Below are 57,671 nucleotides of genomic sequence, written 5' to 3' on the forward strand. Positions count from 1 at the left end.
AAGCGGGCACGGCAGTTCGGAGAGGCGTTCACGGCTTGATTGGCTTATGCTGCCATTGAATAAGGAGAATCGACTTCATAACCGTAGGGCTTATGATAGCAATTCGACCGAATCTTGGCCGTACCCCTACCTGCACGCGGAAGACGGCCGCATCGTCGGGCAGCTCGGCCGGCACAAGGCATTGTTCATCACGAGCCTCGGCGCGGATCTGCGCGCGGGCTCGCCGTATGAATCGATGGATGCGCTGACGCCGGCGCTGAAGGCGGCATTCGGTTTTCTTGGCGTCGACGCGCCGACTTTCGTCGATGCGCAGCCGCTGCAGTTCGCCAATCCCGAAGCGCGGGCCGCGGCGCTCGAACGTGCGCGTGGAGAATTGGCCACGGTTGCGGCGCAGTGGGCGCAAGGCGAACGGGTGGCAAACCAGCAAGCCGAGGCGTTGTGCCAGGCCGACGTGGAGTGAAGCTATGAACACGATCCGCACTCTATTCGCGTCTGCGCTGCTGGCCGGCGTGGCGATCACGGGCGCATGGCAGTCCGCCTATGCCGCCGAGACCGCCCGGGCGCGCGCAGCCCCTCACGAAACCATCGCCCCCGCCTTCGCCGTCCCGATCGCGAACGTGCCGGGCAAGACGATGACCGCGCTCGTCGTCGACTATGCGCCGGGCGGCAAGTCGGCGCCGCATCGGCATGGCCAGGCGTTCGTGGTGGGCTATGTGCTGTCGGGCGCGATCCGCAGCCGCGTCGATAACGGCGGGGAGCGCGTCTACCATGCGGGCGAATCGTGGACCGAGAAGCCCGGCGCGCATCACAAGGTCAGCGAGAACGCGAGCACGACCGAGCCGGCAAAACTGCTCGCGATTTTCGTCGCGGATACGAACGACCAACACCTGGTGACGTTCGATAAAAAGTGATCGTCATCGTGCGGCGGCCCTCGCCGCCCGCGCGCATCGATGCAGGTGCAACGATGCGCGCGCAACGCTGCATCAGAAGCGCGGATGACACTCGAAGCTGACCGACGACGCGTGCTCGGTCATCGCGCTGACGCCGCTGACCGTCTCCCTGTTCACACTGCTTTGCATGCCGCGACGATCGCAGTAGTCGCGCGCCTCGTTCATCGCGAGTTCGTGCGCGCGCGCCCAGGCCATGCGCCCGCCGGTCGCGCTAGCGGCGACCGTATAGCTGCCGGGCTTGCCGCTCGCGACCACATCCGTGCTGGACGCGCAGCCGACGAGACTCGCGCACGCGAGCGCCACTGCGACCGCTGCGCTCACACGCGTGAGCAGCGGCGCCCTCTTCCTTTCTGCGCTCGCCACTCGCGCGGCGCACTCGGCTTCGCATACCCGCACCGTTGCGCACGCTCCGGCAAGACTGTCCGAACCCTGATTCGACATCGTGGATCACCTGCATTTTTAACTGATTAGTCAGGCAGTAATTATCCGGAATCGTTCGCGCAAGATCAGCCGATACAACCGAAAACACTGTTGCGCGGCTCTTAACAATGGTCACGAGCACGATGCCGCGACGAAGTCCGCAATGAGCGGACCATGTGGTTCACGAAAGAGCTTCCAGAATCCCTTTGGAGCGTTTAGTCTGTAGCGATGCCTGTTCGACAGACTGGCATATCGAACCGCGGACGGACCCCCACCACATAGCGGCATACACCGGTCGCCGAACCGGAGGAGACACATATGGATCTCGAGGCACGTACCCTTCATCGCGTCACGATGCGGCTCATCCCGTTTCTGATGCTCTGCTACTTCATCGCTTATCTGGATCGCGTCAACGTCGGCTTCGCGGCCTTGCAGATGAACAAGGCGCTCGATCTTTCCGCGAGCGCGTTCGGCTTCGGCGCGGGCGTGTTCTTTCTCGCGTACTTCTTTTTCGAAGTGCCGTCGAACCTGCTGCTCGAACGATTCGGCGCACGCCGCTGGATCGCGCGGATCATGTTCTCGTGGGGCATCCTCGCGGGCGCGATGGCCTTCATCCCGGACATCGCGCGCTTCACCGGGCTCTCGCCCGCGCACGTGTTTTACGGCCTGCGCATCCTGCTCGGCATCGCCGAGGCCGGTTTTTTCCCGGGCATCATTTTTCTGCTGACCTTGTGGTTTCCGGCCGCGTATCGCGGGCGCGTGGTCGGCTATTTCATGGCGGCGATTCCGCTGTCGACGGTGATCGGCGGCCCGATCTCCGGCGCACTGCTGTCGCTCGACGGCATCGGTGGACTCGGCGGCTGGCAGTGGCTGTATCTGATTGAGGCGGCGCCCGCGGTATTGCTGTCGGTCGCGGTACTGCTCTATCTGACGGACAAGCCCGCCGATGCCACCTGGCTCAGCACCGAGGAGCGCGAATGGCTGATCGCGCGCCAGAAGCAGGAGCGTGAGCATCGCGAGGCGGTGCGCCACTTCAGCGTGAAGGAGGCGCTGATAAATCCGCGCGTGCTCGCCATCGCGCTGATCTATTTCGGCGCGAACGCGACCAACTACGGCCTGAGCTTCTTCCTGCCGCAGATCGTGAAGGCGTTCGGTCTGACCAATCTGCAGACCGGTTTCGTCACGTCGCTGCCGTACGTCGTCGGGCTGATCGGCATGATCGTGTGGGGGCGGCATTCGGATCGACACCTCGAGCGCCGCTGGCACGTCGCGATCGCGCTGTTCATTGCGGCGGGCGGCATCGCGGTCGCGGCCGGGCTCGACAATCCGGTCTTGAAGATGGTTGCGCTATCGATTGCCGGCTTCGGCATCTTCGGTTGCCTGCCGGTGATCTGGACCTTGCCGGCCGCGTTCCTGTCGGGCGCGGCGGCCGCGGGCGGCATCGCCGCGATCAATTCGCTCGGCAATCTGGCGGGTTTTTTCGGCCCGTTCGCGATGGGCTGGATCAAGGACAGCACCGGCGGCTTCGGCGCGGGGCTGCTATGCCTCTCGGGCGCGGGGCTGATCGGGATGGCGGCAGTGTTGCTGCTGCATCACGACACGTCGCTCGAGACGGTGCATGGGAATCCGCATGCGCGGCCGTCGGGTGAAACGGGCGTCGCGAGGTCCTAGCCTTCTGCCTCACCCAGTTCGATACGCACCCGGGCAGCGCCCGGGTCGCATTCAGTTCACCGCGCTGCCGTTGTTCGACCCTGCGCCGTCCTGAGCGCCCGCATCGGGCGGCACGACGTCGTCTGGCGTCGGGGTCGGCGCGAGCGCGGCCGCACCACCGCCACGGGTTTCACCGTCGACGGTATTGCCGGGCGGCGTCGTGGGAGCCCCTTCCGGCCCCGACCCAGGCGCCGGCAGCAACGGCGGCAATTCGCGCACTTCGCCCGGCACCTCGGACGCACCCGCTGCCTCTGACCCCGCCGGGGAGGCCACGGCAGACCCCGGCGGCTGCACCGGCGCCACCGGCGCACGCCGCGCCGGTGCACGCGCCACGACCGGCTTATCCGCCTGCGTCGGCGTGCGCGTGAACAGGTTCTCGATCCAGTTGCGCAAGCGTTCGGCGCGCTCGGCGAACCAGCCGGGCTGCTGCGCGGTATCGAACTTCATGTGGCTGTCGACGAGCCGCGAGCGCTGCGCGCGCTGGAAGAAATCGCCTACGATCGGCAGCGCGCTATGCGCGCCCTGCCCCCAGTAGTCACTGCGCAACGTCACGCGGCTGTCGTTGAAGCCGACCCACGCCCCCGCCACCAGTTGCGGCTGCATCAGGATGAACCAGCCATCCGCGTTGCCCTGGGTCGTGCCGGTCTTGCCCGCCACGTCGCCGCGCACGCCAAAGCGCGTGCGGATGCTCGCGCCGGTGCCGCGGCTGACCACGTCGCGCATCACGTCGACGAGCGTGCGCGCTGCGTCGGCGGGCAACTCGCGCTTCGGTGTGGCCGGGCTGAATTCGGCCAGCAGGTTGCCGTTGCGGTCCTCGATGCGCGTGACCATCAGCGGCTCGACGTAGCTGCCGAGGTTCGCGATCGTGCCGTACGCCGACACCATTTCCTTCAGCGTGACCGGGCTCGTGCCGAGCGCGAGCGACGGCACCGGGTCGAGCTGGCTGTCGCGCACGCCCATCGCGCGCGCGAGCTTCGCGACCCGTTTCGGACCGACCGACTCCATCACCTGTGCGGTGATGCGGTTGCGCGAATACGCGAGCGCATCGCGCAGGCTGATCATGCGGCCGCTCGGCTCGTCCTCGTCGTTCGGCTTCCAGAGTTCGCCGCCGGCGAGTTCGATCTGGACCGGATTGTCGGGCAGTTTGTCGTCGGGCTTCGCGCCGGCCTCGAAGGCCGCCGCGTAGACGAACGGCTTGAACGTCGAGCCCGGCTGACGCCGCGCCTGCTGCACGTGATCGAACGGATCGACGCCAAAGTCGCGGCTGCCGACCCACGCCTTGATCTCGCCGGTACGCGGGTCCATCGCGAGGAAGTCGGCCTGCACGCGCGTCTTCGTGTCGCACACGCTTTGCACGAGCTTGCGATCGGCGAACAGCTGTTTGAGCGCGTCGTCGTCGGACAGGCCCGTGTCTTTGGCCGCGCGGAAGTCGGGCGTTTCGCGCAGGAACGTGCGCAGCAGGTCCTTGTCCGCCGAGCAGCCCGCGCGCGTGCCCCACGCCGAGTTCGCGATGTTCTGCAACTGGTTGCCCTGCAGCGTGACCGCCTGGGTCGCCATCGTCTGGAGGCGCGAGTCGATCGTCGTGCGCACGACGAGTCCATCGGAATAGATGTTGTAGTCGTTGCGATCGGCCCACGCGACCAGCCATTTGCGCAGTTGCTGCGTGAAATGCGGCGCGGGTCCGGGCGGCTCGATCTGGCGCTCGAAGTCGAGACGCAGCGGCTTGCGGGCGAGCCCGTCGTACTGCGCGGGCGTCAGCTTGCCGTACTTGACCAGTTGCGCGAGCACCGTATTGCGCCGCTGCAACGCGCGCTCGGGGTTCAGCACCGGGTTGTAGTACGCGTTGCCCTTCAGCATGCCGGTCAGCGTCGCCGCTTCGAGCACGTTCAGCTCCGACGCGGACTTGTCGAAATAGGTGCGCGCGGCCATTTCGATGCCGTACGCGTTGTACAGGAACGGTACCGTGTTCAGGTAGGTTTCGAGGATCTCGTCCTTCGTGTAGAACGCCTCGATCTTCAGCGCGGTGATCGCTTCCTTCAGCTTGCGCGTCAGCGTCGGCGCGCGGCCGATTTCATCCGGATACAGATTGCGCGCGAGCTGCTGGGTAATTGTCGAGCCGCCCTGGCGGTCGCCGGAAAACGTGTGCAGCGCGGCCGAAGCGGTGCGGCGCCAGTCCAGCCCGAAATGCTGATAGAAGCGGTGATCCTCGGTCGCGATCAGCGCGTTGACGACGTTCGGCGAGATGTCCTTCAGCTTGACCCACTCGCGGTTCGACGGCTTGAACTCGGCGAGCAGCCTGCCGTCCGCCGACAGGATCTGCGCGGGCTGCTCGATCTTCGCCTTGCGGATGTCGCCGATGCTCGGCGTGAACGGAATCAGCAGCAGCACGTACAGCACGAACAGCACCGGCAGCGCGGCGAGCCCCCATGCGAACGTGCGGCGGGTCGGGTGGCGCAGATGCCACGCGGCCTTCGCGAACAGCGGGTTCGCGAGGGTCAGCCCTTTGTCGAGGGCCGCCAGAAAGGAGGAAAAGAGGCGCTTCACGTACTGTCGTCGGCTGGGAAAGGCGCAATCGTACCAAGATGTGGGGGGTGCGCCGATTTTTGCTCCCTTCGCGGGATGGCGTGCGGCCTCGGCGGGGCCACTATAATGTCGCCAATTCCGACAAGAGGTGCTTCATGATCATCAAACCGCGTGTGCGTGGCTTCATCTGTGTATCGACCCATCCGACCGGCTGCGAAGCCAACGTCAAGGAACAGATCGAGTATGTGAAGGCACGCGGCCCCATCGCCAACGGCCCGAAGAAGGTGCTCGTGATCGGCGCGTCGACCGGCTACGGCCTCGCCGCGCGCATCAGCGCCGCGTTCGGCTCGGGCGCGTCGACCCTCGGCGTGTTCTTCGAGCGCGCGGGCAGCGAAACCAAGGCGGGCACGGCCGGCTGGTACAACACCGCGGCGTTCGAGAAGTTCGCCACCGCCGAAGGCCTGTACGCGACCAGCATCAACGGCGACGCGTTCTCCGACGAAGTGAAGGCGCGCACCATCGAAGTGATCAAACGCGATCTCGGCCAGGTCGATCTGGTCGTCTACAGCCTCGCGGCGCCGAAGCGCCAGCACCCGAAAACGGGCGAAGTGTTCAGCTCGGTGCTAAAGCCGATCGGCAAGGCAGTCAATCTGCGCGGCATCGATACCGACAAGGAAGTGATCAAGGAAACCGTGCTCGAACCGGCGACGCCGGAAGAAATCGCGCACACGGTCGCGGTGATGGGCGGCGAGGACTGGCAGATGTGGATGGACGCGCTGGGCGAAGCCGGTGTGCTCGCCGACGGCGCGAAGACCACCGCATTCACCTACCTCGGCGAGAAGATCACGCACGACATCTACTGGAACGGCTCGATCGGCGCGGCCAAGAAGGATCTCGACCAGAAGGTGCTCGGCATCCGCGCAAAGCTCGCGGCCAAAGGCGGCGATGCGCGTGTCGCGGTGCTGAAGGCGGTCGTCACGCAGGCAAGCTCGGCGATTCCGATGATGCCGCTGTATCTGTCGCTGCTCTTCAAGGTGATGAAGGAAAAAGGCACGCACGAAGGCTGCATCGAACAGGTGTACGGCCTGTACAAGGACAGTCTCTATGGCAGCCAGCCGCATCTGGACGACGAGGGCCGTCTGCGCGCCGACTACAAGGAACTCGATCCGCAGGTGCAAGGCCGCGTGCAGGAGCTTTGGAACCAGGTGACCAACGACAACATCTACGAACTCACTGACTTCGCCGGCTACAAGACCGATTTCCTGCGTCTGTTCGGCTTTGAAATGAAGGGCGTCGACTACGAGGCGGACGTCAATCCGGACGTGCAGATTTCGAATCTCGTGCAGGTTTGATTCCCCGAGGGGCGGGCCCGCATCGCGAGTTCGCCCCTGCTGTTGCCCCCGCTCGACTGCCTCCCCTTACTCCCTCCCCTCACCCCTTCCGCACACACGTCAGCACGGATACGCGCCCTGCAATGAGCGCAGAATCGCGAGCCCGATCGGAAAATCGTCGGAAATGCCCGGGTGGTTCGCGAAGAACGCATCGAGCAGCGGATAAACCGTCTGGTTGCCGATCGCGAGCGTTTCTGGCGGACAGAACAGCTGCCGCTGTTTGCGCGAGACCAGATCGCCGTTCGCCCAGCCGAACGCGTTGATCGTGCCGGTAATGTACGCCGCATAGATCGAGTTGTTGTCGGCGTGCGCCCATTTCTTGTATTGGGCGGCAGTCATCTCGGCGCTCGCGTTCAGAGTGAAGCACGCCGTCAGCACAGCCAGCGCGAATTTTGTTACCCGCATCGTTGGACCTTCAATGTCGCTAAATGGGCGCCATTGTAGGCGACGCGGGCTGCACGCGCAGCAGCCGTCAGGTGCTTCAATTCGAAAGCAATGCGTAAGCATTGAGGGTGGGATCTGCCAGCATCCGCGGGTCTGCCGACGCTCGCACGAATCGATGATTACGGCGTGCCGTTACGGCAATAGCTGCGATACCCGTCGCGCTCGGCGAGGCGCGCCATATAAGCGGCTACCGCCGGCAAATCGTCGTGCTGCTGCGGCGTTTCGAGCCAGCGGTTCGCGGACAGCGCGATCGGAATATCGGCGAGCGAGAACGCGTCGCCCGCGATATAAGCGCCGGTGCGCGCGAGTTGCTGCTCGACGATCGCCATATGCCTGGACCAGTTCGCGCACGACGCGGCGATCTGCCGCGGGTCCTGATGCTCGGGCGAGTGCCGCACGAGTGCGAGAAACGCGTAACTCCACGAGCGGTTCAATTCGCTCGCCTGCCAGTCGATCCATTGATCGCAGCGCGCGCGCTCGACCGGATCGGCCGGATACAGCGCGTCACCGCGATATCGGTTCGCGAGGTAACGGATGATCGAGTTCGATTCCCACAGCACGAAGTCGCCGTCGCGAATCACGGGAACCATCGCATTCGGATTCAGCGCGCGGAATTCGGCGACATCGGTCGAGCGAAAGCCCGAGCCCCAGTCTTCCTGTTCGAACGCGAGCCCCAGTTCCGCGCAGGTCCACAGCACCTTGCGCACGTTGATAGAGGTGGTCTTGCCGAGTATCTGCAGCATCAGTTGTTGTATCTCGCGTCGGTAGAACGGTTGAGGGAATCAAACTCAGCAGCCAGTGAGTTTGCCTTGCGCGCGGCGCGGCGTCATCCGCTTTTCAGCGTCGCCTGTTCGCGGATCATGTCGTACAGCGCCTGTGCGGCCGGCGACAACTGCGCGGTCTTGCGCGCGACCAGCACCAGCGTGCGCGACACGGTCGGCTGCGTGAGCTCGACCGTTCGCACGCTCGGATACGCGCCCTTCTGCAGCGCGAGCGCGGGCACCACGGCCGCGCCGACACGCTGCGCGACGAGCCCGACCGCGGTCGAACTGCGCTGCACTTCGTAGAACGACCGCAGCGCGAGCTCGCTCGATGCCAACGCGACGTCGAGCAGCGCTCGGTTGCCGCTGACCTCGCCGGCGAAAATCAGCGGGAACGCCTGCAACTGCCGCCACGCGATGCGCCGCCGCTTCGCGAGCGGATGGTCTTCGTGGCAGATCAGCACATAGCGGTCTTCGGTGAGCGGCACGGTAGCGAGATCCGGATGATGCTCGCGCGCGATATTGATGCCGAACTCGACCTCCCTGCGCAACACTGCCTCTTCCACCGCCGACGACGCGTGATCGAGAATCTTGATGCGATTGTGCGGATAGCGCGCCGAATACGCCTGCAGGATGCGCGGCAGATATTGCACGCCGACGGTCGGCACACACGCGATGGACACGTCGCCGCGTCGCGCGATCCCCGTTTCGCGGATTTCGACGAGCGCGTCGGCCAGCTCGCCGAGCAGCCGGCGCGCCTGCGGCAGAAAATTGCGGCCGATGTCGGTGAGCGCCATCGAACGCGTGGTGCGCTCGATCAGCGTCACGCCGAGATAGGTTTCGAGCTTGCGCAGCCGCTGCGTGATCGCCGTTTGCGTCACGTGCAGCGAATCCGCCGCGCTCTGGAAGCTGCCGCGATCGGCAATCGCGACGAATGCCTGTACGCCGAGCGTGTCGATTTTCATTAGAAAAATGAAGTAATCGGAATCATAAATTCATTTTACTCGAGGCTGATCGCGGCCGAGAATGGCCGCAACGACCCCACGAAGGAGCCAAAGATGACCGGCAAAACGACCAACGAGCACAGCGATTGGCACGCGAAGCAGTACACGCTGTTCGAGAACGAGCGCACGCGGCCGGTGCGCGATCTGCTCGCGGCGGTGCCGTTGGAAGGTGCGCGGCTCGCGGTCGATATCGGCTGCGGCCCGGGCAACTCGACCGAGATGCTGGCCGAGCGGGTGCCGGGCGCGTCGGTCAGCGGCATCGACAGCTCGGCCGACATGATCGCGGCGGCCCGTCGGCGGCTGCCGCAATTGCGCTTCGACATCGGCGACGTGTCGGCGTGGGACGCCCGTGGCCCCTTCGACGTGATCCTCGCGAACGCGGTGCTGCAATGGGTGCCTGACCACGAGCGGCTGTTCCCCGCGCTGGTGGCAAAACTGGCCACGGGCGGCAGCCTCGCCGTGCAGATGCCCGCCAATCTCGACGAACCGGCGCACCGGCTGTTGCGCGAAATCGCCGCCGACGGACCTTGGGCGTCCAGGCTGATGGGCGTCGAGCGCACCGTGCGCCACGACGCGAGCTGGTACTACGCGCTGCTCAGGCCGCTGTGCGCGCGCGTCGACGTGTGGCGCACGGTCTATCACCACCCGCTCGCGGGCGCCGACGCAGTGGTCGAATGGTTCAAGGGCAGCGCGCTGCGGCCGTTTCTCGCCGCGCTCGACGACGCCGAACGCAGCGCGTTTCTTCAACGCTATCGCGACGAAATCGCCAAAGCCTACCCGGCGCTCGCCGATGGCACGGTGCTGCTGCCGTTTCCGCGGCTTTTCATCGTCGCGACGCGCGGCCAACGCTGAGTCCGCGCCCGGAAACCGCGCAAGCCGCTGAGCGCCGTGCGGCGGGGAGGCCGGCGAATGCTGCGGGCTCGACCGGGCGTCCCGCGCACGTCGCGGATGCCTCGCCCGAAAGCTCGCCTGTTGCGGTGCCGCACGCTAGGGTTGGTCAGGAATTGCCGCCCGGGAATTCCGCATGCTAATGTGTATAAAAAGCGGAGGACGGCGCCCGCCGGCCTCACCGGGAAGCCATTTACTGCAGCGAGCGTCGCCATGAGTGATGTACGCCAACATCTGAGTCCCCGTGACCGCCTTGAGCTGTTGTGCTGGCTCACATGCGGAAGCCTCGGCGCTTATTATCTGAACGAAGACTGGCCCGACGCGGCGTTTCACGTGCAGTCCGCGCACAAGTGGCTCGACCGCCGCGCGCGCGAAGCCGACTGGCTGTGCATCGCGAAGCTGTCGGCCACCGCGGTCGAAATCGCGCGGCGCCACGCGCGCTTCGTGGATACCGATTGGGCGCGCGACGCGGTCGAGGAAATTCTCGATACCGACGAACTCGATCCGCAAGCCCGGCTCGTCCGGCAGGTGATCGCCGACTGTCAGAGCGCGCTAGCCGACAAGCGGATCGCCGATTAGCCGCGGGCTGGCTTTTCTTCCTTTTTTGCGGTGTTTTGGGGGCCAATTTTTGGCCCCTTTTGCGTTGTTCCGCTCTAGCCCGCACGCTGCGCTGCTTGGAATCGGTAAAAAATGCGTTACGCGCCGTCGCGCGTCATCTTTGTTCGTTCGCGCAAGCGCCGCGACCGCCCCGCCCTTTATTCCTCCACCACCCTCTTCAACTTCAGCAGCGCCTGATCCCACTGCCGCGAAATCGCGTCGAGCGCGCGGCGCGCCGCGTCGAGATGCGCGGGCTCGAACGCCCACAGGCGCTCGCGTCCGACCTTCACATCGTGTACGAGCCCCGCGTCGGCCAGCACCTGCAGATGCTGCGTGACCGACTGCCGCGTGATGTCGGTGCCGGCCGTCAGTTGCGCGATCGACATCGCGCTGCCCGCGCACAACGCCGCGACGAGACGCAGGCGCGTCTCGTCACCGAGCGCCGCGAACACCGCCGCCGAATTGCGCAGCGTCGTCGCCTTGAGGCCTGCCTTCGCGGAGCCCGCCTTAACTCGCGCCGACATATCGTTCGATATTGAGCATCTGCTGTCCCCAGCCGCCGTCGTTCAGCCGGAACGCTTCCGCGCGGCGCCCGACCGGCAACTGGTCGAAGCCCGATTCGACGACGCGCAGCAGCGTGCCGGACTCGACTTCGCTCAAATCGAATTCAACGAGCGTGGTCGGCTCCGGCGTGTAGTCGATCGTGATGTCGATCGCGGCCGGATGCCAGCGCCACGACAGATGATGCTCGGGCTCGACACGCTCGACCAGCACGTCCATCACCAGGTGCTCGTAGCCCGGATAGGTGATGTGCCCCTGCGTGGATTGCCCGGCGACGAACTGCTTGCCGGCAAGGTTCACACCGAACCACTTGCCGAATTCCTCGGCGTTGGCCAGCGCGCGCCAGACGCGCGAGCGCGGCGCCTTCAACAGAATCTGCTTTTCGATGCGATCGGTCGATGAATTCATATGCAGCCTCCAGGCTTCATATTAGAAACACCGCCGCCGATATGCAAGCATTCGACTGCGCTTTTTTCAGCGCATGATGCGCGCGGCGCCGGCTCGACCGAGCGCCGCGCTCCGTGCCTCACTCAGTCGCATGCGCATGCATGACGCCGGCCTGCATCGACCACGCCATCCACGGCCGGCGCAGCGCGACGATCGCAAGGAACGCGCACGCCGACAGCGTGCCGAACGTCGCGAAGCCCATCTGATAGCTACCGGTGCTCTCCTTCGCGATGCCCATCACGACCGGCAGATAGAAGCCGCCGATGCCGCCCGCCGCGCCGACGATGCCCGACATCAGGCCAGTGCGGCCGGCCCAGCGATGCGGCACGAGCTGGAACGTCGCGCCGTTGCCGAGTCCGAACGCGACGTACATGCACAGCAGCAACGCGATGCCGCCCGCGAACGACGGCATCGCCGTCGCGAACAGGAAGTCACAAATCGCGATGATCGCGAGCAGCACGGTCAGCGCGCGCACGCCCGACACGCGGTCCGCAATCAGACCGCCGAGCGGACGCACCATCGCGCCGGTCGCGGCGAGCAGCGCCATGAACAGACCCGCGTCGATCTTCGACAGTTGATACAGGTTGGTCAGCAGCAGCGACACATACGAGGACATGCCGACGAAACCGCCGAACGTGATGCTATAGACGAGCATGATGACCCACGTATCGCGCTCGGCGAGCACCGAGCGGTAGCGTTGCGGCAGCACCGCGATCGCGAGCAGCGCGCCGACCACCGGCAACAGCAGCACGCCGGTCTTGCCCGCGCCGAACAGCCCCGCTTCGACGAGCAGCACGAGCACGATCAGGCCGGCGAGCGTCGTCGCGAAGCTGCCGAAAGCGCGCAGCACGCTGCCGGTTTTGACACCTGCGTCGTTGGCCCAGAAGTACAGCGTGATCGCGGCGATCGCGAGCAGCGGCAAGGCGCCGCCCGCGGCGAGTTGCCAACCGTAACGCGTTGCGAGTTGAGGGAACAGGAAGCCGTCGAGCACCGCGCCGATGTTGCCGGCCGCGGCCAGCCCCAATACGAGGCCCTGCACCTTCGGCGGATAGTTGCTGCCGGCCATCGGCAGTGCGACCGCGAAGCTGGCGCCGCCGACGCCGAGGAACACGCCGAGCACCAGCAGCGTTTCATACGACGGCACCGATTGCAGCAACGGCAGCACGATCGTCGGCACCGCCGAGAGCAACACGCCCATTAACGCAATGCGTTTGCCATGCGCGGACTGATACAGATTGCCGAGCGTCACGCGCAGAATCGCCGCGGACAATACCGGCACCGCAACGAGCAGACCCTGTTGCGCGGGCGTCATCGCAATGCTCTTGCTGATGAACGGCGCGAGCGGCCCATACAGCACCCAGACGGTGAAGCCCGTGTCGAAATACAGAAAGCAGGCGACCAGTGCGCGCCAATCGCCACTTCGCAGGGAGTGCATCACGTTTTTCATCAGAGATCCTCGGTAAATAAAATGCCTGGTAGTCCGGTTGATACGTTACTTGTGTTTTGCACCGGCATCTCGCCCGGAGTTTTAACCGGGACTCGGTATGCAAGCGTCATGCCATCATGCTGCGTGTTTTGATGCATTTTTTAAGGCCTTTTTCGAAATGCGTCGGTGGCTCAATACACGTCGCGTGCATAGCGTTTTTCGCGCGTCAGACGACTCACGTATTCGAGTGCTTTCTCTTCGCTCATGCCGCCGTGCGTCGTGATGATGTCCTTCAGCGCCGCATCGACATCGCGTGCCATCCGGTTCGCGTCGCCGCATACATAGAAATGCGCACCGTCTTCGAGCCATGCCCACAGTTGCGCACCGTGTTCGCGCATGCGGTCCTGCACATAGATCTTGTCGGCCTGGTCGCGCGAGAACGCGACGTCGAGTCGGGTCAGCAGACCGCTCGCGCGCATCGCTTCGAGTTCGTCGCGATAGTAGAAGTCGGTCGCGGCATGTTGTTCGCCGAAGAACAGCCAGTTGCGCCCGCGCTCGCCGCGTGCCTGCCGTTCATGCAGAAAGCCGCGAAACGGTGCGATGCCGGTGCCGGGACCGACCATGATCATCGGCGTGTCCGGGTGATGAGGAGGACGAAAGTGCGCGGACTTTTGCACGAACACGGGGACGTCGGTGTCGCTTGCGCGATCCGCGAGAAAGGTCGACGACACACCCTTGCGGTGCCGCCGCCCGTTGCTGTAACGCACCGCCGATACCGTCAGATGCACCTCGCCCGGATGCGCCTTCGGGCTCGATGCGATCGAATACAGACGCGGCTGCAGGCGCTTCAGCATGCCGGTGAGTTCGGCGGCCGAGAGGTTCACCGGAAACTCGTGCAATACGTCGGCGAGCTGCTGTCCCCATAGCCATTGCTTCAGATCCGCCTTGCGTTCGGGCGCGAGCAGATCGCCCAGCGCGCTGTTGCGACTGCGCGCGGCGACGAACGCAAGTGCCTCGGCGCTCGGCCGCGCGATTTCGTAGTGCTTGGTGAGCGCATCGGCGAGCCGCATGTCGCCGATACCCGTGACGTGCACCGATGCCTCCGCGTGCAGACCGCTCAGCGTGATCAGTTCGTCGACGAGTTCGGGGCAGTTGCTCGGCCACACGCCGAGCGCATCGCCCGCTTCGTATTCGAGGGTCGTCTCGCCCGTTTGCAGCGACACGTAGCGCGTATCCTTCACCGCGCCCTGCCGGTTCAGTCGCAAGTTGCCGACGATGCGCGACGCGGCTGGCCGCGCCTTGGTCGGTACCGCGCCGACCACCGCGTTGATCATGCCGCCCGGCGGCACCGCGTGCAGTGCGGCATCCGCCTGCTTGATACAGACGATCACGCGTTCGAGCCAGGCATCTGCGCCCGACTGATAGTCGATGTCGCAATCAACGCGCTCGGTGAGACGCAGCGCGCCCTGCGCGGCGAGCCGCTCGTCGAGCCGACGGCCGTGACCGCAAAACTGATCATAGTTGCGATCGCCGAGCGCGAGCACCGCGAAACGCACGCCATCGAGGCGCGGCGCTGTGGCGGCGTTCAGATGCGTCCAGAAGTCCTGCGCGTTGTCGGGGGCATCGCCGTCGCCGAACGTGCTGGTCATCAGCAACACGTACTGCGCCTTCGCGAGCGCCGCGAACGGATAGTCGGCCATGCACGCAGTGCGGATTTCGAAGCCCGATTCCATCAGACGCGTCGCGTAACGCTCGGTCAGCGATTCGGTGTTACCGGTTTGCGAGGCCCACAACAGCGTGACCTTAGGCCGGGTGCGCACGATCCGCACGCCCGATTCGCGGGCCTCTTCCTGCGCGGCAGGCGGCGGCAATGCGGTGGCTGAAGCCCGGGCCGTCGTCGCGCTGCGGCTATACAGTCCCGCAAGCAGACCATCGACATAGAGCCGCTTCACCGCATCGAACGGTGCGCTGTGCGGCAGCACCGGCACGTTGTCGAGGCCTTGCGCTTCGGACGAACGCAGGCCGCTCACGAAACCCGCCAGATACGCGCGCTCCGGATCGCTGAGCGCGGGCATCGATACGGGCTCGGGCGGCAAGTGCAGCAAAGTCGTGAGGGCTTCGATACGAGGCATGGGTTGATCCTTGGCGCTGGGCGCTAAAACCGCTGCGTCGGTGGGGGTAGAGAGCGCGTCGTCGTTGCGTGTGTCCGCGACGCGATCGGCCGTCACCGGACTCAGCGCGACCGCGCAGACTTTCAGTTCGGGCTGCAATGAAACCGGATCGACCGCGTCGTTGGTCACCGCGTTGATGCAAAGCTCGTCGCCGAACACGTCGTTCCAGTGCATCGGCGCGAAGCACTGCCCCGCGCTCACCCGATCGGTGACGACGGCGGGCAGCACTGCGCGGCCGCGCCGTGAACGGATCTCGACCGCGTCTTTCGCGCGAATGCCGAGTTCGGCCGCATCGTGCGGATGAATCTCGACGAAGGGTCCCGGGTTCAGCTTGTTCAGCATCGCGACCTTGCCGGTCTTGGTCATCGTGTGCCATTGATGCTGCACGCGGCCCGTGTTCAACACGATCGGAAACTCACGACCGGCCAACTCGGCCGGGGGCGCATACGCGCGCGCGAAAAACTTCGCCCTGCCGCTCGCGGTCGGAAAAGCAATGCGCGGGCGGCTGCCATCTTCCGACTCTTTGAGCGTCTGGCTCACGCCGTCATTCAGATAGCGAAGCGGATTGCGCTCGCACGAATCCGTCGACGCGATCGGCCACTGCAGCGGCGCGTCCTTCAAGCGGCGATGACTCGCGCCGCGCAGGTCGTAGCCGGTTGCCGGGTTCGCCGCGCGCGTGAGTTCGGCGAACACTTCGTCGGCGCTCGCATAGCTGAATGCCTCGGCAAAGCCCATTTCACACGCGATGCGCGCGATGATCTGCCAGTCGGGCAATGCCGCGCCGGGCGGTTCGATGGCCTGCTGCATCAGCGTCAGATTGCGCTCCGAGTTGACCATCACGCCTTCGGCTTCGGCCCACAAAGCGCCTGGCAGCAGCACGTCGGCGTAGCGATTCGTTTCGGTGTCGAGGAACGCGTCCTGCGCGATCACGAGTTCGGCCGCGCGCAAACCGGCGATCGCGGTCTGCCGGTTCGCGACGGTCGCGACCGGATTCGTGCAGATGATCCAGCACGCCTTGATGTCGCCCGCGGCCATGCGCGCGAACAGGTCGATCGTGCCGTTGCCCGCGTCCGCTTTGAGCGTGCCCGGTGCGATCCCCCACAGCGCTTCGATGAACGCGCGATCTTCGGCGACCAGCGCCGAACGCTGACCCGGCAAACCGGGGCCCATGTAGCCCATTTCGCGGCCGCCCATCGCGTTCGGCTGGCCCGTCAGCGAGAACGGGCCACTGCCGCGCCGGCAGATACGGCCCGTCGCCAGATGCAGATTGCACAGCGCATTGGTGTGCCACGTGCCGTGCGTGCTCTGGTTCAGGCCCATCGTCCAGCAGCTCATCCAGTCTTTGGCCGACGCGATCATCTGTGCGGCGCGACGGATGTCGTCGACGGCGAGGCCCGTGATGCGTGCAACGTTCTCCGGCGTGTACCCGGCGAGAAACGCGGGCATCGCGTCCCAGCCCTCGGTGTGCTCGGCGATAAAAGCCGCATCGGTTGCGCCGTTTTCGTGCAGCAGATGCAGCAGACCGTTCAGCAACGCGAGGTCGGTGCCGGGTTTGATCTGCAGGAACAGATCGGCTTTCTCGGCGGTCGTGTTGCGGCGCGGATCGACGACGATCAGCTTCGCGCCCGCCTTCACGCGATCCATCATGCGCAGGAACAGGATCGGATGACAGTCGGCCATATTCGCGCCGCTGACGAAAAACAGATCCGCGTGATCGAAGTCTTCGTACGAGCCGGGCGGCCCGTCCGCGCCGAGCGACAGCTTGTAGCCGCTCGCCGCGCTCGCCATGCACAGGCGCGAATTCGCTTCGATATTGTTCGTGCCGATAAAGCCCTTCGCGAGCTTGTTGACCAGATACTGCGCTTCGAGCGACATCTGCCCCGACACGTAAAACGACACCGCATCGGGACCATGCTCGTCGATCACACGCCGCAGACGCGCCGCGGTGTCGCTCAACGCCTGCGCCATCGGCAGCGGCGCCGGGTCTTCGTCGCGCGCATGACGCACGAACGCGCCTTCGAGGCGCCCCGACTTGCGCAGCGCGACGTGAGCCGACTGCCCTTTGGTGCAGAGCCGGCCAAAGTTGGCCGGATGCTCCTTGTCGCCAGCGATCTTCACGACCTGGCCGTCCTCGACGTGCAGCACCATGCCGCAACCGACGCCGCAATAAGGACACACGCTCTTTACGCTGGTATCAGACATACGCGAATGATCTGGTTAGAACTCTGAACGATGAAGCGAGGCCGTTACGTCAAACCGCGACCCACACCTGGCCGTTTTCGACGCGCGTGGCAAACGCGCTGACCGAATACGACGGCGTTTCGAGGCATTCGCCGGTGCGCAGATCGAAGTGATGCTTGTAGATCGGCGAGGCGACCACGATGCGCTCGCCGAGACTGCCGACGAGTCCGCGCGACAGCACCGCCGCGTGCGAACCCGGATCGAAGTTTTCGATCGCGTAGACCGTGGGCGCGGCGGGCGACTCCAATTGACCGCCTTCGACGTGAAACACGGCCACCTGCTCGCCGTTGACGAGCGCGCAAACGCCGGTGTTCGGCACGATGTCCTCGAGTGCGCAGATCGCGGTCCACGCGCGGGGCAAGCGTTCGTTCTTCATGACTGGGCTCCTTTAGAGTTAAGCGGGAATCGGATGAGGTCAAACCGTCTCGACGACAATGGGAATCTCAATGCGCGGCGCCTGCCGCTCAGCGGGCGTGGCCGGCCGGATCTGGCCGCGCTCCTCGACGAACGCGACGTTGCTATCGGACTCGCCGCTGTTGACGAAATGACGGAAGCGCTTGCGTGTTTCGGGATCGGTGACGACCTTCTTCCATTCGCACTCGTACGTGTCGACCACGTGCTGCATCTCCGCTTCGAGTTCGGTGGCCACGCCAAGGCGATCGTTGACGATCACATCGATCAGATAGTCGAGGCCGCCTTCGAGGTTGTCGCGCCACACGCTGGTGCGTTGCAGCCGGTCGGCGGTGCGCACGTAGAACATCAGGAAGCGGTCGATATAGCGCACCAGCGTCGCCTTATCGAGGTCCGCGGCGAGCAGTTCCGCGTGACGCGGCTTCATGCCGCCGTTGCCGCACACGTACAGATTCCAGCCCTTCTCGGTTGCGATCACGCCGACATCCTTGCCCTGCGCTTCCGCGCATTCGCGGGTGCAGCCCGATACGCCGAACTTGATCTTGTGCGGCGTACGCAGCCCCTTGTAGCGATTCTCGAGTTCGACCGCGAGGCCGACCGAATCGCCGACGCCATAGCGGCACCACGTCGAACCGACGCACGATTTCACGGTGCGCAGCGATTTGCCATACGCGTGCCCCGACTCGAAACCGGCCGCGATCAGCTCTTCCCAGATCGACGGCAATTGCTCGACGCGCGCGCCGAACAGATCGACACGCTGACCGCCGGTGATCTTCGTGTAGAGGCCGTATTTCTTGGCGACCTGCGCGACCGCGATCAGGCCGTCGGGCGTCACTTCGCCGCCCGGCATGCGCGGCACGACCGAATAGGTGCCGTCGCGCTGGATGTTCGCGAGGTAGTAGTCGTTGGTGTCCTGCAGCGATGCGTGCTCCTTCTTCAGCACGAATTCGTTCCAGCACGACGCGAGAATGCTGGCGACCGCCGGCTTGCAGATATCGCAACCAAGCCCGCGGCCATGCTTCGCGAGCAGCGCGCCGAAACTGCGCAGCCCCTCGACGCGCACGAGGTGGTACAGCTCCTGGCGCGAATACGGGAAGTGCTCGCAGACGTGGTTGTTGACCGCGAGGCCCTGCTTCTTCATCTCGGCCTTCATCACTTGCGTGACGAGCGGCACGCAACCGCCGCACGAGGTGCCCGCGCCGGTCGCGCTCTTCAACGCGCCGATGTCGGTCGCGCCCGCGCACACGGCTGCGCAAAGCTCGCCCTTCGACACGTTGTTGCACGAGCAGATCTGCGCGGCCGCGGGCAGCGCCTCGACGCCGAGCGCCGGCTTCGCGCTGCCGTCCGCTTGCGGCAGGATCAGGAATTCGGGCGACGCGGGCAACTCGATACGGTTCAGCATCATCTGCAGCAGCGTGCCGTATTCGCTCGCGTCGCCGACCATCACGCCGCCGAGCAGATACTTGCCGCAATCGGACACGACGAGCTTCTTGTAGATCTGCTTGCGCTCGTCGCTGAACTGGTAGGTGCGGCTGCCCGGCGTATTACCGTGCGCGTCGCCGATGCTGGCCACGTCGACGCCCATCAGCTTCAGCTTGGTGCTCATGTCGGCACCCGCGAATTCGGCCGAGTCGCCCAGCAACTGCTTCGCGACCACGCGCGCCATCTCGTAGCCGGGCGCGACGAGCCCGAACAGCTGACCACCCCACAGCGCGCATTCGCCGATCGCGTAGATGTGCGGATCGCTGGTGCGGCACGCGTCGTCGATGACGATGCCGCCGCGCGCGCCGAGTTCGAGGCCGCACGCGCGGGCCAGATCGTCGCGTGGACGGATGCCCGCGGAGAACACGATCATGTCGGTGTCGAGATGGCTGCCGTCGGCGAACTGCATGCGGTGCGTGCCCGCTTCGCCGTCGACGATCGCCGTCGTGTTCTTGTGCGTGTGCACCGTGACGCCGAGTTCTTCGATCCGGCCGCGCAGCACGCGGCCGCCGCCGTCGTCGACCTGCACCGCCATCAGGCGCGGCGCGAATTCGACCACGTGGGTTTGCAGCCCCATATCGCGCAGCGCCTTCGCGCATTCGAGACCGAGCAGGCCACCGCCGACCACCGTGCCCGTTTTCGAGCGCGCGCCGCATTCGCGCATCGCTTCGAGATCGTCGATCGTTCGATACACGAAGCAATCGCCGCGCTCACGGCCCGGCACCGGCGGCACGAACGGATAGGAGCCGGTCGCGAACACGAGGCGGTCGTACGGCAGCGTTTCGCCGCTCGCGACCGTCACCGTGCGTGCGTCGCGATCTACCGCAACGGCCCGCGCGTTCAGCTTCAGTTGCACACCGTGGCGCTCGAAAAAGCCGGGCTCGACGAGCGACAGGTCATCGGCGGTCTTGCCCGAGAAAAACTCGGACAGATGCACGCGATCGTAGGCGGGTCGCGATTCTTCGCCCAGCACCGTGATGTCGAGATCGTGCGCGTCCTGTTGCGCCAGGCATTCGACCAGTTTGTGGCCGACCATCCCGTGACCGATAACGATGATTTTCATGAGCGCGCTGTCCTCTGGTGTCTGGCGAAAGCGATTGCGGAAATAAAAACGGCGTCCCGCGAATCCAGCCGAGGGCTGAATCCGGGGGACGCCGTTGTCCTGTTGGGTGCTGCGGGGCGCTGCATTGTGCTGCAAGCGCGACGAACCCACGTTGGTCCGATGGCAACGCTTCTCGCAAAGGCTGTGCCAATTTAGATAAATGCGCCGGAAAGCACGGTGTGGCGGGGATTCGCCGTCAATCGCGCGGCTTCGGGGCGCATCCCGAGCGCGACGCGTTTTGATGCGGCAAAGCACAGGGATGGTGCGACGCAGCACTGTGGACGTGCGAAACGAAGGTGCGCACCGGTGCGATCGTGACGCTGTTTTCCGCGTGAATCGCAGCGTGTGGCAACGGCTTGCGCGCCTCGATTCGATCGATGGCGTGGTCCTTGCGTTAGTCCTGCGCAACCTCATCGCGGCAACGTCGTCGCGATGCGCAGATTCAACCGTCAACCGGCAATGCAATGGACAACGGCGTCCCCTCGTGATCTTCACGGGCGGACGCCGTATTCGTTTCTAGCTACAAGGAACAACATGAACACCAACACCGGCAAGGTCACGCTACTGAGCGCGGGCCCCGGCGACCTCGACTTGCTGACGCTGAAGGCCGTCAAGGCGCTCGCGGCCGCCGACGTCGTGCTGCTCGACGACCTCGCGAATCCCGACATCGTGACGCTCGCACCGCAGGCGCGCGTGATTCGCGTCGGCAAACGCGGCGGCTGCCGCTCGACGCCGCAGGCGTTCATCGAGCGGCTGATGCGGCGTTATGCGCTGAAGGGTCTGCACGTGGTGCGCGTCAAAGGCGGCGAAGCGCTGCTGTTCGGCCGCGCGGGCGAGGAACTAGCGGTGCTGCGCGACGCGGGCCTTGCGGTCGACATCGTCAACGGCATCTCGTCGGGCTTCGCGGCCGCGGCGGGACTCGGCATGTCGCTCACGCATCGGCGGCACTGCCACGGCGTGAGCTTCGTCACCGCGCACACCGAAGACCACGGCGAGCCGGACTGGGCCGCGCTCGCCGCGACGCGCACGACGCTGGCGATCTATATGGGCATGCGGCGCGTCGACGGCATCGCCGCTGCCTTGCTCGCGCACCTGCCGGCGGACACGCCGGCCGCGGTCGTGCAGTGGGCCGGCGGCCGCGACGAGCGGCGCCTGTTGACGCGGCTCGATCGGCTTGCCGCCGATGCGCTCGGCGCGGGCTTCGGCAGTCCGGCGGTGATTCTGGTGGGCGATGCGGTTGGCGAGAGCGCCGAAGCGCCTTGCTGGAAACGCGAAGGTCGCGGCGAAGAAGGTGGAGAAACGCTGCCCGCGGCGGCGATTGCGCGGGCGGCCTGAGATCCGATCGGAGTGGGCCTCGCCCGCCTTTCATCCAGTCAATCGCCGAACCCGAGCTCCGCGTCGACCTGCTGCCCGACCCGCAGCCGGGCCCCCGCCCCGCTCGCGACCAGCGCGTTGTTGCCGAACGTGACCGCACCGTCGAAACGTTCGCTGACGCGATAACCGAGCATCGTGTCGGTCGGCTCGTTCGGCCAGTCCGGATCGGGCGCGCCGCGCGCCTGATCGATGGTCGGCATCGGACAGCGCGAGCACAGCTTGACGAGACGCAACTCGACCCGCGCGCTCGAATCCGCATCCGTGTCGACGGCGAGCGTCTCGACATAGTCCTCTTCGTAGGCATCGAGGCCCGTGAGCACGATGTTGGGCCGGAAGCGATCGATTCTGATCGACGGCGCGCCTTTGCGGTTCAGGCGCGCGTTCAGATCGTCGAGCGAGGCCTGGCCGACCACCAGCAGCGGAAAGCCATCGGCAAAAAAGGTCGTCGCACCGCCGGTGCTGTCCGTGTAGTCCGGATCGACGATGCGCTCGCGCTCCGGATCGAAGCGCAGCAAGCGCGCGGGCAGACCGAGGAACTCCGTGAACCACGCCGCCGTGGCTTCGCCGGTGTCGAGCCCGTAGGCCGCGTCGCGCCACACCGCGGTATCGATCCTGGCCGCGCCGGCGAGGCGCGCGGCATCGAGCGGCGTGCGCAGCTCACGCATGCCCGGCGCGTTGACGATCAGATCGTCGGCGCCGAGTTCGACCTTGATCAGGGACATGCGCGGGTACGCGCGCTGCGTGAACATCGCGCCTTCGGGATCGACGATCATCCAGTTGCGGTCGTATTCGAGGCCGGTCGCCAGCAGGCGCGCCTGATCGAGCGGGATGCCCGCGCAGGATTTGATCGGATAGACGAACAGCTCGCTGATGGTTGGCATGATCGGAGATCTCGTGGGAAGCGCGGTTTTCAGGTGGAGACGCGATTGTAAAGCGCTGCGCGTGTTTCAGTGATGGCGACCAGGGAAGCTGCCGTTCCGCGCTGAGGCGCCGGGAAGTAGAATCTTCGGATCAGACAGGCGCCGGCGCGGGGCATGCGGCATGCGGCGGAGCTGCGAAAGCGCGCGCAGGCGCCGTATCGACCCGTTACCGAAAGAAGCTACAAAAGCCACCTTCCCTCACCGAGACAGGACATTCATTATGCTGACCAAACCCGTGTTGACCGTCGCCGAGACGACTCGCATTGTCGATGCCGCGCGCGCGGAAGCCGAGAAGAACAGGTGGCCGGTCGCAATCGTCGTCGCCGACGACGGCGGCCATCCGCTCGCGGTGCTGCGTCTGGACGGCGCGGCGCCGGCCACCTCGTATATCGCGACCGAGAAAGCGCGCACCGCGGCGCTTGGGCGCCGCGAAACCAAGGTCTATGAAGACATGATCAACAACGGCCGCACCGCATTCCTCAGCGCACCGTTGCAGGGCACGCTCGAGGGCGGCGTGCCGGTGATCGTCGACGGCCATGTGGTCGGCGCGGTTGGCGTGTCGGGCGTCAAGTCGGAGCAGGATGCGCAGATCGCGAAGGCCGGCATTCAGGCGCTCGGCGTTTAAAGCGCCGGGCGTCACAGCAATCCCGTGGCACAACGCGGACCGATGCCCCCTCATCGGTCCCATAACAGATGGAGCAGTCGATGACTCAGATGAACCCGCGCGGCGGACTGCAGGTCGCCGCCAACCTCGACCAGTTCGTTGAAACCGAAGCCCTGCCCGGCACCGGAATCGACAGCGCCGCCTTCTGGTCGGGTTTCGATGCCCTCGTGCACGAGCTGGCGCCAAAGAATCGGGCGTTGCTCGCCGAACGCGACCGCCTGCAAACCGAACTCGACAACTGGCATCGGACCCATCCCGGCCCGGTGCGGGATCTGCGCGCGTATCGTGCGTTTCTCGAAGGCATCGGCTACATCGTGCCCGTGCCCGCCGGCGTCCAGGCCACGACCGACCACGTGGACAGCGAAATCTCGGAGCAGGCCGGCCCGCAGCTGGTCGTGCCGCTGTCGAACCAGCGGTATGCGCTGAACGCCGCGAACGCGCGCTGGGGCAGCCTGTACGACGCGCTGTACGGCACCGACGCGATCCCTGAAACGGATGGCGCGGAAAAGCAGAAGGGCTACAACCCGGTGCGCGGCGCCGCGGTGATCGCGTATGCGCGCAGGTTCCTCGATCAGGCCGCGCCGCTCGCGAACGGTTCGCACGCGGATGCGACGCGCTATAGCGTCGAGAACGGCCAGCTGGTCGTCGCGCTGAAGAGCGGCACTACCGCACTGAAGACGCCCGCGCAACTGGTCGGCTATCAGGGCGATGCGAGCGCGCCGTCGGCGGTGCTGCTCAAGCACAACGGCCTGCACCTCGAAATCCAGATCGATGCGAACGATCCGGTCGGCAAGACCGACGCGGCGCATGTGAAGGACGTCGTCGTCGAAGCGGCGGTCACGACGATCATCGATTGCGAAGACTCGGTCGCGGCCGTCGACGCCGACGACAAGGTGCAGCTCTATCGCAACTGGCTCGGCCTGATGAACGGCGACCTGACCGAACAGGTCACGAAGAATGGCAAGACCTTCACGCGCCGGCTCAACGCGGATCGCGAGTACACCAGCGCGGACGGCAAGTCGCAGGTCAAGCTGCATGGCCGCTCGCTGCTGTTCATCCGCAACGTCGGCCATCTGATGACGAACCCGGCCGTGTTGACCAAAGACGGCCACGAGATTCCGGAAGGCATTCTCGACGCGGTGATCACGACGCTGTGCGCACTGCGCGACCGCCAGAACAAGCTGAACTCGCGCACCGGCTCGATCTATATCGTGAAGCCGAAGATGCACGGCCCGGCCGAAGTCGCGTTCGCGAGCGAGCTGTTCGCGCGCGTCGAAGACCTGCTGAAGCTGCCGCGCAACACGATCAAGATGGGCATCATGGACGAGGAGCGCCGCACCAGCGTGAACCTGCTCGCCTGTATCGCCGAAGCGTCGGCGCGCGTCGCGTTCATCAACACGGGCTTCCTCGATCGCACCGGCGACGAGATGCACTCGGCGATGGAAGCGGGCGCGATGATGCGCAAGGGCGACATGAAGTCGAGCAAGTGGATCGCGTCGTACGAGCGCAGCAACGTGCTGGTCGGTTTGAGCGGGGGCCTGCGCGGCCGCTCGCAGATCGGCAAGGGCATGTGGGCGATGCCCGACCTGATGCACGCGATGCTCGAGCAGAAGATCGGCCATCCGAAGGCTGGCGCGAACACCGCGTGGGTGCCCTCGCCGACCGCCGCGACGCTGCACGCGCTGCACTATCACCAGGTCGACGTGCAGGCGGTCCAGCAGGAACTCGAACGCACCGACTACGCGAAGGTTTACGACGAACTGCTCGATGGCCTGCTGACGATTCCGGTCGTCGAAAAGGCGCAATGGAGCGACGACGAAATCCGCGCCGAAGTCGACAACAACACGCAGGGCATTCTCGGCTACGTGGTGCGCTGGATCGATCAGGGCGTCGGCTGCTCGAAGGTGCCGGATATTCACAACGTCGGCCTGATGGAAGACCGCGCGACGCTGCGTATTTCGAGCCAGCACATCGCCAACTGGCTGTATCACGGCGTGATCAAACGCGAGCTCGTCGAGGAGACGTTCAAGCGCATGGCCAAGGTCGTGGATGCGCAAAACGCCGGTGATCCGCTCTATCAGCCGATGGCGCCGGGTTTCGACACGATTGCGTTCAAGGCCGCGCAAGCGCTCGTATTCGAAGGGCGCCAGCAGCCGAGCGGTTATACCGAGCCGTTGCTGCACAAGTTCCGGCTCGAGGTGAAGCAACAGGGGTGAGACCGTCCTGCTGAAGCGACAACGGGCGCCGCGCAATGCGGCGCCCGTTTTTTATTTCAGGGCCTCGTCAGTTCACGCGGCTTCGGCCGTCAATTGCCCCGCCTCGCCGGTTGGCGCTTCGTTCTGCATATACGCCTGCAGATACGCCTCGAATTCAGCCTTCACCTCCGGATGGCGCAGCGCGAATTCGACGGTCGCCTTCAGATAGCCGAGCTTGCTGCCGCAATCGAAGCGCGTGCCGAAGTAGCGATACGCGAGCACCTGCTCTTCGGTCAGCAGCGACTGCACCGCGTCGGTCAGTTGCAGCTCGCCGCCCGCGCCCGGCTGCAGCGCGCGGATATGCTTGAAGATCGTCGGCATCAGCACGTAGCGCCCCACCACGCCGAGATTCGACGGCGCCTGGTCTGGCGCCGGCTTCTCGACGATGCCCGACAGCTTGATCACGTTGTCTTCCCACTCGCGGCCGTCGACGACGCCGTACGAGCGGCTGTCCTCGCGCGCGATCGTTTCGACGCCGATCACCGAGCTGTGGTAGTGGTTGAAGGTATCGACCAACTGGCTCATCACGGGCTTCGTGCTATGCAGCAGGTCGTCGGCGAGTATCACCGCGAACGGGCTGTCGCCCACCAGCTTCTCGGCGCACAGCACCGCATGGCCGAGACCGAGCGCTTCGGCCTGGCGCACGTAAAAGCAGTCGACGTTGGCCGGTTTGATGCTGCGCACCAGATCGAGCAGCTTCTGCTTGTTGCGCGCTTCTAGCTCGGACTCGATCTCATAGGATTTGTCGAAGTGATCTTCGATCGCGCGCTTGCTGCGGCCCGTCACGAAGATCATCTCGGTGATGCCGGCGGCGATCGCTTCTTCGACCGCGTACTGGATCAGCGGCTTGTCGACGATCGGCAGCATTTCCTTCGGACTTGCTTTGGTAGCCGGCAGGAATCGTGTCCCGAGGCCCGCTACGGGAAACACGGCTTTGGTGACTTTCAGCATGGTAGGCATTCCCACATCGGTTAGAAGTTGGTGTGTTCGCGGACCTGGCGGCCAATCGATGCCGGCGCAAGACTAGCAGAAAAATCTGCGAGGTCACGTAAGCTGGCTTTCTCCGATTTAATTCGGATAATTCACGCATTGTTCGCAATGCGATATTGCGAAAAATTGAGTAAATTGTTACGCATATATTGCCAGGCGGCGAGTGACAAAATCCGAAAGTCTTACCTTTCGGACGGCCCCTGGCGTGACCCGTCTGGCGATCTGGTGACCGGCTTCGGCAGCACGTCAGTCCTGTTCGTCGACCGGCGGCAGCTTGCCTGGGTCCATCCGGTAACGACGGATCGGCTCGTTGCGCAACGCATCGCGGTAGGCGGAGGCGGCCACCAGGATCAGCAGGACGGCCACGCCGGCCAGTAAGTGCAGGTTCATGACTTCACCTCGGCTCAAGAAAATCCTTGATCTAAATTAGCACGACAAAAGCGATAAATAATTCGATGATCCAGGCGGCGATGCGTAATTACAATTCGTCACAAAATCGATCCCGAATTCAATCCGAAACGCAATTTTTTAATCATTTTGTGGGATTGTGATGCTCTAGCATGGATGCGTCGCGAGGTGCGCAAGGACGCCCGCTCGAAGGCGTATGTCGCGTCGATTTTTCTCTTTTCCGCTTCAGATAAGGACCGCGTATGAGCGACCCAGCACTGGATGCCGCCGGCTCCTCCCTGCCCCTGTCCCCGCTGCCGCGCCCGGAGAAAAAGCCGGCCGCGGCGCACGCGCGCAGCGACGCGCGTATCGATAGCGCCAGCAAGGAGCATGTGATCGACGCGACGCGGGGTTTCGCCGCGCTGCTGGTCGCCTATTTTCATTGCCGCCAGATCGTGTGGGTCGGCATGCAGGCGTTTCATCAGAGCGTCGGACATTCGGTTAGTCCGAGCAGTCTGGCTGCGTATCTGACGTTTCCGATCGCATGGGGCTCGGCCGGCGTGCCGATGTTCTTCGTGATCAGCGGCTACTGCATCCATCGCGGCGGCGCGCTGCGGCTCGCGGGCAATCCCGCTTATCGGCTCGATGCGGGCAACTTCTGGCTGCGGCGCTTCGCGCGCATCTATCCGGTGCTGCTCGCGGCGCTGGTACTGACTTTCGCGCTCGATTCGCTGAGCCTGCAATTGCCGCCCGTCAGTCACAAGATTCGCGAGATCGGCGGGCAGGCGTTTCTGGTCAATCTGCTTTCGCTGCAGGGTGTGGCGGGCAAGACGTATGGTTCTAACGGCGCGCTGTGGACGCTGTCGCTCGAAGTGCAGTTCTATGCGATCTATCCGCTGCTATTCGCGCTGCGGCGGCGCATCGGCATGAACGCCGTGCTCGCGCTCGTCGCGGTGATCAACGTTGCATCCGCGTATGGGCTGGAGCGACATGATCTGCAGTTCTTCACGTCGTACTGGTTCTCGTGGATGCTCGGTGCATGGATCGCCGATGTCAGGGCGCGCAACGCGCGGGAGGCGCGCGCGCCTGCATTGCTGTACGTGCTCGCGGCGGTATTGATCGCGGCAGGCTGCGTCGCGTTTCATTTCGGCCAGTATGGTGCGTTCCAGATCTGGGCGCTGGGCTTCGCGTGCTATCTGTACAAGGCGCTCGATGTGCCCAATGACCCGCAACACGAAGGAAGTGGCGTGCTTGCACTGCTTCGCGCTGGGTCGCGCGCGCTGTCGCGCTTGCTGTCCCGCGTGGGTGACTTCAGCTTCTCGCTGTATCTGATTCATCTGCCGATCTTCGTGCTGCTGTCGTCGTGGTTGTTCCGCTCGTCGCTGCAGATGTCGATCTGGCCGTCGTTTGGTTACATGCTGGTCGTCGTGCCGGCCGCCTATGTCTTCTATCGGCTGGTCGAAATGCCCGCGATGAAGTGGTCGGCGAGTCTCAAGGCGTAAGTACACCCTGCGCTGTGTCAGCCCCGTAACGGCCAAGTGCCGCGACGGGGGCTTAGGTGTGCATCCCGAAGTTTCGATTGCGACCGCCGCGAAAAGGCGCCCGCCCTGCGCGGGGTGGGTGATTGACGCGCACAAAGAGACGCCACAAAAATCATCCATCGCCCATTCCAAATCCCCGTATCCGCCTGCTAGCGTGGCAACCCCAATCGCTACAGAGGAATTCAGGATGTCGTATCAACAGGATTCGGGCGCCGTGCGCGTGGTACTCAGTGCTCCTCAACTGGCCGCGGTGCTCTCCCGCCAGTCGATAAACCGCACCGAGATGCTTTCCAACCGCCTATGGGGCGGCTTGCAGGTCGTGGGCGGGACAACAGCACCGCGTAACGATTTAACACTATTCGAAGACGTTGGAAGAAACGTTGGAAATCTAGTGATCAGAAAATCAGGAGAATATAGACCCGCGAGCCGAGTCAAAGTGATCCTCCGCTATCAGACATACAATGGTATGCCTTATTATGTCCTGACAGCGATGCTTGTCGCATAACATTTCACAACACAGTCATGAACTACGGGACGTATCACAATCTCGAACAGTTGATCATGGGGCGATTCCATGAGGACTATTCGATCTATGGAAATTCGATACCGGAACTCGTTCTCTCCTATAAAGCGGGGATAACCGAGGACGAAAGAGTCGCGATGCTGGAAGAGGTAGTCCGATTCCAGAAGGTCAACTCAAACTGTCTGGATTTGGCGTTTGATGATCTCTTTGGAAGTCATTGCGACCCGCGTCTTTGGGGGCACACTACGGCCTCGTTCCTTGACGAGTTGAAACGTCTTCTGAGCGAGTAATCCACTTATCGCCACGCGAGGGTTGTTAGATGCCATGTGCGCGGCGCGCAAAAAACGGAGCGAGGGTCCTTCGACTTTCGCCCCGTTACGCCAAGCAAGGACTGGCCAAGCCCATGTCTAACCTCGCGTAAAAGATAGCGCTCTACTGCCCCGCCACACTCGTCAGAATCCCCCAACCCCATCAACATAACTGCGCGTGCCGAAACGCTCGTGCGTGATCCGATAGTCGTTCTCGACCAACTTGTCACGCAAGTCGCCGTTCGAGCGCAATTCGGCGAGCGCATGCGCATCGCCCGGCGTCCCGTTCTAGTAGTCGTCGATGATTTCGGGAACGCCGCCCGCGAAAAGGCGCCCGCCCCGGCGCGGTTGGATTCGCGCGCACAAATAGCCATCAAAATCATCCGTCGCCCATTCCAAATCCCCGTATCCGCCTGCTAGCGTGGCAACCCCAATCGCTACAGAGGAATTCAGGATGTCGTATCAACAGGATTCGGGCGCCGTGCGCGTGGTACTCAGTGCTCCTCAACTGGCCGCGGTGCTCTCCCGCCAGTCGATAAACCGCACCGAGATGCTTTCCAACCGCCTATGGGGCGGCTTGCAGGTCGTGGGCGGGGTGCTGGAAATGGTTGGAGCGGCGGCTCTGTGTGTACTTCCGGAACCGACGATGGCAAGCAAGGCCGGATGTGTTGTGTTCGGAGCACACGGCTCAGATACGGTGTCGGCAGGTGTACGCCAAGTCTGGACAGGCCGGGATACGGCCACGCTGATCCAGCAAGGTACGACGAAACTGGCCGAGGCGATGAAGGCCAGTCCGGACATGGCGAATAATATCGGCCTGTCAGTCGATATGATCGTGCCGTTCGGTTTCGCTGGCTCGATCAAGGCTGCACGCGTGGCCAGCGTCACGATGGGCCGGATCAATCTGCAAATGCATGAAGCAAAAGCCCTAACTCCGGAGCTTGGAGGGCATACAATAAAGGAGCACATTGGAAAATCAGAGGAGTATTTAAGGGCGCGCCTGAAAAATTATCCTAAAATGGATGTCGCATCTTCTTTCTACGACCTCAAAACAGCAGAATTGGCCATTTCGCGAATTATGCGGAATAATTCTCTTAAGGTTAGATCCTGGTCGCAGTCTCGGCCAAAATATCATCTCGTCCTAAACGAAAACGCTGGCAGGGATATTGGCTATGGAGTGGTCAGGGAAACGGGGGAGTTAATTCAGCTACACGGAATCCGGCTGGTATTGAAGCATGAAGCGTACAATGGAATGCCATATTACATTATTACGTCATATGCAACCAAATTATGATTCGCACAGAAAATAGCCCTTCGTACCCAAATCTCGATATTCTCTTTGGCGGATATCTCAATCAGGATTATCACTATATCGGAGACTCGATTGAAGAAATTGTCGTCATCTATAAGAATGCAATTACTTCGAAAATGCGCAACTCTGCTATCAACGAAATTAATCAGCTAGCAGCGAACTTCGGCGAAAACCTGGATAGTGCCTTCTATGAAATGTACGGACATGATTTCAATCCGAAGCTATGGGGTCACACGACTGCATCGTTTCTTGAGGAACTCAAGCGCATTCTGAGCGAGTAATGCACTCGTCTCCCCTCGCAAAAAAAAACGGAGCAAAGGTCCTTCGACCTTCGCCCCGTCACGCCAAGCAAGGACTGGCCAAGCCCCTGTCTACCCACACGTAAAAAAACCCTGCTCTACTGCCCCGCCACACTGTTCAGAATCCCCGCAACCCCATCCACATAGCTGCGCGTGCCGAAACGCTCCAGCGCGGTCCGATAGCCGTTCTGGACCAGCCTGCCACGCAAGTCCCCGTTAGAGCGCAATTCGGCGAGCGTATCGGCGAGCGCATGCGCATCGCCCGGCGTACACAGCACGCCGTTCTCATAGTCGTCGATGATTTCGAGCACGCCGCCCGCGCGCGACGCCACGACCGGCCGCTGCGCGAGCATCCCCTCGACGATCACGCGGCCGAACGGCTCCGGTGTGATCGACGTATGCACGACCGCGTCGACCGCGCACATGCAAGCAGGAATATCGTGCTGGAAGCCTAGAAAGTGCACCCGGTCGCCCAGCTCGTGCGCGGCGACGAACGCACGCAGTTCCATCTCGTACTGGTCCTCGCCGAACAGCGCCGCGCCGACCAATACCGCGTGCATGTGCGGATTGAGCACCATCGCTTCGAGCAGCACATGCTGCCCCTTCCAACGCGCAAGCCGGCTGAACGAGCCGACGAGGAACGCGTCGCAAGGCAGGTTCAGGCGCTCACGCAACACCGCTTGCGGCACCGTGCGCAACGCGTCGAACGGCTCTGCGTCAATCCCGTTGAACACGACGTCGATGCGCTTGCTGTCGAAGCGCGTGAGCTTCGCGAATGCCTGCGCCGACGCGGCCGAATTGGCGATCACATGCGTCAGGCCGAGCCGCGCGCACCACTTGATGATCGCGAGCTGCTTGCCGCCGAAATGCTCGGCGCTGACGATGTCGCGCAAATGCCAGACCACCGGCCGTCTCGCGAGCTTGCCGGCCACTGCGCCGATCACCATCGCACGTTGCGTGTTCGCATAGATCACATCCGCTTTGCGCGCCCGTTTCGCGGTGGCACGCACGAGCGAGATGAGCCCCTTCAATGCCTGGCCCTTGAGCAACGAACCGCCCTGCTTGCGCACGTTTTTCAGCACCCCGGCATCGAGCACGGCGACCTCGACGCCGGTCTTCACGAGCGCGGTCTTGAACGGCCCGTCGTCGAACAGCACGACCTCGATGCGCGAGCGCAGCGCCTTGACGATTTCGAGCAGCGACAGCTCGGCGCCGCCGAGCACGCCGCTCTGATCGACCGCGAGAATCCGCGGCACGTTCGCGGCGCTCTGCGCGCCCGGCCGATACGGCGTATAGGGCGGCAGCGTCGCGTCGCGCAATGCCGGTACCGCCGCGCGCACCTGCGCGAAAAAACGCTCGCGGAAATGCGCGGCCGAAAACTGCTCCGCGTTGTCGCGGCAATGCTCGGGCTGGAACCGGTGCCCAAGCTCGTCGAAACGATTCACCGCAGCGATGATCGAGTCGGCATCCTGCTCATCGAAGAACATGCCGGTCGGCTTCGGCTCCGACAGATCGCGCACGGTTTCGAGCGCCCCGCCCTTGCCGTAGGCGATCACCGGCGTGCCGCAAGCCTGCGCCTCGACCACCGAAATGCCGAAGTCCTCTTCGGCCGCGAACACGAATGCCTTCGCGCGGCTCATGCGGTCCTTCAGCACCTTGAACGGCTGATAGCCCATGATCTCGACGTTCGGCCCCGCCTTCGCGCGGATCTTGGCCATCTCGGGCCCATCGCCGATCACGACGAGCTTGCGCTCGGGCATCCGCGCGAACGCCTCGACGATCAGATCGATCTTCTTGTACGGCACCATCCGCGACGCGGTCAGATAAAAGTCTTCCTTCTGCGTGCACAGCGTGAACGCGTCGACATCGACCGGCGGGAAAATCACCTGCGCGTCGCGCTGATACACCTTCTTGATGCGTCGCGCGATGAACGCCGAGTTCGCGATGAAACCGTCAACCGAGTTCGACGTGCGGATGTCCCAGTTGCGCATGTAATGCAGAATCAGCCGCGCGAGCGCCGACTTCGGGCCGTTGGTCAGCTTCGACTGCTGCAGATACTGATGCTGCAAATCCCATGCATAGCGAATCGGCGAATGCACGTAGCTGATATGCACCTGGTCGGGTCCGGTCAGAATGCCCTTGGCGACCGCGTGACTGCTCGAGATCACCACGTCGTACGCCGACACGTCGAGCTGCTCGATCGCGAGCGGCATCAGCGGCAGATACGAGCGGTACTTGCTGCGCGCGAGCGGCAGCTTCTGGATGAACGATGTCGTCACCGGCTTGCCGCGCAGGAAGTTGCGATCGTCGAGAAAGTCCACGAGGCTGAACAGGTCCGCATCGGGAAAGCACGCGATGATCTGCTCGAGCACTTTCTCCGCGCCCGCGTAGGTGACGAGCCAGTCGTGCACGATCGCGATGCGCACGCTCTTGTTCGCGCGGGGCGCGGTACGGCGCGGTGCCGGCTGCATGCCGGGCACGCTCGTCAGTTCGTCGAGCGCGCTGCGCGTCGCAGGCCTCAACAGGTCTTTATCAAGGACGTCTTGATTCATGCGCTTTTCCTCGGATTCAGTCGCAATAGCAGTGAACGCGCAAGATTGCGCAAGGCGGGCGTCATCGTGATCGACCACGCGACGTTCGCGCCTACCATCAGCACACCGGCGGCGATCGCGAGCGCAAGGCTCGGCAGGAAGCTCGCGAGCCACAGGCTGGCGAGCAGGAAGGCGAGATGGGCGAGCATGTCGAGCACGATCTGACGCGCGCGGATCGCCGCGAAATGCAGCAGCACTGCGTAGTCGAACAGTGCGCGAGCGGAAACCGCGACCGCCGCGCCAGTCAGCCCGAAATGCGTGATACCGAGCCACAACGCGCCGGCGAACAGCGGCAACTCGACGAGGCCGATGCGCGCGGCGGTGGCGGGATTGACCTGTGACTGAATCAGAATGCGCGTCACGTTCGCCTGGCCGACGAGCCACACGGCGACGATCATGATCCGGCCCACGGGCGCCGCGACCGCCGCGATCTCGTTGCCGACCCACAGATGCAGGAACGGTTCGAGCACCAGCATCGCGACGAGCGCGACCGGCGTGAACACGCCGTTCAGAAATTCGAGCGACTGCTGCGTGATCGTGTCGGCATCCGCGCGGCCGACCGCCGACAGCCGCGGAAACAGCGTACGCACCAGCGCGGTCGGTACGATATTCAGACGCGTGACGAGATTCTGCGGCACCGTGTAATACGTGACGAAGCGCGCGCCGAGGCGCGAACCGAGCATCACGCGATCGAGCGAATCGGCGAGCATCGTCGTCACGCTCGCGATCAGCATCCAGCCGCCGAAGTTGAACAGCCCCTTTGCAACGCCGAGCCGCGGCGGTTCAATGCTGCCTATTTCAAGCACTTTCAGCGCATAGCGGCCGAGCAGCAGCGCGGCGAGAATCCGCGCGACCACGGCCGCGGCGAGTACGTTCTGCAAGGTCGCGCCGAGCCACAGCGCGGCACCGAGCGGCAGAAGCTGGAACAGGAACGTGCCGATGGTCTGATTCGTGTTGTAGACGCCGAAACGTTCGGCGCCATTGATCGCGCCCGCGAACACCCACGACACGTTCGCGATCGGAATCGCGACCGCAAGCCACGGCAGCGCCATATAGACTTCGTGCTGCAGCTCGGGCGATACCTTGGTGAAATACGCGGTGTACAGGAACGCACCGAAGTAGATGATCAAACCGCCGACCACGCCGGTCGTGAGGTTGAGCCACGTCGCGCTCCAGAACACGCGCGCGCTTTCCCGCTGATCGCCCGACGCGCGCGCCTTCGAAATATGGTTCTGCGCGGCCATGCTCATGCCGAGATCGAGGATTCCGAAGTAGCCGATCAGCGTCCACACGAGACTGATCACGCCGTAGCGCTCGACGCCGAGCAGCCGGATATACGCCGGCACGGTTACGAGCGATACGAAGGTCGGCAGCACGAGCCCGAAAAAATTGATCGCTACGTTCCTGAGAATGCCTTTGTCCATCGAATCCCTTGGGTTTTTGCGGTTAGATTGCGTGCGGAGTGCGTCAGCGAGGCCAACGCATCTCAAGGCTTCCAGCGATACATCAGCACCTTGCCGCGCGCGTCTTCCTCGACGAACACCAGGTACTCGCCATCGGCGCGTTTCGTCGCGCTGATGCCGTTGGGCACGTCGACCCAGCCCGACGCGCGGCCTACTTCGGGGCCCGGCCGGATCACGCCGAGTTCCTTGCCGCTGTCCTTGTCCCACACGTGCACCGCGCCGACCGGCTCGACGCCGAACAGGTATTGCCCCTCGACGGTGACGCCGATGATCGTCGCGATCGGCTTGCTTTGCGTCTGCCACGGCAAGCTGATCGCGTAACGCTGCACCGGCTGGCCGCTCGACCACTTGTCGTAGCGCACCAGCACGCGCCCCACTTCCTTCCAGAAGCCCTGCGCGGTCGGCATATCGGCCGTATAGCCGCTCACGTACATCGTGTCGGTGTCCGGTTCATAGATCGCGCGATGCAGTTCGCTGAACGGTGCCGGCACCGGGTACTGCGTCAGGTTCGAGTACGAGTAGACCGGGTTGCCCTTCGCATCGAGTCCGCCGAAACGGAAGCGATAGATGCCCTTCGTATCCCGGGTGCGCCAGATGTCGCCGGCCGTATCGACCCACCAGCCCCAGCCGCCCGCGAGCTTGGTGCCGCTCGTATTCAGCGTGTATTCGTCGCGCTCGAACTGGCCATCGCCATTCATGTCGCGCCAGATCCAGTCACCGCCCGGCGGCGCATTCGGCACCTTCAAGACCGGGCGCTCGCGGCCTGCGATAAAACCGGACGGAATCGCGCTCTCGCCGTCGTGCTGCGGATCGAAGCGATAGATCTTCAGATGGTCCGCATACATGTCGGTCAGATAGAGGAACGTGCGCCCCTTCAACCGTCGCGCGATCGGCAGGCCCGGATACTGGTCGGTATGGAACACCGGATCGTCCGGGTACTTGAATCGATTCGACAGGAATCCCGCGTATTTCCAGTCGTGCCCCGACGGCTTCGACAGATCGAGTTCGAAGCGCTTGTTGCCGGTATAAACGCTGTTGGGCCGGGCCGGATCGATCCACGCGCCGTCGACGAACAGCAGCCCCTCGACCTGCCAGTTGCGCTTGCCGTTCGGCGCGTAGCTTTCGAGCGTCGCGCCGAGACCCGCACCGATCGGCTCGTAACGCGGACCGATGCCGTTGGTCGACACGTACACGTTGCCGCGCGCATCGACACCGACGCCCGTCAAGCCGTTGAATCGCAACGGACCCGGCTTGCCCGCGATGCCGCTGAAAATGCCGCCGCGCTCGCCGAGCGTGCCCGACGCCGTATAGCGGCCGTCGCGCTTCGTGAAAAACAGCACCTGCTGGCGCGGACCGTTATCGGCGATCAGCAGGCGGCCTTGTGTATCGACGGCGAGGTCGACCGCGACCGTGTCGGCCGGCAGCGTGATGGTTTCGTCGATACGCTCGCCGGTCGCCGTGTAATGCTCGATGGCCGGCGCGCGATCGTTGCGCGTGCCGCTCAGCACCCATAGCGTGCCGTCGGGCGCGAGTGCGAGACGTCCAGGCTCGTGCACGCTCCACGTCGCCTTCTGCTGCATCGACTCGGCATCGTAGACTTCGACCCGATTGCGCGCGGTGTTGGCCGCGAACAGCGTCGTGTCGTTCGCGGCGAGTCCGCCAATCTCCGCGTTCGTGCCGGTCGGCACTTCGTTCATCATCAGAAAGCCGGCCGCTAGCTGCGCATGCGGGTCCGCGTTTTTGGCGGCGGGCTGAAACGGCGCCACGCGCTTCGGCTCGCCGATCAGGCGCCGCGAAATGCCGAACCACTGCTTGCCCTTGTCCGGCCAGACGCCCGGCTCGACCAGGTGCCCCTTCTCATTGCCGACCGCGATCGCGACGAACGCATATTTGCGGTTGACCGCGATCGCATTGCCGCCGGCGTTGCCCCAGCCATGTGTGCCGCCCGCGAAGCCGAGCATCTTGCCGTCCTGATAGACGCTCGCTTCGGCGCCGCTTTCATCCCACGGCGAGTTCGTATAGACCTTGCCGTCCGGCGTGACCGCAATCGCGGTGATATTGATCTGCGTCCATGTGCCATCGCCGAAGCCGAAGCTGTTGCCGATCCATGAGGTCTTCGCGTTCAACGTGGTTTCCGCGCAAGCCGGCACACCGGCCGTTGCGGCGACGACGCCGGCAGCGCAGGCTGTCAGGGCGCACCAGCTTTTGAACGTGATATGGCGCAAGGCGGAATCTCCAGTCGATGTCCGGTCAACGCGATGCACGCGGACCCGCGCCCGCTCGGGGCGAAATTCAGTGATGTGGTAAAGCGAAACGAAGCGCAACCGATTGAAGCGCGGCGCCTGAGGGCAGCCGTCCGCACGGCTAAGTTACGCGGAAAAAACGCAGCGACGAAAATAGAAAATAATTCAAAAATATTCGTTCGCTTATACGTCGCAAAAGAAATCAATTAAAAATAGATAAAAGCGGAAGCCGCGCCGTCGCGCGCGCGTATGTCGCGGCGATCCTCCGGTCCTGCTGATGTGGGATCACGCAGTACGCATTTATTACGGATTGCCCGCTGCTCACCAGATAACCATATAAATCCTTCTGGAATGGCGAAAGAAATACCCTGTTTCAATCTGATTCAATTAGCCGACTCCAATGGATTTTTTCTCGATTTTCTTTTCCCTAGAATCGATTGCACTTCAGTTGCGACGCGAAGCGCGCGCCTGTTCGCCGGCTATCCGTTGCGAACCGCGCGGCCCTTCGCCCGGCCCATCCGCTTTACACCATGGACGGTTCATGACAGCCAGCGCATTGCCCCTCGCGCCCTCCCATTCCCGCATCGTGCAACTCGACGGTCTGCGCGCGATCGCCGTGCTCGCGGTGTTCGCGCAGCACGCGTTGAAAGCGCCGCTATGGATGGGCGTCGATCTGTTCTTCGTTTTGAGCGGCTTTCTGATCAGCGGCATCCTGCTCGATCGCAAGTCGCGTCAGCAGTCGTATTTCAGCTATTTCTATGCACGGCGCGCGCGCCGCATCCTGCCGCCGTACCTGCTGCTGATGGCCGTGTCGTCGCTGCTGTTCGGCCTCGCGTGGGCACAGCACTGGTACTGGTACGCGTTTTTCGCGACCAATATAGGCGATGCGCTTAATCAAAGCGGTCACGAAAGCCTCAACGTGCTGTGGTCGCTCGCGGTCGAAGAGCAGTTCTATATCTTCTGGCCGTTCGTGATCCTGCTCGTACCCGAGCGCCTGCTCGGCGGTGTGGCGGCGGCGCTGATCGTACTGGTGCCGCTGCTGCGCGCGCTCGCGACGCCGTGGTTCGATTCGTTCTGGCCGATCTACTACCTGACGCCATTCCGCATGGATCTGCTCGCGGCCGGCGCGCTGCTCGCGGTGGCCGTGCGGCGTGATCGCAATGCGCTCGAACCGTACAAGGGACTCGCGGTGCTCGGCGCGCTGGCCGCGCTCGCGGTGCTGGCATGGCTGCATCTGCACTTCCCGCGTTTTCGCGCGGCGAACACGCCGTTGTCGAATGCGGGGCTCTATAGCGTGTCGCTGGTGCTGTGTACGTCGATCGTGGTGATCGCGCTGCAGAGCAAGGGCATCGTCAAGCGGCTGTTGTGCAATCCCGCGCTCGTTTATATCGGCACCATCAGCTACACAATCTATCTGATCCACCTGAGCGTGCTGTACATGGTGTGGCCGCTGCATTTGAATCGCTATCTGAGCGCCGCGATCGCGCTTGCGATCACGCTCGTCTACGCGAGCATCACGTGGTTCGCATTCGAGAAGCGCCTGATTTTCGCCACACGCGGCACGAAAGCGACGGTCAGCGGCGGCGCCAGCGCCGCGCGGCAAGCACCGCAAAGCCGCGCATGAACCGCGTGGCCGTTGCCGCTGCCCGCGTGCTGGGCGTCGTGTCGGCGCTGACGTTGTTTGCGCCGGCAACGAGCGCGACCGCGGACGAGCCGCCAACGTCATCGCCGACGCAACTGCTGATCGACGCCTACGGCGATTCGACCACGCTCGGCATCACCTGTAGCGACGGCCACTGCGGCCCGCAAGCGCGCAACGCCGTCACCTATCTGCAGCAGGCGTTGCAGGCGCATGACGGCGAGCGCGTGCGCGTCACGAACTACGGTGTCGGCGGCACGATGGCCTCGCAGTTGCGCGACGGCACCGGCAATCGTCGTGCGGGACCGGCGGCGGGCCTGTCGTGGCGCGAACGTGTCGCCGTCTCGCCCGCGCGGCTCGTGCTGATCAACTATGGCATCAACGAAGTGATGCAGAACCAGACGCCCGAGCAGTTCTATTCGGCCGAAACATCGCTCGTGCAAACCGCGCGAGCGCTCGGCAAGCAGCCTGTTTTGCAAACCTCGAACCCGATGCCCGATAACCGGCTCAACGCGAAGCTGGCAACGATGGTCGCGATCACGCGACGCGTGGCCGCCGAACAGCAGGTGCCGCTCGTCGATCAATACGCGTATGTGAGCAGCCTGCCCGACTGGAAGTCGCTGATGTCGGACGGCGCGCATCCGAAACCGGAGTTGTACCGGCTGAAGGCTGAACAGGATTATCGGGTCGTCGAGCCGTTGGTGCGGCGACTGCTGGACGAAACACATTGACCCCCACTTTTACGCGCGAACCGTTCTTTTTCATTCACACACTAGAAGGCAAGCTATGAGCCAACCACGCAAAGCGATCATCACCGGCGTATCCGGACAGGACGGCGCCTATCTGACCAAGCTGCTGCTCGACAAGGGCTATCACGTGACCGGCACCTACCGGCGCACGAGTTCTGTCAACTTCTGGCGCATGCGTGAGCTTGGCGTGCTCGATCATCCGAATCTGCGTCTGGTCGAACACGACCTCACCGACCTCGGCTCGACGCTGCGTCTGCTCGACGGCACCCAGGCCGACGAGCTGTACAACCTCGCCGCGCAGAGCTTCGTCGGCGTGTCGTTCGACCAGCCGGTGACCACCGCCGAAGTGACCGGCGTCGGCGCGCTGAATCTGCTCGAAGGGCTGCGTATCCTGAGCCCGAAGACGCGCTTCTACCAGGCGTCGACCTCCGAGATGTTCGGCCTCGTGCAGGCGGTGCCGCAACGCGAAAGCACGCCGTTCTATCCGCGCAGCCCGTATGGCGTCGCGAAGCTGTTTGCACACTGGTCGACGATCAACTTTCGCGAGTCGTACAACCTGTTCGCGAGCAGCGGCATCCTGTTCAATCATGAATCGCCGCTACGTGGCCGCGAATTCGTCACGCGCAAGATCACCGACACGGTCGCGAAGATCAAGCTCGGCAAGCAGGACGTGCTCGAACTCGGCAACCTGAGCGCACAGCGCGACTGGGGCTTCGCGCTCGAATACGTCGAGGGCATGTGGCGCATGTTGCAGGCCGACGCGCCCGATACCTTCGTGCTCGCGACCGGCCGCACCGAAACGGTTCGCGATTTCGTACGCATGGCGTTCGCGGCGGCCGGCTTCCAGCTGGAATGGTCGGGCAAGGACGAGCGCGAGACCGGCATCGATGTCGCGACCGGCAAGACGCTGGTGCGAGTGAACCCGAAGTTCTATCGCCCCGCCGAAGTGGACCTGCTGATCGGCTGCGCGGACAAGGCGCGCGACACGCTCGGCTGGCAACCGCAAACCTCGCTCGAACAGCTGTGCCAGATGATGGTCCAGGCGGACATCGCGCGCAACGAGCACCACGAGACGTTCTAACACGGTATCCGTGTGCGGCGGTGTTCGCCGCACACTATCCCGTCAACCCGCCAATTTGCGGAACGTCTCCAACACAGCATCGCCCTTGAACGGCTTGACGATCCAGCCCTTCACCCCGGCGGCCTTGCCGCGTTCCTTCATCGCGGGGCTGCTTTCGGTCGTCAGCATGATCACGTTGACGGTCTTGTTCGCGAGTTCGCCGCGGATTTTCTCGACCATCGTCAGGCCGTCCATGTTCGGCATGTTCACGTCGCTGACGATCAGGCGGATGTTCGAATCCGTCTTCAGCTTCGTAAGGCCATCCTTGCCGTCGATGGCGGTCGCGACGTCCAGACCGTTTTTCGCCAGAAAGCCCGCGACTTCATCGCGTACCGTGCTCGAATCGTCCACCACCAGAATCTTTGCCATAGCCATTTCCTTGCGTCACCGACGCGTTGTATCAAAACAGATCCAGTTCGCCGGACTCGACGAGATCGTCGACATCCACCGTGTTTTCAGAGAAATCTTCGGGGGACCAATTGAGGTTGAAAACGAAACGCTGGTCGATCGACACCGACTGTCCGCTCGCCACGTCGCTCAATCGGTATTGAAACCGCAACTGCGGATTGTCCGAGCCGAACGAGATGTAGCGGTGCTTGTGATTGACGAGCAGAGGCACCTGCACCTGGCTCGCTTCGCGAGCGCTCCGCGCAGCGAGGAACCGGTCCTTGAACGCCCCCCAGATCAGATTCGTCAATTCGCCGAGCACGTTGTTCAGATCGCGAAAGCCCGCTTGCGTCCTGCTCATGCCGGCCTCGCGTGCGGCGCGATCGCGCTCGATCATGCCGAGCAGCGGCTCCTCTTCGGCCTGCATCAACATATAGCCGCGACACCAGGTGCCTTCGAGCGGGATCAGGCTGAACACCTCGCCGAAGATGATGCGATCGCGCACGACACTGGGCGTGTCGCGTTGCACGGTGACGCCGCCGAACAGCGTGGCGAGCCGTGCTTCCGTGATCTCCGCGATACCGCGCACGAGCGCATTCGGGAAGTCGAGGCTGAAGATGTATTGATCGACGGCTTCACGCAGCGCCGTCAGATCGGCCGCATTGAAGTGAGCGCATGCCGCGTTCTTCAACGGCTTCGGAAGCCGTTCGAGCGGCGCGTCGCCGCTCGAACGCAGGATCACCGGCAGTTCGGGGCGCAAGGTACTGATTCGGGCCGCGGTCGTTGCCGCCTGTTCGACCGATCCACCGTAGTTATCCGCCAGCAGAACGCCGCCTAGATCGATATTCGTGGCCAGGACCGAGCCGAGGCGGCTGCTGTCGCGCACCTTCAGCGCTATCAGATTGTGCTCGTCGAAAAAGAGCTTCAGCGCTTGCGCGTGTGCCGGACAGTCGTCGAGCACGAGCACCTTGCTGACGGGCTTGCTGGTATTCATCGTGTTTCAGTCTGCGAATGCAGTGTTGCTAGAAAAGTTCGAGTTCGCCTTCGGCCTCGTCGGCCGTCGCGAGTTCAGCCTTGAAATCGAGTGGCGCCTGCGCGCATACGCATAACGTCACGCCCAGCCGGGCCGCAGCGCCGATCGTCAGTTCGTACGCCCACACGTGATCGGGCCGCAACTCGTCCAGATACTCGATACAGCTGCTGTTCAATTCATACGGCGTCGACATGCCGAGATCGGGGAAATGCTCGACCAGCTGCTGGTTCATGTAGCCGCAGCACAGATTGCCGAGTTCCATCAGCGTTTCCGACAGCGAACGCGTCGTGTCGCCGCTGGCGTAGTACGCGCGCGTCGCTTCGTCCTTGCTGAAATGCAGCACGAACAGCAAACGAAAACCGATCGACGAGATCGTCAGCGCCATCGCGCAAGGTCCGGGCGGATGACCTCGATCCCACCTCGGCACCGCGCTGATCTCGCACGCATCACCCGGCGTCGCGGGCAATCTCGCGCGAGCCGCGTGACAGAAGATGTGCGCGATGCTTTGCAACGCCTGATCGGTAATCACGCTGCGGCCTGCTCTAGCCTGGATTGAAACTGGGTCGCCAGCGCTTCGACGCCGCCGAGCGACGCCGTGATCATCTTGCCGCCGGCCTGGATGTCCTGGAACGTCGCCGCGGTCGTCAGGTCGTTGCGATGCAGGCTCTCCTGATAGCTCTTCGACAGTTCCTGCGAGCGTGACGCGAGCGAGCGCACTTCGCCCGCGACGATCGAAAAGCCGCGACCCGCGGTGCCGGCGCGTGCCGCTTCGATCGACGCATTCAGCGAAACGATCAGCACGTGCTGCACGATCGACGACAACTCCTGGTTCTTCTTGTGCATGTCACGGTTCTGCGACATCAGCGAAATCAACTGTTCGTGCCAACGCTCGAACGTGGTCGTCAGCGTCTTCAGACGGGCGGCCTCGTGCGCGATCCGAGTCGCATGCTGCAGCCATTCGTTGCTGCGCGCGCTCGCGGCGTCGAGGCTCGCCTGCAATGATTCGCGATCCTGCTCGCCCTGTTCGGCCTGTGCGCGCAGATCGGCGAGCATCGCCTCCAGGGCGGCACGCTCGCCGTTGGCCTGCTCACCGACCTTGAAAGCCACGTCGAGTTGCTGCTCGAGGGCCTGCCGCGCGAGCGTGTCGACGCGCTGCGCTTGCGCACTGGCGCGAAGCTTCCGACGATAAAAAATTCCCGTCGCGAGCGCGCAGACGATACCGCCAACGCCTGCGGCCACAAGATAACTTTCAAGCACAACCTGCTCCCATCGCTTCGTTCAATCGGTCAGGCCGTTAGCCTGCCACCGCATCCGTGTCACGCTCGCGCGCTGCATCGACGGACGCATCGAGACTGTCCACCGCCCAGTCCTCGGGGAACGACACGACGGTCTGAAAGCGGCGATAGTCCGCGCCGCGACGATCGTCGGTGAAACGCAATTCGATGCGGCCATGCTCGCGCCGCACGAAATCGCGCACCGCGTCCATGCCGACGCCGCGGCCCGAAATCTCGCTGACGCTCTGTGCGGTCGAAAAGCCTGAACGGAAGATCAGCTCGGCGATCGCTTCATCGCTGAGTGCGGCATCGGCGGCGATCCAGCCGCGTTCGATCGCCGCCGCACGGATCTTCGCGAGCGCGAGACCGCGGCCGTCGTCGCTGATAGTGATCTGCAGCGCGTGATGGTCGACACCCACTTCAAGCTCGATGACGCCGGCCGCGTTCTTGCCATTCGCGATACGCTCGGCGGCAGGCTCGATGCCGTGGTCGACCGAATTGCGCAGCAGGTGCGTGAACACATTGCGCAACGTATCGCTGACCTCGCTGCGCACGCGGTAGCCGTTGTTGTCGATGCTGACGACCGGCGCTTCCTTGCCGAGCTCGGCCGCCAGCGACGGCAGCGATTCGAGCACGCCCGCGAGCGCTTCGTAGATCGATTCGGTGCCCAACAGACGCAGCTCGCGCTGCAACGATTCGCGCATCGACACGAGTGCGTCACGGTCGGCCGGATCGGCGCTTTCGAGCAGGTCCAGCTGCTTCTGGATCAACTCGCGATCGACCATCAGGTAGCGATCGACCGCGCCGTTCTTGCCCGGTCCCTTGCGGCCGAGGCTCACTTCGTTGAGCGTCGCATAGGTTTCGAGCGCGGCCTTCACGCGCTGCAGATCGTCGATCAGAAGCTGCTGGTCCCACGCTTCGCCGCCGTCCGCGCGGCGCAACGCGTCGTACCGCTGTTCGGTTTCGTGGACGACACCGGTCAGATGCTGAAGGCTGTAGGTGCGCGCATTGCCCTTGACGGTGTGCATGTTGCGGAACAGCTCGGCGACGGCCTCGTGGCTCGGCTCATGATGCTGACGAATGATCCGCTCGTTCTCGCTGATGAAGCCCGTCGCGCTTTCGACGAAGTGATGGAACTTCTCCTGGCTCACCGCGAGAATCTCGCCGATCATCTCCAGCCGGCGCTTCTGTTCGCCGGCCTCGGCGGCGAGCGCGCGCAGTTCGGTCACGTCTCGCACGCACAGCATCAAACGCTGCACGACGTCGTGTTCGTCGGTGATCGCCGACCAGCTCAGATCGAGCGTCTTCACGCGGCCATCGGCCATCGGCCTGGCGATCTCGTTGACGAGCAGATGTTGATTGAACTCGAAGTTCATGCTGTCTTCACCGATACATGCGTGCAGCGCCGCTTCGATCTGCGCGAGCTCATCGCTGTTGATACCGGTGCCGCCGAACACGAGATCGAGCAACGGACGGCCCGCAATCTCGCGCGTCTCGAAGATCGCCTCGAGATACGCGGAGTACTCGGGATGCACGACCACGCCTTCGACCACCGTCAGAATCCCCTGCTGCATGTTTTGCAGCATCGCCTGGATGTCGGCGGTCTTCTGCTTCAACTGCAGCGAGCTTTGCTGGATCTTCTCGATCATGCCGTTGAACGCGACGATCGAATGACCGATCTCGTCCATGCGGCCGACCGGCACGCGGCGCGTGAAGTCCTGGCTTGCCGCGATCTCGCTCATCTCCACCTGCATGCGGCTCAGTGGCCGGGTGATCTGGCGATACAGCAGCGCGCTAATCAGCAGCAGCACGACGATCGCCGCGCCGGTCGCGGCGCCGATCGCCGTCGTGGTGGTGGCGAGCGCGCTGTTCAGGTCGTCGATCGCGGCGTCTTTCTGACGGTTCTTTTCGATTCGCAGCGTCTCGACGATGCCTTCGAGTTCATCGCGGTATTGCGCGACGTTCGCGAACAGATATGCCTGCGCCAGTTCGTTCTTGCCGTCGGCCTTCATCTTCGCGGTGTCGTTGACCGCGTTGAAATAGTTCGCGAGGCTGTCGCGCGCCTGGCTCACGAGCCCGCTTTGGGCCTGACCTTGCGCGGCCTTCGCCTGCACGTCGAGCGCCGCGTGCAGCGACGCTTCCTTGCTCTTCAGCAGGTCTCGGGCCTGCGAGACCATGTTCTCGTCAGGCGCATATACGAGCGTCATCATCGCGAGCTGCACGTCCTTGAGCTGCGACACGAGGTCGGCCGACGCGAGCGCGCTCGGCACGACGCCCTGGGTGACCTGCCTGACGTTGGCGGCGCTGTTGCGAGTCTGAAGCACAGCGTATCCACCAATGGCGGATAACGCGACGAGCATCAGAATGACGAGTAGCGTGATGCGGTGACGGATGGTCATCTGAGAATCCCCGAGGTCTGAAAATACAAGGTCCACGCTTTGGGCGGGACGCCCGTGTGTTTTTGTACTTTCGGGCGCGGGGATTATCGTCGCGGATGTGTGACGTCAACGTGACGAAGTCGACGCCGGACCACACGTTTTAGCGTTTCGAAAAATAAGGTCGAAAGATTCGTGAATAAGGGCTGATCTGGGCTCAAGTTCGCAAAAAAAATGCCGTTATTGAGGGCCATTTTTTTCGTTAGCCCACTGCGCTTCAATGCAGTGCGTCTCCCGCGATCGCTTCGGCATACACCGCCGCGACCCGTTTCGCGATCACCGCGTTATCGAAGTGCTCGCGCGCATAGCGGCGGCATGCATCCTCATCGGGCAGCTTTAGCGTGCCGTCAAACGCGCCGGCGAGACCCGCGGCGATCGCCGCTGCACCGGTCTCCGGCAACACCAGATCCGGCGACAAGCCCGCCACCGCCTCAGGCAATCCGCCGACCGGCGTCACCAGCACCGGCGTGCCCGACGCAAGCGATTCAACCGTGATGAGCCCGAAGCCTTCCAGCGCGACCGTCGGCACGACGCTGAGATTGGCCGCGCGATACAGCGCCGCGAGATGCTGGTCGGGCACGAAGCCGAGCAGCTTCACGTTGTGTTCGAGCCCCGCGTCGTCGATGCGCGCCTGAAGCGCGCTTTCGAGCCGCCCCTTGCCCGCGATCAGCAGCAGCACGTCGGGCGCGCTGCGTTTCACCAGCTTCACCGCATCGATCAGATCTTCGAGACCCATGCGCCGCACCAGCCGTCGCACTGCCAGCACGATCGGCCGATCCTGCGGCAATTGCAGACGCAGACGCGCTTCGGCCTGCGTGATCGGCAGATTGAACTGCTCGACATCGACGCAGCCCGGCACCACGCGCACGCGCTCCGGCGAGATGCCGTAGCGCGTCGTCAGGATCTTGCCGAATGCGTCGGACAGTACGATCAGCCGCGACGAACGCGCGTACACCGACTGCTCCAGATAACGCTTCGCGCGCTGGCCGAGCGAATCGGCGCCTTCGACGTGGCTCTCATCGGCCCACGGCCCCTGAAAATGCGACACCTGCGGAATGCCGCGCGTCACGTCGAGGCCCGGAAACGTATAGAGCGCGAAGTGCGAGGAAATCACGTCGGGCCGCGACCTGCGGATCTCGTGGCGCAACGCGCGGCGTGCCGCCATCAGCCGCAACGGCAGCGATTGCGCGGCGGAGCCGAAGCCGTTGATCGCGCCACCGGTATCGGCCGCGACTTTCGGCGAGCCGGCGACGACGCCGCGCACCGCGACGCCCGCGCCCGGCAGCGCGCCGACCAGCGAGTAGTACATGCGGTCGAGGCCGCCCGCGCGTTCGGGAAACCAGTGCATCCCGATCTGCAGTGATTTGATTGAGCCAGTCGTCATGATGGTGTGCCCCTGTGTGTTGCTTGCGGTGAGTTGCTATGTCGTTGCGTGGATTGTGCGGCTCGCGCGTTCATTCCACGCTCTTGCGTCCGGCGAGATGGTTCAGCGTCAGCGCATCGTTCTGCGCAACAACCGTCGCTTCGGTCTGGCTGCGCCGGCGGTTTTCCTGCTGTCCGGCGAGCTGCCGGTACAGCGCGATGTATTGCGCGGCCATGCGCGCCCAGCCGAAGCCGGTTGCGAGCTCGCTCGCGGCCTGGCCCATCGCGCGGCGCGCGGTGTCGTCGCCGGCGAGTTGCGCGACCGCGCGAGCGAGCGCCTGCGGGTCGTCCGGATCGTCGAGCACGATGCCGCACTCCGGCGTGATGATCTCGGCGCCGCCCGCGGTGCGCGCGGTGACGACCGGCAGGCCCGCCGCCATCGCTTCGAGCAGCGACAGGCTCATCGCTTCGTAGCGCGATGGAAACACGAACGCATCGACCGAATGCATCAGTACCGGCATCTCCTTCACGAGCCCGAGAAAATGCACGCGATGCGCGATGCCGAGCGCCTTCGCCTGCTCCGGATACGGGCTGCCCGGCAGAAAGCCGGCCACCGCGATCTGCACGTGCTCGGGCAGATGCTTCAACGCGGCGAGCACGGTGCCGAGATTCTTGCGCGGGGTGCGCAGATCGCCGACGAACAGCAGCAGGAACGCATCGTCCGGTAACCGAAACTTCGCGCGATCGCCGCTCGCCGCCGCGAAGCCCTGCGTGTCGACGCCGTTGTAGATCACGTCCACGCGATTGCGCGGCGTGAGGCCGATCGCGCGGATTTCGTCGGCGACCTTCTGCGACACCGCGGTGATCACCTTCGAGCGCCGGTACGCCCAGCGTTCGAGCAGCGCATTGCAGCGCGTATAGACCGACTGGTACGCGGACCACACGCCCTTCGTCAAACCGAACGGGTAGTACTTGCTCGCGAACCAGCCGCTATGCACGAAATGCGAGGTGTTGACGTCGGCGCGCATCCACGTGATGAAGCCGTTTACGTGCAGCACGTCGTAGTCGCGGCGATGCGCGCGCAGCCATAGCGCGCTCTTCAGCGCGAACACCTGTTGGCGCAGTAGATTAGTCGGCCACCAGCGGCCTATCTTCACCGGCGCCCAGCGCACGTTCGGATGCGCGAGCAGCTCGGGCGCCACGTGCGACGCGACCAGCGTCACACGGATGTTCTCGTCGAGCGCCGCGCGCGCGATCTCGTGATTGACGCGCCCCTGGCCGTCGTTATGACGCACTACGTGCGTGACTATGGCGACTCTCAATCCGTGCCTCCGTGGAGAAATAGCGTGCGTGCGCGGTTCATTTTTTCGTAGTGAACCGCGGAAAGAATCGAAAAAGCGCTCATGAAAAGCAGCAGGCCGCCGGTGCCGACCAGCGAGTTCGTGAACACGAGCATCGCGAAGGTCGCCAGACAGAGGCTCAGGCACGCGGAGACGAACTTGTCGTCGCGCAGCCTGAACGACGCGAGCACCGCGCGCGTCAGCAGCCACACGATGCCGGACATGTACAGCAAGGTGCCCGGCCAGCCGAGCACGAACGGAATGTTCATCACGCCACTGTCGAAGTTGCCGTACTGCCCGAGCTGGCCGCCGTCGTTGGAGAGCTTCGTCGAGGTGCCGGTCGCGCCCATGCCCTCGCCCGACACGTCGGTAAACGCGGTCTTCGCGAAGCTCGCGTAGAACTCGTTGCGGGCCGCGTAGCTCTGGTCGTCGTGCAGATTGACGATCGTGTTCAGGCGCGCCTGCATCCGTTCGGCCACCGGGCCGACCGCCAGCAGCGGCACGCAGAAGCCGGCGAGCAGCACCGCGCTCGCGACGATGCGCACGCGCACCTTGTTGTTCGACTTCACCAGCTGGATCAGGAGCGCGATGACCCAGCCGCCCCACGTCGAGCGCACGAGGCTCAACGCGAACGAGAAGAAGCCGAGCCCGGCGGCGATCCAGCGCACGCGATGCTGCGCGGCCATCACGAAGACCATCGCGCCCATCATCGCGAACGCGAACGGGCCCGACGAATTCATCGTGCTGAACACGCGCACGCCCATCGGCACCGGGTCGCCCTGCGAGTTCATCTGCGAGCCGAGCATCCACAGCACGTCCCATGGCGGCATGATGAAGAACTGGATCAGGCCGTAGCCGCCCATCACCAGCATGCCCCAGATGAACGTGTTGATGATCGTGTCGCGGTACTGCGGATACTGGCGCGTGTGCGCCATGATGTGAAAGCCGATCAGGATCGGATAGAGCCAGTTCGCGAGGTCGTAGGTGGCCGCGAGCGGGCCGCTCGACATCACGCCGATCAGGAACGCGTAGACGAGGCCGAGCAGGATCAGCAGCACCGGCAAACCACGGCGCTGCGCGAGCAGCCGGTAGTAGCGCAGCAGCGACAGGCCGCTGATCATCGTCACGGCGAGCGGCGCGACCTGGATCAGGCTGGTCGGCGTGAACGCGCCCTTCGACCAGTCGGCGAGACGCCGCACTTCGGGGCTCAGAAACCACAGCCACCACATGAAGCCGATATAGCGCGCCGGGCTCTTGAAGTAGAGCCACAGGCCCGTCACGATCGCGAGCACCGGAAACGCGAGCGTGAGCACCGTGCCCTGATGCGCGACGATCAGCACCGCGGTGATCAGCCACAGCAGCAGCGGCGGCAGCCATTCTCGCCTTGCGCCGGACAGCAACCCGCTCGCATTGGTTTGCCCGGCACCGGCGTTGACCGCGCCGGTCGGCGGCAATGGATTCGCGCGCGGAATCGTCGACATCGCTCAGAGGCCTCCGCGCGATTCGCGCGCGGGTGCGGCGCGTTGCTCGTGTCTGGCCGCGGCCGCATGCGCGCTCGCCGGCCCGCGCGCGCTCAGCATCTCGCGCGTGATCCGTACGTGTTGCATCGCATAGTGCTCGGTGGTCAGATCGCGCGCGAGCAGACCGGCTGCCGCTGCCTGCGCCTGGCGCAGCGCCTCGGCGGGCTCGGCGGCGAGCCGCTCGACCGCGGCGCGCAGCGCCTCAGGATTGAATGGCGGCACGTAGGCGGCTTCGTCGGCGGGAAAATAATCGCGCAGCGCGCCGACGTCGGTCGCGACCATCGGCTTGCCGACCGCCGCCGCTTCGAGCATCACGGTGATGCCCGACGCGTGCGAGTTCGGCCGCAACGGCACGACGATCACGTCGGCCCAGTCGTACAGCTCGTGCTGCTTCTTGATGCCCGAGAACAACGCGATTTCGACGTTCGACGCGCGCAGCGACGCGGGAATCCGCCGCCGTGTCGCGAGCTTGACCGTGTAGCGCGGATCGTTGCCGAACGCCTTGATCAGCGTCTCCCAGTCACGATCGCGATCGTTGCCGATCGCCGCGATGCGCAGCGGCGTGCGCGGCGCCCACTGCGTCGGCGCATTGACCGGGAAGTCGCGCGTGTTCAGGCCATACAGCAGCGGCGTCGCGTCGCGGTGGAAGTAGTCCTGGCACAGCTCGGCGTTTGCGCTCGCGAGCGTGGTCAACCTGTCCGCGCGAGTCATCAGCTTGCGATACAGCCAGCTGCGCACGATGCCGTACGACGGCCACTTATCGAGCAGCCACACGCTTTGCGCGAGCAGCAGCGGCGACCCGCCGGGGCCCGCCTTGCGGCCGCACAGCAGCAGCATCAGCGCGGCGGACAGCCACTCCTGCTCGGTATGCGTCCAGATCACATCCGAGCGCAGCATCTCCGTGCGATTGCGCCACGTATGGATGAAATCGAAACCGAGCGCGGCCTTCAGCGCGCGCCGCACGAGCCGCACAGGCCGGCTTTCGCGCGCATCTTGCGAATAGGTCAGCTCGAATGCTTCGGACTCCGCGTGGTGATAACCGTACAGGCAGCCGATGTCGTCGCCCTTGCGATAAAAGCGCGGATCGGCGCCGTAGAACAGATGAACGTGAACCTTGGTACTCATGCGGACACTCCGCTCTTCGACAGCGCGCGCCGCGCCTCATGGGCGCCCGCGCGTACCTCGCGCCAGCGCGACAGCTGCAACTGCGCCTGTTTCGACAGCAGCGCGAGCGCCGCATGCGTGAGGCCCGGATAAAGCCGTGTGCCGACCAGCGTCCACCACCACCACGCGGCTTCGCGGCGCAGCGGCGGCAACTGGTCGCGCAGGATCAGATGGAAGTTGAACGCGGCGTTGCGCAGCGCGGCCATCGTCTGCGCGTCGCGTTTGTCGTCGTCGAAACGCTCGGCGGGGAAATGATCGACGGCGACCTGCGGGTCGTAGACGAGCTTCCAGCCCGCGTTTTTCACCGCGAGACTGAACGCCATGTCGTTGTGGACCTGCGCGCCCGCGCCGCGCAAACGCGCGTCGAAGCGGATCGTGCGCACCGCGTCGCGCCGGTAGCTCATGTTGGCGCCCTTCAGGATGTCGACTTCGCGCGCAGCACCGACCCCCAGGTGATGATTGCCGATGATCTTGCCGTGCGCGGTCACCTTGCCGACCAGCGGCCGCTCGCCGTCGAGCACGCGGCCTTTCTCGTGCACCCAGTCGCGCCCGCCCAAGGCGCCCAGGCGCGCATCGGCTTCGAACGCGGCGGCGATGCGCTCGACCCAGTCGCGGCGCGGCGCGGCGTCGTCGTCGGTGATCGCGATCACGTCGCCGCTGGCGGCATCGAGCCCGCGATTGAGCGCCGCGACCTGGCCGGGTATATCCACCGGTGCGATCACCAGCGGCAGGCGGCCGGCTGTGGACGGATCGCGCAGGCACGCATGGGTCGCGTCGTCGTCGACGCGTGCGACCACGATCACTTCGTCGGGCGCACGCGATTGCCGCTCGAGCGCCGCGAGGCAGCGCGCGAGATCGGCCGGGCGGCGATAAGTCGGTACCAGTACCGTCAGTTTCATCGTGATGTCCTCGGTTCCTGTTGTGCAGAAGTCGGCGCTTGATTCCGGTGCGCGCCTCACGTGCTCAGGTATTCCTGGGTCGCCGCGTAGCCGCGGTCGTAACCGACCCGCGAGCGCGCCGGCATGCCGTTGAAGATGCCGCCCTGCACGTGCACGCCCGCCGCGCGCAGGCGCTTCAGCGCATCGGCCAGCTCGATCTCGCTGTGCATGCCCGAGCGCATCACGAAGAACGTCGAGCCCGCATACGCGCCGATGATCGATGCATCGGTCACCGCGAGCACCGGCGGCGTGTCGATCAGGATCACGTCGTAGCGCTTCGCGAGCCCGTCGAGGTATTGCGGCAGACGCGGCGACATCAGCAGCTCGGACGGATTCGGCGGACGGCGGCCGCACGAAATGAAGCTCAGGCCCTCGACGTTCGACGGGCGAATCGCCTCTTCGAGCGAGATCTGCCCGCTCAGCAATTCGGACAGGCCGTTCTCCTGCACGCCGCCGACCTGACGTTCGAGCGCGCCGCGCCGCATGTCGCCGTCGATCAGCAGCACGCGCTTGCCCGAATGCGCGAGCAACATCGCGAGGTTCACGCTGAGGAAGCTCTTGCCGACGCCGGCCATCGGACCCGTCAGCATCACGATGCGGTTGCGCGCGTCCATCAGCGTGAACTGCATCGCGGTGCGCAGGCTGCGCAGACTTTCGATCGTCACGTCCTTCGGCCGCGCATTCGCGAGCACCGGACGGAGGCGTTCGCCGCCGCGCGCGTAGCTGTTTTCGAGCTGCACCTGCTCGGCGCTTTGCGGCACGAGGCCGAACACCGGCAGATGGAACGCGCGCTCGACGTGATCGGGGTCGTCGATGCCCTTGAACAGATTGCGGCGCAGGAACACGAAACCGGTGCCCGCGATCAGCCCGAGAATCACCGCCGCCGACATGATCAGCATCTTCTTCGGCTTGACCGGCGCGCCGGGGCGCAGCGCCGCGTCGACGATATGCACGTTGCCGCCCGTGCCCGCCTTCTGCACGGACAGTTCCTGCACGCGATTGAGCAGCAGCACGTAGATGTCTTCGGCGACCTTGGCGTCGCGCTGCAACTGCACGGCCTTTACTTCGGTGGCCGGCAGATCGCGGAAACGGTCCGCGTATTTGGTGCGCTGCGCCTGCAGCTCGGCCATCTGCTGACGCGCGGCGACGAGCGTCGGATGGTCGTCGCCGTAGCGCTCGGCGAGCTGCGTCATTTGCAGACGCAACGCGGCGATCTGCTGCTCGTACTGCACGCTGCCTTCGAGGTAGACCTTCGCCTCTTCGCTCGCGTTGATCGAGCCGGACTGACGTTGATAGGCGGTCAGCGCGGCTTCCGCGCGTTCGAGGTCGGCCTTCAGGCGCGGCTCCTCGCTCTTCAGGAAGTCGAGCATCTTGCTCGCGTCGGCCTGCTTGTTCGACACGTGCTGCCGCAGATACGACTGCGCGAGCGCATTGGCGACCAGCGCCGCATGCTGGGGACTCTTGTCCTCCAGAGAGATCTGGATCACGCCGGTCTGCTTGCCCTGCTCCTGCACCGTGATCGCCGACTGGAACGCGGTGATCGCGTCGAGGTCGTTCGAGCGCACGATCGTGAACTCCTGCCCGGGGCGCGCGACCAGCTTGTTGACGACCATCGTCACGCCGCCGCCCTGCGCCTGCTGGCCGACCTCGCCGCGCAGCAGCAGCGAGCCGTTCGGCGCGAACAGCTCGTAGTGCTGCGCGTCGATCACGCGCAGCAGCAGCTTCTCGCCTTCGAGCGACGGCGTCACGTCGATCGAATCGACGTCGACGTTTTCACCGCCCCATGCGTATGACGTGAGCCCCAGCCACGCGCGCGCGGGCTGGCCCGGCGTCGCGAGGCGCGCGGCGATGTTGCCGAGCAGCGGGATCGTCTTCGGCGTCACGCTGAAGTTCAGCTTCAGCTGCTGCACGACCGGGGCGACCACGCCACGGCTCTTGATGATTTCGATCTCGGCGTCGGTCGGCAGCGAGGTCGAGCCGCTGGTGATCGCGGCGCCGGTCTGCGTTTGCGTGAGCGCCTGCGACAGGCTGTCGGACGGCTCGACGCGTACGTGCGCATCGGCCGAATAGGTCGGCTTGGCGAGGTAGCAGTACGCCACCGCCATCGTGACGATGACCGCGGTGATCGCGAGCAGCCACCAGATATCGTCGAGGATCACCTGCACCAGTTGTCCGAGGACGACGTCTTCTTCTTCGGTCTTGATCGGACCAGCCATGTGTGGAGAGAGTTGATTGCTCACTGTTCCATCCCGTGTCGTTGGCTTCGGCTTTCGCGTCAGCGGTACTTCTGCTTTCGTTGCGCGTCCCGCGCCGGCGTCTACAACAGCGGCGCGGGACGTTACAGCCGGAACGTTCAGCGCGTCAGCTGCTTCAGATAGAACAGCGTCTGCACGCTCGGCAGCACCTGCTGCAACACGCGGTTGAACGTGGTCGATGCGGCGGTGCCCACGTACACGACGTCGAGCGGCTGCAACTGGAACTGCGAAGACAGCATGATCGAGTCCGGCTGCGTCATGTCGAGGCGGAACACCTCGGGCGTGGTCGGATGCTCGCGCATGCCGCGCATCACGAAGATCTGGCGCGGATTGGCGTCGGTGTTGAGGATGCCGCCGCCCTGCGTGAGCGCATCGGCGATCGTCATGCGGCCGCGGATGATCGGCACCTGGATCGGCGTCTTCACTTCGCCCATCACGAAGATGCGGCTGTCGGTGCGGTCCGGCACATTGACCACGTCGCCGTTCTGCAGCATCACGTCCTGCGTGGTATCGCCCTGATCGAGCATGCGATCGGCGTTGAGCACGTAGAGCTTGTGGTTGCGCGTGAGGCGCACGCGCTGGATGTCGGCGTCCGGGTTGGTGCCGCCCGAGCGCGTGATCGCGTCGACCAGCGTCAGCGGCACGTCGCTGACCGCGAGCGGTCCCGGCTGCTTCACTTCGCCGGTGACCTGCACCTTCTGGCTGCGATACGACAGCACGCGCACGTCCACCTGCGGATTGCGGATATAAGGCACGAGGCGCGCGGCGAGCTGATCGCGCAGCTGGGTCGTGGTCTTGCCCGCGGCCTGAATGCGGCCGACGAACGGGAAAAAGATCGTGCCGTCGGCAGCGATGGTCTGGCCGTACGGATCGGCCTGGCCCGGCAACGCGGCCGTATACGGCTGCTGCAACGCGCCCGCGATCGTCTGCGTGGTGTTGCCGCCCGAGGACAAGGTGCTGCCCTGCGGCGTGGTCAGCTCGGGGTGATCCCACACGGTGATGCCAAGAATGTCCTGCGGCGCGAGGTGGTACACGTACAGCGACGGATCGGACAGCGCCGACGGCGGCAACGGCTCGGTTTTCGCGGCGGCGGCTTGCGCCTGCGCCATGATCAGCTTCGCGTCGATCAGATGGACCGGATAGGTTTCGCTCGGCGCCTGATCGTTGTCCTTGAGCCGGGACGTGTCGAGATAATTGCCCGGTGCGGTCGCGCAGGCCGACAGAAAAGACGTCAGCAGAAGTGATACGGCGAGCTTCGTGCGCAAGCTCGCGAATGAGTTTTCGTTGCGGGGTTTCGTCAGCATATTTTTTTCAGCCATCCCATGACCAGATGTTCGATGAGCACGAGACTCTCCCTGTATTCGTCTTCCGCGCCGCCGTGCGGATCCGCGACGTCCGAATCGGCTTCCCACTTGCCGAGCGGATAGACCTTGCCGCGCGCGGACGGATCGAGCGCTTCGACCTTGCTCACCTGCGCGCGCTCGCTCACCAGCACGAGATCGGCCGCGCGCACGAGCGAGCGGTCCAGACGCCGCGCGTGATGGAGGCCGGCCGCGACGCCGCGCTCTTCGAGCAGGCGCCGCATCACCGGGTCCATGCCGTGACCGTTCACCGCGCGAATGCCCGCCGAATGAAACGCGATCGGCGCGGCGCCCGGGGGCGGCGCGCGCGCCTGACGCGCCTTGAACAGCATCTCCGCTGCGGGCGAGCGGCACACGTTGGCGTGGCACACGATCAGAACGTTGGCGAACATGGCGGATTTCCTCGCGCGGCGGCGGTCGCAATGGCCTCAGCGGCCGGAGGTTTCCGCGGTGGCGAGATCCGCCGCATGTATCGCGCTGTTCGCGCCGACCCGTGCCGGCGCATTGCGCAACGCATGCCGCCGGCCGATCGCGTGGTACTCGATGCCGAGTTCGAGCAGCACGTCCGGCTCGTACAGATTGCGGCCGTCGAAAATCAGCGGCGTCTTCAGCATGCGCTTCAGCGCATCGAAATCAGGGCTCTTGAAGACTTTCCATTCGGTCAGGATCACGAGCGCATCGACGCCGCTCGCCGCTTCCATCTCCTCGTTCACGAACGACAGGCGCGCATGCTGCTGCGGCACGTCCTTCAGATCGAGCGCGAGCACCCGCTTCGCTTCGTCGATCGACACCGGGTCGTAAGCCTTCACGCGCGCGCCGCGGCGCAGCAGTTCGGCGATCAGCTCGCGGCTCGGCGCCGCGCGCATGTCGTCGGTGTTCGGCTTGAACGCGAGACCCCACACGCCGAACGTGCGGTCCGACAGATCCTCGCCGAGACGCGCAACGATCTTCTGCGCGAGGACCTGTTTCTGCGCGTCGTTGACCGCTTCCACCGCTTCGAGAATGCGCAGGTTCGCGTCGTGATCGGCGGCGGTACGGATCAGCGCCTGCACGTCCTTCGGAAAGCACGAGCCGCCATAGCCGCAACCCGCGTACAGAAAGTCGTAGCCGATGCGCGGATCGGAGCCGATGCCGCGGCGCACCGCCTCGATATCGGCGCCGACGCGATCGGCCAGATTCGCGAGCTCGTTCATGTACGAGATGCGCGTCGCGAGCATCGCGTTGGCCGCGTACTTGGTGAACTCGGCGGAACGCACGTCCATATACAGCGTGCGTTCGCGATTGCGGTTGAACGGCGCATACAGGCGCTTCATCAGCTCGCGCGCCTTTTCGCCGGGCACGTCGTCGTCGCAGCCGAGCACGATGCGATCGGGCCGCGTGAAGTCTTCGACGGCCGCGCCCTCCTTCAGGAACTCCGGATTCGACACGACCGAGAACATCTGCTCGACGCCGCGCGCGGCCAGCTCGGCGGCGACCACTTCGCGTACGCGCGATGCGGTGCCGACCGGCACCGTCGATTTGTCGACGATCACCTTGAAGCCGTTCATATGGCGGCCGATGTTGCGCGCAGCCGCGAGCACGTACTGCAAGTCCGCCGAACCGTCTTCGTCGGCCGGCGTGCCGACCGCGATGAACTGGATGTCGCCGTGCGCGACCGCGGCCTCGACGTCGGTGGAAAACGTCAGGCGCTTCGCG

47 protein-coding genes and 1 pseudogene (1 of these 48 running past the window's edge) are annotated in these 57,671 nt (G+C 64.3%); 17 read left to right on the forward strand and 31 right to left on the reverse strand.

Annotated elements, in window-relative coordinates; all coding sequences use genetic code 11:
- Positions 1-127: 127 nt before the first annotated feature.
- Positions 128-460 (forward strand): annotated as a pseudogene (locus AB3X89_RS28305) (NAD(P)H-dependent oxidoreductase); the annotation flags it as partial.
- 4 nt (positions 461-464) lie between these two features.
- On the forward strand, positions 465-911 hold the full coding sequence (locus AB3X89_RS28310) for a cupin domain-containing protein (protein ID WP_368586236.1): 447 nt from the start codon (positions 465-467) through the stop codon (positions 909-911).
- Between the two features lie 72 nt (positions 912-983).
- Here the strand turns inward: AB3X89_RS28310 and AB3X89_RS28315 are convergent, their stop codons facing one another.
- A complete protein-coding gene (locus AB3X89_RS28315) occupies positions 984-1,391 on the reverse strand; it encodes a hypothetical protein (protein WP_368586237.1) in 408 nt (135 codons plus the stop codon).
- A 297-nt stretch (positions 1,392-1,688) separates the two neighbouring features.
- On the opposite strand from AB3X89_RS28315, the gene AB3X89_RS28320 reads away from it, so the two are divergent.
- On the forward strand, positions 1,689-3,041 hold the full coding sequence (locus AB3X89_RS28320) for an MFS transporter (RefSeq protein ID WP_368586238.1): 1,353 nt from the start codon (positions 1,689-1,691) through the stop codon (positions 3,039-3,041).
- 51 nt (positions 3,042-3,092) lie between these two features.
- On the opposite strand, the gene AB3X89_RS28325 is transcribed toward AB3X89_RS28320, so the two are convergent.
- The gene (locus tag AB3X89_RS28325) at positions 3,093-5,624 is read right to left on the reverse strand and encodes a transglycosylase domain-containing protein (protein ID WP_368586239.1); all 2,532 of its coding nucleotides are present in this window, start codon (positions 5,622-5,624) and stop codon (positions 3,093-3,095) included.
- Positions 5,625-5,758: 134 nt separating this feature from the next.
- Between AB3X89_RS28325 and fabV the strand changes: the two genes are divergently transcribed.
- Positions 5,759-6,955, forward strand: a complete 1,197-nt coding sequence (gene fabV, locus AB3X89_RS28330; RefSeq protein WP_368586240.1) for an enoyl-ACP reductase FabV — start codon at positions 5,759-5,761, stop codon at positions 6,953-6,955.
- A gap of 99 nt (positions 6,956-7,054) precedes the next feature.
- On the opposite strand, the gene AB3X89_RS28335 is transcribed toward fabV, so the two are convergent.
- From AB3X89_RS28335 to AB3X89_RS28345, 3 genes are all read right to left on the reverse strand, one after another.
- The gene (locus AB3X89_RS28335; protein ID WP_368586241.1) at positions 7,055-7,399 is read right to left on the reverse strand and encodes a hypothetical protein; all 345 of its coding nucleotides are present in this window, start codon (positions 7,397-7,399) and stop codon (positions 7,055-7,057) included.
- Positions 7,400-7,557: 158 nt separating this feature from the next.
- On the reverse strand, positions 7,558-8,181 hold the full coding sequence (locus AB3X89_RS28340) for a glutathione S-transferase family protein (protein WP_368586242.1): 624 nt from the start codon (positions 8,179-8,181) through the stop codon (positions 7,558-7,560).
- An 83-nt stretch (positions 8,182-8,264) separates the two neighbouring features.
- On the reverse strand, positions 8,265-9,164 hold the full coding sequence (locus AB3X89_RS28345; RefSeq protein ID WP_368586243.1) for a LysR substrate-binding domain-containing protein: 900 nt from the start codon (positions 9,162-9,164) through the stop codon (positions 8,265-8,267).
- A gap of 93 nt (positions 9,165-9,257) precedes the next feature.
- On the opposite strand from AB3X89_RS28345, the gene tam reads away from it, so the two are divergent.
- Both tam and AB3X89_RS28355 read left to right on the forward strand, forming a co-directional pair.
- Entirely contained in the window at positions 9,258-10,055 is a 798-nt protein-coding gene (gene tam / locus AB3X89_RS28350) for a trans-aconitate 2-methyltransferase (RefSeq protein ID WP_368586244.1), read from the forward strand.
- 249 nt (positions 10,056-10,304) lie between these two features.
- Entirely contained in the window at positions 10,305-10,670 is a 366-nt protein-coding gene (locus tag AB3X89_RS28355) for a hypothetical protein (protein WP_013089482.1), read from the forward strand.
- Positions 10,671-10,846: 176 nt separating this feature from the next.
- Here AB3X89_RS28355 and AB3X89_RS28360 read toward each other — a convergent pair whose 3' ends face one another.
- The 6 genes from AB3X89_RS28360 to nirB all read right to left on the reverse strand — a co-directional run bounded on the left by AB3X89_RS28360 (position 10,847) and on the right by nirB (position 20,490).
- Complete coding sequence (locus AB3X89_RS28360; protein ID WP_368586245.1) at positions 10,847-11,212, reverse strand: ArsR/SmtB family transcription factor; 366 nt, start codon at positions 11,210-11,212, stop codon at positions 10,847-10,849.
- Positions 11,196-11,657: an SRPBCC family protein gene (locus tag AB3X89_RS28365; RefSeq protein WP_368586246.1), complete on the reverse strand. Its 462-nt coding sequence runs from the start codon at positions 11,655-11,657 to the stop codon at positions 11,196-11,198. Before AB3X89_RS28365 ends, AB3X89_RS28360 begins: the two co-directional genes overlap by 17 nt.
- Positions 11,658-11,775: 118 nt before the next feature.
- Positions 11,776-13,143, reverse strand: a complete 1,368-nt coding sequence (locus tag AB3X89_RS28370; protein ID WP_368586247.1) for an MFS transporter — start codon at positions 13,141-13,143, stop codon at positions 11,776-11,778.
- Positions 13,144-13,313: 170 nt separating this feature from the next.
- Entirely contained in the window at positions 13,314-17,495 is a 4,182-nt protein-coding gene (locus AB3X89_RS28375) for a molybdopterin-dependent oxidoreductase (RefSeq protein ID WP_368586248.1), read from the reverse strand.
- A gap of 49 nt (positions 17,496-17,544) precedes the next feature.
- Positions 17,545-17,910, reverse strand: coding sequence for a nitrite reductase small subunit NirD (nirD, locus tag AB3X89_RS28380; protein WP_368586249.1), 366 nt, complete (start codon positions 17,908-17,910; stop codon positions 17,545-17,547).
- Between the two features lie 39 nt (positions 17,911-17,949).
- Positions 17,950-20,490 carry a nitrite reductase large subunit NirB gene (gene nirB, locus AB3X89_RS28385; protein ID WP_368586250.1) on the reverse strand — a complete coding sequence of 847 codons (2,541 nt, stop codon included), beginning with the start codon at positions 20,488-20,490 and terminating at the stop codon, positions 17,950-17,952.
- A 573-nt stretch (positions 20,491-21,063) separates the two neighbouring features.
- Between nirB and cobA the strand changes: the two genes are divergently transcribed.
- Positions 21,064-21,864: a uroporphyrinogen-III C-methyltransferase gene (cobA, locus tag AB3X89_RS28390; RefSeq protein WP_368586251.1), complete on the forward strand. Its 801-nt coding sequence runs from the start codon at positions 21,064-21,066 to the stop codon at positions 21,862-21,864.
- A gap of 38 nt (positions 21,865-21,902) precedes the next feature.
- Here the strand turns inward: cobA and AB3X89_RS28395 are convergent, their stop codons facing one another.
- Complete coding sequence (locus AB3X89_RS28395; RefSeq protein ID WP_368586252.1) at positions 21,903-22,784, reverse strand: MOSC domain-containing protein; 882 nt, start codon at positions 22,782-22,784, stop codon at positions 21,903-21,905.
- 259 nt (positions 22,785-23,043) lie between these two features.
- On the opposite strand from AB3X89_RS28395, the gene AB3X89_RS28400 reads away from it, so the two are divergent.
- Both AB3X89_RS28400 and AB3X89_RS28405 read left to right on the forward strand, forming a co-directional pair.
- Positions 23,044-23,448 carry a heme-binding protein gene (locus AB3X89_RS28400; RefSeq protein ID WP_368586253.1) on the forward strand — a complete coding sequence of 135 codons (405 nt, stop codon included), beginning with the start codon at positions 23,044-23,046 and terminating at the stop codon, positions 23,446-23,448.
- An 80-nt stretch (positions 23,449-23,528) separates the two neighbouring features.
- Entirely contained in the window at positions 23,529-25,703 is a 2,175-nt protein-coding gene (locus AB3X89_RS28405; protein ID WP_368586254.1) for a malate synthase G, read from the forward strand.
- 72 nt (positions 25,704-25,775) lie between these two features.
- Here AB3X89_RS28405 and galU read toward each other — a convergent pair whose 3' ends face one another.
- A complete protein-coding gene (gene galU, locus AB3X89_RS28410; RefSeq protein WP_368586255.1) occupies positions 25,776-26,693 on the reverse strand; it encodes a UTP--glucose-1-phosphate uridylyltransferase GalU in 918 nt (305 codons plus the stop codon).
- A 285-nt stretch (positions 26,694-26,978) separates the two neighbouring features.
- Complete coding sequence (locus tag AB3X89_RS28415) at positions 26,979-27,122, reverse strand: hypothetical protein (protein ID WP_368586256.1); 144 nt, start codon at positions 27,120-27,122, stop codon at positions 26,979-26,981.
- Positions 27,123-27,382: 260 nt separating this feature from the next.
- Between AB3X89_RS28415 and AB3X89_RS28420 the strand changes: the two genes are divergently transcribed.
- The 5 genes from AB3X89_RS28420 (at position 27,383) to AB3X89_RS28440 (ending at position 31,084) form a co-directional block, all read left to right on the forward strand.
- The gene (locus AB3X89_RS28420; protein ID WP_368586257.1) at positions 27,383-28,621 is read left to right on the forward strand and encodes an acyltransferase family protein; all 1,239 of its coding nucleotides are present in this window, start codon (positions 27,383-27,385) and stop codon (positions 28,619-28,621) included.
- A 226-nt stretch (positions 28,622-28,847) separates the two neighbouring features.
- Entirely contained in the window at positions 28,848-29,165 is a 318-nt protein-coding gene (locus AB3X89_RS28425) for an RNase A-like domain-containing protein (RefSeq protein ID WP_368586258.1), read from the forward strand.
- A gap of 17 nt (positions 29,166-29,182) precedes the next feature.
- Entirely contained in the window at positions 29,183-29,473 is a 291-nt protein-coding gene (locus AB3X89_RS28430) for a contact-dependent growth inhibition system immunity protein (protein WP_368586259.1), read from the forward strand.
- A gap of 472 nt (positions 29,474-29,945) precedes the next feature.
- Positions 29,946-30,785 carry an RNase A-like domain-containing protein gene (locus AB3X89_RS28435; protein WP_368586260.1) on the forward strand — a complete coding sequence of 280 codons (840 nt, stop codon included), beginning with the start codon at positions 29,946-29,948 and terminating at the stop codon, positions 30,783-30,785.
- Positions 30,782-31,084, forward strand: a complete 303-nt coding sequence (locus tag AB3X89_RS28440) for a contact-dependent growth inhibition system immunity protein (protein WP_368586261.1) — start codon at positions 30,782-30,784, stop codon at positions 31,082-31,084. Before AB3X89_RS28435 ends, AB3X89_RS28440 begins: the two co-directional genes overlap by 4 nt.
- A gap of 116 nt (positions 31,085-31,200) precedes the next feature.
- On the opposite strand, the gene AB3X89_RS28445 is transcribed toward AB3X89_RS28440, so the two are convergent.
- The 3 genes from AB3X89_RS28445 to AB3X89_RS28455 all read right to left on the reverse strand — a co-directional run bounded on the left by AB3X89_RS28445 (position 31,201) and on the right by AB3X89_RS28455 (position 37,381).
- Positions 31,201-33,654 carry a glycosyltransferase family 4 protein gene (locus AB3X89_RS28445; protein WP_368586262.1) on the reverse strand — a complete coding sequence of 818 codons (2,454 nt, stop codon included), beginning with the start codon at positions 33,652-33,654 and terminating at the stop codon, positions 31,201-31,203.
- Positions 33,651-35,117: a flippase gene (locus AB3X89_RS28450; RefSeq protein ID WP_368586263.1), complete on the reverse strand. Its 1,467-nt coding sequence runs from the start codon at positions 35,115-35,117 to the stop codon at positions 33,651-33,653. The genes AB3X89_RS28445 and AB3X89_RS28450 overlap by 4 nt, the downstream gene beginning before the upstream one ends.
- A gap of 62 nt (positions 35,118-35,179) precedes the next feature.
- Positions 35,180-37,381 (reverse strand): hypothetical protein, encoded by a 2,202-nt coding sequence (locus AB3X89_RS28455; RefSeq protein WP_368586264.1) that lies wholly within the window; start codon positions 37,379-37,381, stop codon positions 35,180-35,182.
- Between the two features lie 559 nt (positions 37,382-37,940).
- Between AB3X89_RS28455 and AB3X89_RS28460 the strand changes: the two genes are divergently transcribed.
- The 3 genes from AB3X89_RS28460 to gmd are packed head-to-tail and all read left to right on the forward strand — an operon-like array spanning position 37,941 to position 40,868.
- Complete coding sequence (locus AB3X89_RS28460; RefSeq protein WP_368586265.1) at positions 37,941-39,023, forward strand: acyltransferase family protein; 1,083 nt, start codon at positions 37,941-37,943, stop codon at positions 39,021-39,023.
- Complete coding sequence (locus AB3X89_RS28465) at positions 39,020-39,769, forward strand: SGNH/GDSL hydrolase family protein (RefSeq protein ID WP_368586266.1); 750 nt, start codon at positions 39,020-39,022, stop codon at positions 39,767-39,769. Before AB3X89_RS28460 ends, AB3X89_RS28465 begins: the two co-directional genes overlap by 4 nt.
- A 55-nt stretch (positions 39,770-39,824) precedes the next feature.
- Positions 39,825-40,868: a GDP-mannose 4,6-dehydratase gene (gmd, locus tag AB3X89_RS28470; protein WP_368586267.1), complete on the forward strand. Its 1,044-nt coding sequence runs from the start codon at positions 39,825-39,827 to the stop codon at positions 40,866-40,868.
- A gap of 42 nt (positions 40,869-40,910) precedes the next feature.
- Here the strand turns inward: gmd and AB3X89_RS28475 are convergent, their stop codons facing one another.
- From AB3X89_RS28475 to AB3X89_RS28540, 14 genes are all read right to left on the reverse strand, one after another.
- Positions 40,911-41,276, reverse strand: a complete 366-nt coding sequence (locus AB3X89_RS28475) for a response regulator (RefSeq protein WP_018431965.1) — start codon at positions 41,274-41,276, stop codon at positions 40,911-40,913.
- A gap of 31 nt (positions 41,277-41,307) precedes the next feature.
- Positions 41,308-42,288: a chemotaxis protein CheX gene (locus AB3X89_RS28480; RefSeq protein ID WP_368586268.1), complete on the reverse strand. Its 981-nt coding sequence runs from the start codon at positions 42,286-42,288 to the stop codon at positions 41,308-41,310.
- Between the two features lie 28 nt (positions 42,289-42,316).
- The gene (locus AB3X89_RS28485; RefSeq protein WP_368586269.1) at positions 42,317-42,856 is read right to left on the reverse strand and encodes a hypothetical protein; all 540 of its coding nucleotides are present in this window, start codon (positions 42,854-42,856) and stop codon (positions 42,317-42,319) included.
- Complete coding sequence (locus AB3X89_RS28490; protein ID WP_368586270.1) at positions 42,853-43,584, reverse strand: methyl-accepting chemotaxis protein; 732 nt, start codon at positions 43,582-43,584, stop codon at positions 42,853-42,855. Before AB3X89_RS28490 ends, AB3X89_RS28485 begins: the two co-directional genes overlap by 4 nt.
- Positions 43,585-43,621: 37 nt before the next feature.
- Complete coding sequence (locus AB3X89_RS28495) at positions 43,622-46,000, reverse strand: ATP-binding protein (protein ID WP_368586271.1); 2,379 nt, start codon at positions 45,998-46,000, stop codon at positions 43,622-43,624.
- A 253-nt stretch (positions 46,001-46,253) separates the two neighbouring features.
- Positions 46,254-47,420: a glycosyltransferase family 4 protein gene (locus tag AB3X89_RS28500; RefSeq protein WP_368586272.1), complete on the reverse strand. Its 1,167-nt coding sequence runs from the start codon at positions 47,418-47,420 to the stop codon at positions 46,254-46,256.
- A 70-nt stretch (positions 47,421-47,490) separates the two neighbouring features.
- Positions 47,491-48,720 carry a glycosyltransferase family 4 protein gene (locus AB3X89_RS28505; RefSeq protein WP_368586273.1) on the reverse strand — a complete coding sequence of 410 codons (1,230 nt, stop codon included), beginning with the start codon at positions 48,718-48,720 and terminating at the stop codon, positions 47,491-47,493.
- Entirely contained in the window at positions 48,717-50,219 is a 1,503-nt protein-coding gene (locus AB3X89_RS28510) for a glucose-6-phosphate isomerase (protein ID WP_368586274.1), read from the reverse strand. The genes AB3X89_RS28505 and AB3X89_RS28510 overlap by 4 nt, the downstream gene beginning before the upstream one ends.
- Positions 50,220-50,222: 3 nt before the next feature.
- Complete coding sequence (locus AB3X89_RS28515; RefSeq protein ID WP_368586275.1) at positions 50,223-51,383, reverse strand: glycosyltransferase family 4 protein; 1,161 nt, start codon at positions 51,381-51,383, stop codon at positions 50,223-50,225.
- Positions 51,380-52,321 carry a glycosyltransferase family 2 protein gene (locus tag AB3X89_RS28520; protein ID WP_368586276.1) on the reverse strand — a complete coding sequence of 314 codons (942 nt, stop codon included), beginning with the start codon at positions 52,319-52,321 and terminating at the stop codon, positions 51,380-51,382. The genes AB3X89_RS28515 and AB3X89_RS28520 overlap by 4 nt, the downstream gene beginning before the upstream one ends.
- 56 nt (positions 52,322-52,377) lie before the next feature.
- Positions 52,378-54,576 (reverse strand): polysaccharide biosynthesis tyrosine autokinase, encoded by a 2,199-nt coding sequence (locus AB3X89_RS28525; protein WP_368586291.1) that lies wholly within the window; start codon positions 54,574-54,576, stop codon positions 52,378-52,380.
- Positions 54,577-54,713: 137 nt separating this feature from the next.
- The gene (locus tag AB3X89_RS28530; protein WP_368586277.1) at positions 54,714-55,919 is read right to left on the reverse strand and encodes a polysaccharide biosynthesis/export family protein; all 1,206 of its coding nucleotides are present in this window, start codon (positions 55,917-55,919) and stop codon (positions 54,714-54,716) included.
- Entirely contained in the window at positions 55,913-56,368 is a 456-nt protein-coding gene (locus AB3X89_RS28535) for a low molecular weight phosphotyrosine protein phosphatase (RefSeq protein ID WP_368586278.1), read from the reverse strand. Before AB3X89_RS28535 ends, AB3X89_RS28530 begins: the two co-directional genes overlap by 7 nt.
- A gap of 36 nt (positions 56,369-56,404) precedes the next feature.
- Positions 56,405-57,671, reverse strand: the 3' portion of a protein-coding gene (locus AB3X89_RS28540) for a UDP-glucose/GDP-mannose dehydrogenase family protein (RefSeq protein WP_368586279.1). The gene runs 179 nt beyond the window's last position; only the last 1,267 of its 1,446 coding nucleotides appear in the window; its start codon lies beyond the right edge, outside the window; it ends in the stop codon at positions 56,405-56,407.

Origin of the sequence: Paraburkholderia sp. BR14320 (genome assembly GCF_040948665.1) — a bacterium.
Taxonomy (GTDB): Bacteria; Pseudomonadota; Gammaproteobacteria; order Burkholderiales; family Burkholderiaceae; genus Paraburkholderia; species Paraburkholderia youngii.

Excerpts from the sequence above, each read along its gene's own strand:
- AB3X89_RS28335 (WP_368586241.1), bottom strand. The coding sequence starts at position 7,399 with ATGCGGGTAACAAAATTCGCGCTGGCTGTGCTGACGGCGTGCTTCACT.
- AB3X89_RS28360 (WP_368586245.1), bottom strand. The coding sequence starts at position 11,212 with ATGTCGGCGCGAGTTAAGGCGGGCTCCGCGAAGGCAGGCCTCAAGGCG.
- AB3X89_RS28405 (WP_368586254.1), top strand. The coding sequence starts at position 23,529 with ATGACTCAGATGAACCCGCGCGGCGGACTGCAGGTCGCCGCCAACCTC.
- nirD (WP_368586249.1), bottom strand. The coding sequence starts at position 17,910 with ATGAAGAACGAACGCTTGCCCCGCGCGTGGACCGCGATCTGCGCACTC.
- AB3X89_RS28450 (WP_368586263.1), bottom strand. The coding sequence starts at position 35,117 with ATGGACAAAGGCATTCTCAGGAACGTAGCGATCAATTTTTTCGGGCTC.
- tam (WP_368586244.1), top strand. The coding sequence starts at position 9,258 with ATGACCGGCAAAACGACCAACGAGCACAGCGATTGGCACGCGAAGCAG.
- AB3X89_RS28435 (WP_368586260.1), top strand. The coding sequence starts at position 29,946 with ATGTCGTATCAACAGGATTCGGGCGCCGTGCGCGTGGTACTCAGTGCT.
- cobA (WP_368586251.1), top strand. The coding sequence starts at position 21,064 with ATGAACACCAACACCGGCAAGGTCACGCTACTGAGCGCGGGCCCCGGC.
- AB3X89_RS28445 (WP_368586262.1), bottom strand. The coding sequence starts at position 33,654 with ATGAATCAAGACGTCCTTGATAAAGACCTGTTGAGGCCTGCGACGCGC.
- AB3X89_RS28495 (WP_368586271.1), bottom strand. The coding sequence starts at position 46,000 with ATGACCATCCGTCACCGCATCACGCTACTCGTCATTCTGATGCTCGTC.
- AB3X89_RS28420 (WP_368586257.1), top strand. The coding sequence starts at position 27,383 with ATGAGCGACCCAGCACTGGATGCCGCCGGCTCCTCCCTGCCCCTGTCC.
- AB3X89_RS28460 (WP_368586265.1), top strand. The coding sequence starts at position 37,941 with ATGACAGCCAGCGCATTGCCCCTCGCGCCCTCCCATTCCCGCATCGTG.
- fabV (WP_368586240.1), top strand. The coding sequence starts at position 5,759 with ATGATCATCAAACCGCGTGTGCGTGGCTTCATCTGTGTATCGACCCAT.
- AB3X89_RS28415 (WP_368586256.1), bottom strand. The coding sequence starts at position 27,122 with ATGAACCTGCACTTACTGGCCGGCGTGGCCGTCCTGCTGATCCTGGTG.
- AB3X89_RS28310 (WP_368586236.1), top strand. The coding sequence starts at position 465 with ATGAACACGATCCGCACTCTATTCGCGTCTGCGCTGCTGGCCGGCGTG.
- AB3X89_RS28480 (WP_368586268.1), bottom strand. The coding sequence starts at position 42,288 with ATGAATACCAGCAAGCCCGTCAGCAAGGTGCTCGTGCTCGACGACTGT.
- AB3X89_RS28500 (WP_368586272.1), bottom strand. The coding sequence starts at position 47,420 with ATGACGACTGGCTCAATCAAATCACTGCAGATCGGGATGCACTGGTTT.
- AB3X89_RS28525 (WP_368586291.1), bottom strand. The coding sequence starts at position 54,576 with ATGGCTGGTCCGATCAAGACCGAAGAAGAAGACGTCGTCCTCGGACAA.
- AB3X89_RS28430 (WP_368586259.1), top strand. The coding sequence starts at position 29,183 with ATGAACTACGGGACGTATCACAATCTCGAACAGTTGATCATGGGGCGA.
- AB3X89_RS28425 (WP_368586258.1), top strand. The coding sequence starts at position 28,848 with ATGTCGTATCAACAGGATTCGGGCGCCGTGCGCGTGGTACTCAGTGCT.
- AB3X89_RS28370 (WP_368586247.1), bottom strand. The coding sequence starts at position 13,143 with ATGAAAAACGTGATGCACTCCCTGCGAAGTGGCGATTGGCGCGCACTG.
- AB3X89_RS28440 (WP_368586261.1), top strand. The coding sequence starts at position 30,782 with ATGATTCGCACAGAAAATAGCCCTTCGTACCCAAATCTCGATATTCTC.
- nirB (WP_368586250.1), bottom strand. The coding sequence starts at position 20,490 with ATGAAAATCATCGTTATCGGTCACGGGATGGTCGGCCACAAACTGGTC.
- AB3X89_RS28340 (WP_368586242.1), bottom strand. The coding sequence starts at position 8,181 with ATGCTGCAGATACTCGGCAAGACCACCTCTATCAACGTGCGCAAGGTG.
- gmd (WP_368586267.1), top strand. The coding sequence starts at position 39,825 with ATGAGCCAACCACGCAAAGCGATCATCACCGGCGTATCCGGACAGGAC.
- AB3X89_RS28475 (WP_018431965.1), bottom strand. The coding sequence starts at position 41,276 with ATGGCAAAGATTCTGGTGGTGGACGATTCGAGCACGGTACGCGATGAA.
- AB3X89_RS28345 (WP_368586243.1), bottom strand. The coding sequence starts at position 9,164 with ATGAAAATCGACACGCTCGGCGTACAGGCATTCGTCGCGATTGCCGAT.
- AB3X89_RS28520 (WP_368586276.1), bottom strand. The coding sequence starts at position 52,321 with ATGAAACTGACGGTACTGGTACCGACTTATCGCCGCCCGGCCGATCTC.
- AB3X89_RS28535 (WP_368586278.1), bottom strand. The coding sequence starts at position 56,368 with ATGTTCGCCAACGTTCTGATCGTGTGCCACGCCAACGTGTGCCGCTCG.
- AB3X89_RS28395 (WP_368586252.1), bottom strand. The coding sequence starts at position 22,784 with ATGCCAACCATCAGCGAGCTGTTCGTCTATCCGATCAAATCCTGCGCG.
- AB3X89_RS28515 (WP_368586275.1), bottom strand. The coding sequence starts at position 51,383 with ATGAGTACCAAGGTTCACGTTCATCTGTTCTACGGCGCCGATCCGCGC.
- galU (WP_368586255.1), bottom strand. The coding sequence starts at position 26,693 with ATGCTGAAAGTCACCAAAGCCGTGTTTCCCGTAGCGGGCCTCGGGACA.
- AB3X89_RS28530 (WP_368586277.1), bottom strand. The coding sequence starts at position 55,919 with ATGCTGACGAAACCCCGCAACGAAAACTCATTCGCGAGCTTGCGCACG.
- AB3X89_RS28510 (WP_368586274.1), bottom strand. The coding sequence starts at position 50,219 with ATGTCGACGATTCCGCGCGCGAATCCATTGCCGCCGACCGGCGCGGTC.
- AB3X89_RS28355 (WP_013089482.1), top strand. The coding sequence starts at position 10,305 with ATGAGTGATGTACGCCAACATCTGAGTCCCCGTGACCGCCTTGAGCTG.
- AB3X89_RS28465 (WP_368586266.1), top strand. The coding sequence starts at position 39,020 with ATGAACCGCGTGGCCGTTGCCGCTGCCCGCGTGCTGGGCGTCGTGTCG.
- AB3X89_RS28365 (WP_368586246.1), bottom strand. The coding sequence starts at position 11,657 with ATGAATTCATCGACCGATCGCATCGAAAAGCAGATTCTGTTGAAGGCG.
- AB3X89_RS28400 (WP_368586253.1), top strand. The coding sequence starts at position 23,044 with ATGCTGACCAAACCCGTGTTGACCGTCGCCGAGACGACTCGCATTGTC.
- AB3X89_RS28375 (WP_368586248.1), bottom strand. The coding sequence starts at position 17,495 with ATGTCTGATACCAGCGTAAAGAGCGTGTGTCCTTATTGCGGCGTCGGT.
- AB3X89_RS28315 (WP_368586237.1), bottom strand. The coding sequence starts at position 1,391 with ATGTCGAATCAGGGTTCGGACAGTCTTGCCGGAGCGTGCGCAACGGTG.
- AB3X89_RS28320 (WP_368586238.1), top strand. The coding sequence starts at position 1,689 with ATGGATCTCGAGGCACGTACCCTTCATCGCGTCACGATGCGGCTCATC.